Origin of the sequence: Streptomyces sp. Edi4 (genome assembly GCF_040253615.1) — a bacterium.
GTDB lineage: Bacteria > Actinomycetota > Actinomycetes > Streptomycetales > Streptomycetaceae > Streptomyces.
This window is the reverse complement of record NZ_JBEJGY010000004.1, coordinates 5,198,135-5,253,203: the sequence shown is the minus strand read 5'-3', so window position 1 is coordinate 5,253,203 and position 55,069 is coordinate 5,198,135. Positions and strand designations below refer to the sequence as shown.

The following is a 55,069-nucleotide window of genomic DNA, read 5'->3' as shown; positions in this document are numbered from 1 at the left end:
GCCTCGGCCGCCGCGAGCCCCCACCCGATGAACCGGGGCGCCCGTGGCCCGAGCGCCCGCACCACCCCGAGCGCCCCTTCCGCCGCCTCCCGGTGCGCCGAGGAGCCGGTGTGCGCCGCGTAGGAGAGCAGGGCCGAGGCCGCCGCCGTCCACCCCGAGGGCGTGGCGTTGTCGGTCGGGTCCTGCGGGCGCCGGATCAGCCGCTCCGCGTCGTGCGCGGTGTCGTACAGGACGCCCTGCTCACCGGCGAACTGGTCGAGCACGATGTCGAGCAGGAACCCGGCGAATTCCAGCCAGACCCCCTCGCCGGTCACCCCGGCCAGCGCGAGGAAGCCCTCGGCGACGTCGGCGTAGTCCTCCAACACCCCGCTGTTCGCGCCGACTTGGCCGTCCTTGGACGTACGGGCGAGCCGCGCGTGGTCGTCCAGGTGGACCCGTACGAGAACGTCCGCCGCCTCGGTGGCGCGCTCGACCAGGTCCGGGCGGTCCAGGAGCGCGCCGGTCTCGGCGAGCGCGGCGATGGCCAGACCGTTCCAGGCCGCGACGAGCTTGTCGTCCCGCCCGGGCCGCGCCCGCAGCTCCCGCGCCGCCAGAAGCCGGTCACGCGCGGAGCCGGGCAACTCGCCTGCCTCGGCGGGGAGTTGGAGGACGGAGGCGCCCTCCTCGAACGTGCCTTCCGGCGTCACCCCGTAGTGCCGCGCCGCCGCCTCACCGTCCCGCTCGCCCAGCACCTCGGTGAGCTGTGCGGGCGTCCACACATAGAACGCGCCCTCCACATGGTGTCCGCCGCCGTCATCGCTGTCGGCGTCGAGCGCGGAGGCGTACCCGCCCTCGTTGGTGCGCAGCTCGCGGACCATGAAGTCGGCGGTCTCCAGGGCGACGCGGCGCGCCAGGTCCGAGCCGGTGACCCGCCACAGGTGCGTGTACACCCGGCACAGCAGGGCGTTGTCGTAGAGCATCTTCTCGAAGTGCGGCACCAGCGTGGCGTGCGGGCGGGGGCGCAGCACATAGCGGTGGAAGCCGCCGCCGATCTGGTCGTAGAGGCTGGAGCGGGCCATGGTCTCGCACATGCCCTCGGCCATTTCGAGGGCCGCCTCCGAGCCGGTCCGCGCGTGGTGGCGCAGCAAAAACTCGATCACCATGCCCGGCGGGAACTTGGTGTCGCCCCCGCCGAGCCAGCCGCTGGCCGGGTCGTACTCGCGGGTGATCCCGAGCAGCGCCTGCGCCAGCTCCTCCTCGCCGGGCAGCCCGCCCGCGCCGTGGTCGAGTTCGCGGGAGGCCAGATCGCGAGTGATCTTCTCGGCGACCTCGGTCACCTCCTCGCGCCGGCCCGCCCACGCGCTCTGGACGCCTTCGAGCACCTGCCGGAAGGAGGGCATGCCGTGCCGGGGCTCGGGCGGGAAGTACGTACCGAAGTAGAAGGGCTCGCCGTCCGGGGTCATGAACACGGACATGGGCCACCCGCCCCGCCCGGTCGCCGCCTGCACCGCCTCCATGTAGACCGCGTCCACATCGGGCCGCTCCTCGCGGTCCACCTTGATGTTCACGAAGTGCTCGTTCATATAGGCCGCGGTGGCCTCGTCCTCGAACGACTCGTGCGCCATGACATGGCACCAGTGACAGGAGCTGTACCCGACACTCAAAAACACCGGCACCCCCCGCCGCCTCGCGTCCGCGAACGCTTCGTCTCCCCAGGGCCACCAGTCCACCGGGTTGGCGGCGTGCTGGAGGAGGTAGGGCGACTGGGAGTCTGCCAGTCGGTTCATCCTTCCACTCTCGCACAATCAAGGACTCCATCCTGCCCCTACACGCTCAGAGGAGGAGTTGAAGCAAGGCAACCGTTACTCCCGCCAAGCTCAGAAACGTCACGCCGGCGGCTTTCACACTGGCCGAACGCTCATGGCCGAGCACGCTCCACAGGAGACCAGCACCGACAGCAATGATGATCACGAAGACCATGCAAACGAGCACCATAAGGAGCTTGAACTCGCGGGCCAACTTCCAGACCCTTCTCGCTACTTGGAGGACAGTCGGCCAGCTCATAGGACAATGACGACCAACCACCCTCTCGGGCGTACTCCGGCAGCCCTCCGGCAGTGCCGGACGACTTCCACCGGCCCAGCCCTTCGGTGACGCCAAGGCGATGGATCCCACCAGATGTGCCGGACATGAGCGCCATGCATGCCACGCCCCGCCCTAGCCACAACAGTGGGTAACCGTAAGGCGACAGTATGCCATCGCAAAGTGCGTGCACATCTCAGCCCACCCAAGCCTCAGGCACGGCTCTCCCCGTGGCCCAGCAGTCGCCACGCGCCGGCGTCCATAGGGACACTCATACGCAGGTCCCGCTACACAGAAAGAGCTTCCGCGGCACCCAGGGCCACACTCACCAGCCTGGACGTTCTGGACTGACGAAACCAAGTCAACGCCAGAGATAGCTCGAGCAAAACATTGCACTCGATGGTCAACTATCGAGCATTTTCGATGAAATGTGATCGGATGACCAGGAGGGGCTGAAACTCGCGTCACACTGGGCAATATGACCACCACTCGGCGTACCGCCTCCCAAGAAGCTCCCCTCACGTCGGGCATCGTCAGCATCTCGCCGTCCCTGGCCGCAGAGATGCTCACGCGAAACCGCGATAACCGCCCCCTGGACAAAGGCCGAGTAGCGCATCTTCGGGAGGCGATCCTTCGGGGCGAATGGCTCGTCAGCCATCAAGGCATCGCATTTTCGGGATCCTGGTCCGACGGTCGCCTCTTGGACGGGCAACATCGCCTCGAAGCCATCCGTCAATCAGGCCAGACGGTCTCACTATTCGTGTTCGAGAACGTTCCCGTCGAGACATTCTCGGTCATGGATACCGGCCGTTCTCGCACAGCATCGACCGTCCTCGCCATGCAAGGCGAGCATGACGCGGCACTCATGGCTGCCGCCATTCGCCATATTCATCTCTTCAACACCATGCCCGACACCGAATGGAAGGGGCACTCCTCTCGTCTCACCAACGCCCAGGTACTCGCCTTCCTGGAGGCGAATCGGGAGAAGGTCGCGACTGCCTGCGGAATCGCGCGGCTCATGAGCAAGGAACGCCTTATCATTCCCACTGCTGCGGCGGTTGGTTATTACACCACGCACGAGGCGTCACCCGGCGTCGACCAGGATTCATGGGTGAAGGGCGTGACAACCGGCGCTAACCTCTCCCCGGGAGATCCTCGGCTGGCTCTTCGCAATGCACTGATCTCTCTTGGCACAGGCACCAGCGGACGCCGCCGGAGCGATTCACGCGGACAACTCGGCCTCTACCTCAAAGCATGGAATGCCTGGGTCCTCCAGAAACCCGTCAAACAGCTTCGGTTTCAGCGCGGAGAGAAGATGCCGCAGCCCGTTCATGTACTTCCTGAGGGCAGCTCAGCCTCTCAGAAATAGAGACAGAGCCTTCAGCGTCAAGCCGCCGAACTATGACCCCTCTGGGAGCTCACCTTCGTCATGCACAGGGGCCAGGACATACGATGTGCGAGCACGGCCTACCAAAAGGTGCCTGCGGCAGATGTCCATACGAAAGCACAGCCCAGATCATGCCACTGGCGGCGGAAAGCACGACTCCGATCGTGTATCTGGCGGCCGTGATCAGCATGCATGCGTTGGTCGCGTGCGGGGATCGTGCAGGGCGCTGCTTGGACGAGATAGTCCATTTGCGCAGCTCGGCCTCGCGTCCATGGTCGGGGCAGACGAGCGGGTGGAGCAAGAGTTCATCGTTCTCGTGGTCAAGAATATCGCGGGCGAATCGGCGGACCCGGAACGGGACCATGATCTCTCGTCGCCCCTGAACGCCCGGCGCATGAGACAAGGCGCTGAGGCTGCCGAGGGCCGTCCCCTTAACCAGGCCCGCCACCGTATTTGGCTCTGGTCCCCCTGGTACACCAAGCACATGTAAAAGGTGCTCCCGCATCGAGGGCGCCGGGGTGCAGGTGTCATCGTCATGGATGGCGGTGTACTGGACGGGGCCTTCTAATGCCTCCCAGATCGCTCGGTCGCCAGAGCGGCGAGCTGCTCGGCGACCTCTTCCACCGCCCGCTCGGCCTGCGCCACCTTCGCCCGCACCAGTAAAGGCAACGAAACCCACGGTCCTCGGCCACCTGACGGAGCGCGGGAGAGCCGGCTCGGCCATCAGGCCTGGTGCCAGCGAATCCCGCTCCTTGAGCAACGGCCTCCAGCGCGTTGTCCACCGCTACATTGGTTGCGGATACCAGCAAGACCCGTTTCCCTCGCAGAGCCAGGTCACTCAACGCCCGAATCAAGACGGTCGTCTTCCCTGGCGACACCGATCTTGGCAACTATTCCATGCTGGTCACTCACCGTATGTGCTTAATATATGAATCGCCGAGCATCCTGCGGTGCTGCATGCGCCTCCGCGGTGATCAGACCGGTGCCAAGGGGGATCGCGCCGAAAACAACACCTACGGCCGGGCAAGCTGGGCAACGGTGCGCAAGCGCCACCGGGGCGAACCTCCTGGCCGGTCGAGGGACGGCGGGTATCTGTCTCGGACCTCGTGGATGCCGGGCTGCTGGCCGCCGCAGACGCGGGTGCCGAGATCCTTCTCTTGTAATAGACATCGTCTTACACTTCCGGTGTGAAGCCGACCCGAGCCGGGACCACCGAAAACATCTCCGTATCCATGCCCGCCGAGCTGGTCAGTGAGCTCCGCTCAAGAACCGGGCGCCGAGGCCTGTCCGGCTACATCACCGAGGCCGTGAGGCATCAGCTCGCCATGGATGGGCTCGCCGAGATCGTCGCGGCCCACGAGGAAGAGCACGGAGCGCTCACGGAGCAGGAGATCGAAGCCGCTCGTCGCGAGCTATTCGGAGACGAGAAGGCCGGGGATGTCGAACGGGGCGCCGCGTGAAGGAGCGGCCGACCCGCTCGCTGGTGCTCGACTCCGAAGCGCTCTCCCTGCTGCTGCGCAACGACCGCGGTATGGCGGCTCGCATCGAGGCATCCCGGCAGGCGGGGGTTCCCGTCCTCGTGTCCGTGCTGACCATTGTGGAAGCCGTCCACGGGAAGACCGATCTGGCGCGTTTGAAGTGGGTGCTCTCCCGGCTGCGGGTGGAAACGGTCACCCAGGAGGACTCCTTGACCGCGGTGGAGCTGCTTCAGGACGCAGGCGGGCTGCACGGGCACAAGTACGCCATCGACGCCCTCGTCGCCGCGCTCGCGCTCCGCGTCCCGAGCCCCGTGATCGTTCTGACCTCCGACCGCGACGACTGGTCGAAGCTCTGCGGGAGCCGCGTGATCATCAGAGAGGTGTGAGCGCCGCCGCCTACTGGGGCTGGCCGACGGGGCTTGCGCGCTCAGGGCCCATCCCGCTCTCCGGGCGAAGCACCGGGGTATCGGCGGACACGACGGCCGGTCGGCCGTCCCCTCACCGCCCGCGCGAACACCACCCCCGTCAGGCGATGGCGGCGAAGCCGACCGCTACGGTGAGCGGGCGTCGGAGACAAGGCGCGACCTCGCGGGCCGTGTGAGCCGGCGGGCGGCACCGGGATTCCACGGCATCCGCCCCCTTGGCGCCCGCACCCACCCCCACCCCGCGAGGAACCACCATGCACGTCACCGTCGAGAGCACCGAAGGTCCGGTCGGCATCCCGTCCGCCGAACATCCCTGGACCGCGCTGTTCTTCATCACCGAGCCCGGCATCGGGGAGGTTCTGCCCGAACTGGGCGGCTGCACCACGGGGTTGTGCTCCGTGCGGGACGATGCCGCCCGGTTCGCCCGGGCCGGCGTCCGTGTTCTCGGCGTCAGCGCGCACGCGCCGGGACACCTGGCCAAGTTCGCCCGCGCCCGCGACCTGGGGTACCCGCTGGTGGGCGACAGCGGCCTGACGCTCGGCCGGGAGCTCGGCGTTCCCGAGGTGACGGCGCACGGGCGGACGCTGTTCGCCCGGGCGGCGGTGATCCTCGACCGCGCGGGTGAGGTGCGGGCGCTGCTGCACCCCGTGCCGGACCCCGCGCGGCACGCGGCGCTGGTCCTCGACAAGCTCGACGAGCTCATGGCGGCGAAGGCCGACGGCGCCTGAGCCGCCCGGCGCGCCCACGGGCCCGTCCCCGCACGGGAGATGATCCCGCGACTCGCTCGCGCCGACGCCCGTCACCCACGACACTGGGAGGCGCAGGCGGGACCGGCTCTCTAAGGGGGACGCACATGCGGGACAGCCATCGGGCCGAGGCCGAACGGCTGTTGGTACGCGCCGTGGAGGAAGAGGTACGGCGCTCCGGCGGGCGGTCCGACGGCAACGCGCTGCTCTCCCGGGGCCGGGGCGCACTCGACGCGCTGGCGCAGAGCGCGGCCGAGGAGTACGCGGCGTACACCCACGCCCTGGACGAGGCGGCGGCCGGACAGCTCTCCTTCAAAGAGCGCTTCGGACGCGACGGCGGCCCAACGGCGTTGCTGGCGACGGGAGTTGGCGCGGCCGCCGCGATCGTGGTCGACGGGGCGCTCGGGTTCGGCGCGGGCGGCGCGGTGGGGGCGGGGGCGGCCGTCCTGGTGGCCGGCGCCGCCGCGACGGTCGCCAAGGTGACGCTCTCGCACGTGCCGGCCGCCCACCACAGGGCCGGGGCGCTCAGCCAGCCGGGCGGCCTCGAACAGCTGCGGTTGCAGTGGCTGACCGCCCTCGAGGTGCGCGGCATCCGGCCCTTCCTCGACCAGCAGCGGGTGGTGAGCCCCCAGCCGCAGCAGAAGAAGAAGGTGCCGACGCAGCTGCGCGGCACCGACAAGAGCGCGGCCGCGCGACGCAGGTCGGTCCTTGAGCAGTCGTTCGGCCATCTGCCCGATCCGCAGGGCCCGTTCGCGGGCCGGCGGACGGAGCTGGCCCGGATCGGCCAGTGGGTGCAGGCGGCCCGCGCCTCCACCGAGACCCGCCCCGTCGTCGTGGTCCTGCACGGCGCGCCCGGCTCGGGCCGCAGCACCCTGGCGCTCCGAGCGGCGCACGCCCTGCGCGACCAGTTCCGGGGCGCGTGCCTGGTCGACATGCGCGGCGGCGGCCCTGCGGGCGAGAACCCCCTGCCCACCAGGGACGCGCTGCTCCATCTGCTCAACCGGCTCGGCGCCCCCCGCGAACAGCTGCTCTTCCGCAATGGGGCCACCCCTGACCGGGCGGAGTCGAAAGCGTGGGGAAGGTCGTCGCCCGAGCAGCAGGTGCGCCGCCTGGCCGAGCTCTACCACCAGCATCTGACGGGCCTCGCGGTCACCGTCGTCCTGGACGACACCGACGACCCCGAGCAGGTGTGCACCCTGGTGCCGCAGCGCTCCGAGGGCCTGGTCCTTGTCACCTCGTCCAAGCCGCTGGAGCTGCCCGCCGACTTCCCGGCGTGGGTGCACCAGCTGCCGGTGGAACCACTGGACGCGGCGGGCGCGGAGGAGCTGCTGCGCGAGGCCGCCGAAGAGAAGGACAGCGGCCCCTACGACGCCGAATCGGCCGAGCTGGTAAGGCAGTTGTGCGGCGGGCTGCCGTTGGCGCTGCGCGTCGCCGGGTCCTCGCTGGGGCCGCGTTCGCCGCGCGCGCTCGCCTCGGACCTGTCGGCGTACGGTCCGGTCGCGCCCACCGAGCGGGCCCTGTGGCTGCGCTACACCGACCAGTCCGAGCCGGCCCGCCGCCTGCTGCGCCGCCTCGCGCTCGCGGGCCGGGCCTCGCTGGGCGCGGCCGCCGCGGCGGCCCTGCTCGCCGCCGACGAACAGGAGGCGCAGCGCCAGCTCACCGCGCTCGCGACGGCCGGCCTCATCGACCATGTGCGGGGCAGCCGTTACCGCCTGCACGACGTCGTACGCTCCTTCGCCCTGGCGCGTCTGGCCGACGAGGAGGACCCCGGCGAGCGGGTGGCGGCCCAGGAACGCCTGATCCGCAACTACGCGGAGCTCGCCGACGCGGTGGGGCGGATGGTCGACGGCAAGATGTCGACCAGGGCCGGCCAGTTCGGCGGCCACGGCTTCCCCTCGCTCGACGCGGCGCTGCGCTGGCTCGACGACGAGTCGAGCTTCATCACGGCGGCCCTGCGCCAGGCCGAGGGCGTCGACCAGGAGGCCGTGCTCAGCCTGCTCGGCGCGCTGTGCGACTACTGCCTGCTGCGCGGCGACCTCTACCGCCTGGGCGAGATCAGCGAGCTGACGCAGGCCGTCGGCCAGGGGCTCCTGGTGCGATCGGTGCAGTGGCGCACCGGTATCGCGGCCCGTCAGCTCGGCGAGCTGGACACCGCGCGTACGACGCTGTCCTCGGTGGTCGACCTCTACCGCGAGGCCCAGCACGACGCGGGCCAGGCGCTGGCCCTGTGTTCGCTGGGCATCACCCTGCACCACCAGGGCAATCTGGCCGAGGCGGCGGCCCGGCTGCGTGAGGCGATCGGCCTCCAGGGCGGCGAGGAGCTGTCCGGCGACCGCGCCTGGTCGCTGCACGCGCTCGCGGCGGTCGAGCGCGACCGCGCGAACCTGTCCACCGCGCGGACCCTGCTCGCCACCGCACTGGCCCTGCACCGCGAGAACGAGTCCTTGCACGGCGAGGCCTGGACCCACTTCCAGCTCGGCCAGCTCCATCTGCGGGCCGGTGAAGTGCCGCGCGCCGAGGCCGAGTTGCGTGCCGCGCTCGATCTGTACGGGCACACCCGCGACGGGCGCGGCGAGGCCTGGGCGCTGACCCAGCTGGCCCGGGCCCGGCTCGTCGAGGGCGACGCGGGGCCCGCGATCGACGGGCTGCGCCAGGCGCTTGCGCGCCACCGCGAGCAGGAGGACGCGCGCGGCGAGGCGTGGACGCTGTACTACCTGGGCCAGGCCCTGGAGGAGCGCGGCGACCGCGATGAGGCGGTACGCGACCTGGAGCGGGCCCGCACGATGTTCTCGCGCATGCGGGACGTGTACGGGCTGGCGTGCGCCCGCCACCACTCGGGCCGGGTCACCCGCGACCAGCGGGCCGCCCAGACCGGCAATCTGCGCAATTCCGGCTTCGCCCGGCAGCTCCTGGTCGACGCGCGCACCGACTTCCACCGCATCGGGGTGGCACACGGCGAGGCCTGGACCTGCCTTGAGCTGGCGTTGATCGACGCGGGCAACAACCGGCCTGGCCCGGCGCTCGCCCTGTGCGACGAGGCGACCGCCCTCTTCGCCTCCTACGACGACCGGCGCGGCGGCGACTGGGCCCGCTTCCTGCGCTGCACGCTGCTGCCGTACGCGGGCGCGGGCGGCGTGGAGGTGGGCACGGCGGTCGCGCAGGAGGAGCTGGCCGAGCTGTTGCGCGCCGGGCACGACGCCCGCGACAGCAAGCTGGAGGACTGTGTGGAGGCCTTCGCGCTCATGCTGGAGCGCGGTGTCTCCCTGGAGGCGGGCTGGCAGGCCTGGCAGCTCGGCATGGTCCCGGACCGGCACGCCCGGGAGGTCATGGGCGTACCGGCTTCGGCGGACGCCGCATCGCCCGCGAGCGGCCCGCCGACCCCGTAGCTCCAGGGCCCGGGCGGCCGGCCTCGCGCCTCGCCGCGCCTCGGGCCGCCGAAATGGGCCCGGGACCGGACGAACCCACCCCCGGGCCCTGACCGACGTGGCGCGGGGCGACCCGGGCGGCGCGGCGGCCCAGGCGTCGAAGCCCCGCCGCATGTGAGCGGCCGGGCTTCGTCGTCACAGCGTGGCCCTCGCCGGCCCGGGCGGCGCGGCCGACCCGGAGCGCCTTGGCCGTACGGATGGGGCGGACCGGGGCGCCGACGACCCGGGCGGCGCGGCCTGCCGGCTAGGCGCTCTTGGCCGCGCTCTTGGCCGTGTCCTTGGCCGCAGGGGCAGACGCCGACGCCGCGGCGTCCGGCTCCGGGGACTCCTCGAAGTCGACCTTGCCCATGTGCCGGTTCATCGACTTCATCAGGAGCCACACGCCGAGGGCGAGTGCCGCGAAGACGATGAACCCGAGGACACCGGGCGTCACCTTGTCGTTGTTGATTTCGTCGGCCAGCGGGACCAAGTGCGTCATTGCGAGGCTTGCGCTCATATCAGGCATTGTCGCGTACGCCCGCGAAGAGGTCGTCCTCGGGGAGGGAAGTGTCCACGAGCGACTTCGCCAGCTCGTACTCCTCGGTCGGCCAGACGTCCTTCTGAAGGTCGAGCGGAACGCGGAACCAGCCGCCGTCGGGGTCGATCTGCGTGGCGTGCGCGATCAGCGCCTTGTCCCGGATCTCGAAGAACTCCGCGCAGGGAACATGCGTGGTCAGCGTACGTTCGGCGCGGCCGAACTCCTTCCACCGCTCCAGCCACTCACCGTAGGGGGAGTCCATGCCGCGGGCGATCAGCGCCTCGTGCAGCGCGACGGTGCGCGGCTTGTTGAAGCCCTGGTTGTAGTACAGCTTCCGCGGCTGAAACACCGGCCCGAACTCGGCCTCGGGGAACTTCTCCGCGTCCCCCGCGCCGTCGAAGGCGACCATCGAGATCTTGTGGGTCATGATGTGGTCGGGGTGCGGGTAGCCGCCGTTCTCGTCGTAGGTCGTGATGACCTGCGGACGGAAGTGACGGATGGAACGCACCAGGCGCCCGGCCGCCTCGTCCACGTCCTCCAGGGCGAAGCAGCCCTCGGGCAGCGGCGGCAGCGGGTCGCCCTCGGGGAGACCCGAGTCCACGAAACCGAGCCATTCCTGACGGACGCCAAGGATCTCGCGCGCCTCGTCCATCTCCCTCTTGCGGACCTCGTGGATGTGCTCCTCGATGTACTTGTCGCCCTGGAGCTTCGGGTTGAGGATGGAGCCGCGCTCGCCTCCCGTGCAGGTCACGACCAGCACGTCCACCCCCTCGGACACATACTTCGCCATGGTGGCCGCGCCCTTGCTCGACTCGTCGTCGGGGTGGGCGTGCACGGCCATCAGTCGCAGCTGCTCAGTCAAGACTCGATCCTCGGTGACTCAGTAAGTGAATGGGGCGCCCTCTGTGATCGACGCAATGGGCGGCTTCTATAGTGACCGAATCGGGGGACGGAAAATTCCTGGACCCCCACCAGCAGGAGGACGATCATGGGCGCTGTGCGCGAGCAGCTTCCCGAGGGGCGCTACGGGCGCTCGGCGGACCAGCGCGCGGACCGCAAGCTGAAGATCGTCGGTGCGGTGCTCGGCGCCGCGCTGCTCGGCGTGGTCGCCTGGATCGGCTTCGATTACGTGGGCGGGCAGTCGCTCTCCGCGCAGGTGATCAAGTTCAAGGTCGTCTCGGACACCAGGGTCGAGGTGCACCTCGAAGTGACCAAGGACAAGAAGGCCAAGGGCACCTGCACCCTGCGCGCCCAGCAGACCAGCGGTGACGACGTGGGCCGGGCGGACTTCCGGTTCGACGAGCCGGTCACCCAGGTCGACAAGGTCCTCACGATCACCACGACCTCGCGGGCGACGGCCGCCTCCTTGGTCAGCTGCCAGTCCGACTGAGCGCCGGCGCCCGGCCCGCTCGCCCGGCCCAACCGGCTCAACCGGCTCAACCCGGCCTGACCTGCGCTGATGCAATCCCAGCGGTGTATGTCCTCCCCCTACGGCGCCTGAATTGTTAGGCTCGTGGTTTCGCCCACCCGTCAAGGAACATGCTTGAGGGTAGGGCGTGCTTTGTATGTGCTTTGTATATCCAGTACCGACGAGGAGCACCTGTGACCCAGACCAGCGACAACGTCACCTGGCTGACCCAGGAGGCGTACAACCAGCTCAAGGCCGAGCTGGAGTACCTGTCTGGTCCCGCGCGCACGGAGATCGCCGTAAAGATCGCGGCGGCCCGTGAGGAGGGTGACCTCCGGGAGAACGGCGGGTACCACGCGGCCAAGGAGGAGCAGGGCAAGATGGAGCTCCGGGTGCGCCAGCTGACCCAGCTCCTCGAGCACGCCAAGGTGGGCGAGGCTCCGGCGGCGGACGGCGTCGTGGCCCCCGGCATGCTCGTCACGATCGCCTTCGACGGCGACCCGGACGACACGCTGGAGTTCCTGATGGCCTCGCGTGAGTACGCCTCCACGGAGATCGAGACGTACTCGCCGCAGTCGCCGCTCGGCTCCGGCGTGAACGGCAAGAAGGTCGGCGAGGACGCGGAGTACGAGCTGCCCAACGGCAAGAAGGCCTCCGTGAAGATCCTGGCGGCGGTGCCGTTCAACGGCTGACGCAGCCGAGCCCCACGTCGAAGCCCCGGCCGCCTCTGCGGCGGCCGGGGCTTCGTTGTCGGGGCGTGGTCCTCACCGGCCCGGGGGGCGCGGCCGTGACCGTGCGGGTGTGGCGCGGGCCGGGGCGCCGGGGGAGGGACGCCACCTCGCACGTACGCCACATTCTGCGTACGCAGCTTCATGGGTACGCCGCTCGGGGGGGGGGCACGTCCGCGTGGGTATGTACGCGGGGGTACGTGTCCGCGTGGCTACGTACGCGGGGTACGTGTCCGCGGGGGTACGTACGCGCAGGTACGTCCGCTACTTCGTGGCCTTCTCGTACGCCTCGCGGATCTCGGCCGGGACGCGGCCTCGGTCGTTCACGTGGTGGCCGTTCTCCTTGGCCCAGGCCCTGATGGCCGCGGTGTCGCCGCTGCCGCCCGCCGACTTGGCCGGGGCCGCAGCCTTCCCCTTGCCCGCGCGGACCCGACGGCCGGCCTTGGTGAACGGCGCGATGGCCTCAAGGAACTTGTCGTAGCTCTCCGGAGCGAGGTCGATCTCATAAGCCACGCCGTCAATGACGATCTGGTGCGTGGCCGCCTCAGTGGTTTCTTCACCCGTGAGGTCATCGGTGTAGATGGTGACGATCTTCTGTGCCATGAGGGGAGTGTAGGGGCGTTTTCCGCCCCGCCCATCCCCTGGGCCCCTCCTCCCGCACGGCCCCCACCGGTCCCGTCGGCCGTCCGGCGGCGCATGGCGGCCACGCGGGGGCCGCTTCGGGGTTGTCCGTGCCGGCCCACGTAATGGACGGCTGTCGCGGCGCAGAAGACGCCGACGGCCAGGGCTGTGAGGATCAGGGCCGCCGTCGCGAGGACGAGATGACGCGGATGGCTCCGCCGGGGGTGAGGGACGCGGCCTCCACGGGGCTGGCGGGCCTGCACTGGTCGGCCTCCTGCTCCCACGTGCCCCAGCCCTCCGAACGGGCCAGGGTCAGTGCGTTTCCGTTCACCTCCATGACCTGGCCGGCCAGATTCCGGGCCATGTCCACGACAACCTCGCCCTTCGCGTACTTCACCTGGGCCGCCTCCGCGCGGCCCGGCAGAGGTCCGTCAGCTTCCTGGCCCCGTCGATCGAGATCCGGCCGAACCGGATGGTGTGGAGGTCGACGTGGCGCCCGGCGGCCGGGTCCCAGGTCCGCGCGCATTCCAGTGTGAGCTCCCCCACGTCGACCCCGGCCCCCTCCAACGCCGCCCGCAAATCCAGGAAGACCTCGTCCACGACTTCGGCCCTGGTCTCCGGAATGAAGGGGGTTTTTCTTGTCGGCATGGGCATATTGCTGGCGAACATGCATTCGTCCTTCCTGGGGCTCAACTCCGTTTGCTGATACGAGAGTTCCTCTTACTGAGTACGCTCACCAGTGGCGGCACCCGGACAACGCCCTTGTCCGGCTGAGGAGGTGTGCGATGACGGAGCCGGGAGGGCTGGACGGGACGCAGAACCCGCGCAGCTTCTGGCACTCGGAAATGAAGCGGCTGCGGGAAAAGGCCGGGTGGCTCCAGGACGAACTCAGTCGGCAGATGTGCGTGTCGGAGGACTACGTGAGCCGCTTGGAGCGGGGCGTGCGTCCACCTACGCGCGAGCTGTCGATACGGCTGGATCTGGCATTCGAGACGGACGGCCATTTCGTCCGCCTCTTCGAGTTGGCAGAGAAGTCTTCCGGTCTCATGCCCAGCTTCTTCGCGTGGGTGGCCGAAATGGAGCAGCAGGCTCAGCGGATCGAGGAGTACAACCCCAGCATGTGGCCCGGGTTGATCCAGTGTCCGGCCTACGCGAAGCTCGTGTTCAAGTCCGTGTGGCCGTACCACTCCGAGGCCGCGATCCAAGAGCTCGTGGACCAGCGCGTGGACCGGGCCAGGCTCCTTGCTCCGGGGAGTGGTCCGGAGGTCTGGCTCATCGTGGAGGAGGTCATGCTGGACGCGGATCTGGGGCCCGGGGTCGCGGCAGCGCAATTGCGGCACGTGCTGGGTCTGATGGAGTCGCGCAAGATCGTTTTGCAGCTCGTCCCCCGGCGGATCGGCATGCACGCTCTCAAGGTCGGCCAGCTACGCATCATGACCATGGAGGACGGCGCCCAGATCGCGTACACCGAAGGCCCCCACAGCGGCAGCGTGATGGATACGCCCGCCGAGCTTGCCAAGTGTCGCCGGTCATACGATTTGGCAAGGGCGTGCGCCCTACCGCACGAGCAGTCCCTTGCACGTATCGGAGCGGCACTTGAGGAGCACGAGCAGCATGATCAATGAGCAGACCTGGACCAAGTCGAGCCACAGCGGTGGCGAGGGCAACTGTGTCGAGACGAAGTCGGCACCGGGCGGGGTGATGTTCCGGGACTCGAAGCTGGGCAGCGACGGCCCGGCCCTGACGGCGTCGTCGACCGCCTGGCAGTCCTTCGTCGGCTACGCCAAGCGGATCGGCGGCTAGCGCAACGACGGTCGGCCGACCTGCGACTAGCGGAACGACGGCCGGCCGACCGGCGGTTGGCGGAACGACGGCGGGTCCGCCCAACGCGACCGGGCGGCAGCGCGCGGCTCGGAGAGGGTGAAGGTCTTGCTCTCGCAGTGGACCGCGCAGGGGACTACTGGTGGTTGGAGCTGAACCCCAACGGTCAATGGGGGTGGCTGGAGACGGAGACCGGTCTCCCGATGTCCGCAGCCTTCGCCGACCTGCTCACGCCAGGAGACAGCCGATGACAGGCTCCGCGTCCGAGCGGCGCCGCATGGCCGCCGCGCTCGCGAACAAGGGCGTCCTGACGCTTCCCTGGCTGCGCGGGGCTGTGGAGAGCGTGCCGCGCGAGCGATTCCTCCACCCCGGGGTCTTCCTCGACGAGGGGCGGACGTGGCGGCCGCTCACGGCCCTCGGGTCGGACCCGGACGAGTGGCTGAAGATCGCCTACAGCGTCGACACACTGGCCACCCAGCTCGATGGCCACCTCGCCGCCGACCAAGTGAGCGAAGCCGTCGCGGGCGTACCGACATCCTCCTCTACCGACCCGACCACAGTCGTGGGCATGATCGAGGCCCTGGACCTCAAGGCGGAACACCGGGTTCTGGAGATCGGTACTGGCACCGGCTACTCCACGGCCCTGATGTGCCACTACCTCGGCGAGGACAACGTCACCACGATCGAGGTCGACCCGCAGGTGGCGGCACGTGCTGATGCCACCCTGGAGACAGTGGGTTACTCAACATGGACCGTGACCGGCGACGGACTTCTCGGCCACCCGCGCCGAGCGCCCTACCACCGGGTGATCGCCACCTGTGCCGTCCGCCGCATCCCATACACCTGGGTCAGGCAGACGCGGCCCGGCGGGATCATCCTCAGCACCGTGGGCTCGTGGCCCTGGGGAACGGGCCTTGCGAAGGTCACCGTCAAGGAGAACGGCACCGCAGAGGGTTCGATTATCAAGCGCTCCTCGTTCATGCAGGCCCGCGCCCAGGCAGTCACCCCCGTGGCGGGTGACCTGTCGGCCCGTACCGCGTACGCCGACAGTGAGCGAGAGGCCAGGGTGTCGCCACTCCGGCTGGAGGAATGGGTACCCGCCTTCCTCGCGCAGCTTTCCGTCCCCGGTGCCCACTTCGTCCGCGCTGCCACAAGCGAGGGCGCCCGACTGCTCTACCTCTTCGACCCTGAGAGGGCTGACGGCGGTGGCTGGGTCGTCCGCCAGGGCGGCCCCGTGGCCCTGTGGGACAAGGTCGAGCGGACCCTCATCGCCTGGCAGGCCGCAGGGAACCCCGACATCACCGCCGTACAGCTCCGTGTCACGGACAGGTCCCACGCGTATTGGGTGGACGGTCAGCCCGCTCTGCGTTGGGAGCACCGCGTTGACGGCGGATACTGACTTCGCCGCACCGCTAGGGTTGGCACATGGACGAGGAGCCTCTCTCGGCGTGGGCGGAGCGCCGTCACGCGAGGATCGGCCGGTTGCGGGCTGTGCCGATGTTCCCCGGTGCCGGCCCCCGAGGCTCGCACTTGAATCCCGGCGCTCCCCGCGTCATCGAGCGCTGGAACGGGCACGCCTGGGAGCCCTGTGCGTTCGCGGCCAACCTCGCTGAAGCCAAACGCATCCTCTACCCGGAAGCCGACGCTCCCCCGACTCCCGCCCCCGGCTCGGAGAAGCAGCCGCTCGCCCCGGGCAGGGGGAGGCACCGGAAGCCGTAGGCATCCCGCCCGGTCGAGCGAATGAATCCGCTCTCACGACGGACAGGCGTAAAACTACCCGCGGGGGGCGTCGATCCGTCGGGTACGACAACGCCCCCGGACGCAACCGCCGCCCCCCGCAGGGCTGTTGGGGGAGCTAGCTCGCCGCCCGCCGGTACTTGCGGACCGCCAGGGTGCGGAAGACGGCGATGATCAGGACGGACCAGATGACCGACGCCAGCACCGGGTGCTCCATCGGCCACGCACCCGTGATCGACCTCGGCACGTTCGGCATCGTGTTGCCGAACAGTTCCCGCGCCCCCGCCACCGTCGCGCTGAAGGGGTTCCATTCCGCGATGTGCTGGAGGAAGGACGGCATCCCGGTGACCGGCACGAAGGCGTTCGAGATGAACGTCAGCGGGAACAGCCAGATCAGGCCGCCGGACGTGGCCGCCTCCGGGCTGCGTACCGTCAGGCCGATCAGCGCGCCGATCCAGGAGAACGCGTACCCGAGCAGGAGCAGCAGCAGGAAGCCGCAGATCACCTTGCCGATGTTCTCGTGACTGCGCCACCCGACGAGCAGCGCGACGCCGGCCAGCACCACGAGGGTGAGGGCGGTCTGCACCAGGTCGGCCAGGGTGCGGCCGGTGAGGACCGCGCCGCGCGCCATCGGCAGCGACCGGAAGCGGTCGATGAGGCCCTTGTGCATGTCATCCGCGATGCCCGCGCCCGCGCCCGCCGTCGCGAAGGTGACGGTCTGCGCGAAGATCCCGGCCATCAGGAACTCCTTGTAGAGCCCCGGGTCGGTGGAGCCGCCCACGCTGATGGAGCCGCCGAAGACGTACGTGAACAGCACCACGAACATGATGGGCTGGATGAGACCGAAGAGGACGATCTCCGGGATTCTGGCCATACGGATGATGTTGCGCTGAGCGATGACCAGCGAGTCCCGTACGGACCCGGCGATGCCACCGCGCGGGGCCGGCGCCCCGGACGTGACCGTTTCGCTCACTGTGCTCACTTGTCGCGCCCCTTCGCCTTGTCCGTTGCCTGAGCTCCGGGCCCCCGGCCCGCCGCGCCGTCCGTCGTGGTGCCCGCCTCGCCCTCTTCCGGGGGGCTCTCGGCCGCGTGGCCGGTGAGCGAGATGAAGACGTCGTCCAGGGTGGGGCGGCGCAGGCCGATGTCGTCGATCTCCACGCCCCGCGCGTCGAGGTCCCGGATGACCTCGGCGAGCAGCTTGGCGCCGCCGGTGACGGGGACGGTGAGGCGGCGGGTGTGCTCCTCCACCTTGACCTCGCCCTTGCCGAACGTCGCGAGTACGTCGCGGGCCGGCGATATCTGGTCGCCCTGGTGGACGACGACCTCGACGCGCTCACCGCCGGTGCGGGCCTTGAGCTGGTCGGAGCTGCCCCGGGCGATGACCTTGCCGTGGTCGACGACGCAGATGTCGTGGGCCAGGCGGTCGGCCTCCTCCAGGTACTGCGTGGTGAGCAGCAGCGTGGTGCCGCCGGCCACCAACTCCTGGATGACTTCCCACAGTTGCTGCCGGTTGCGCGGGTCGAGGCCGGTGGTCGGCTCGTCCATGAACATGACCGGCGGCGAGACCACGAGGGCGGCCGCGAGGTCGAGGCGGCGGCGCATGCCGCCGGAGTACGTCTTGGCGGGCCGGTCGGCGGCGTCGGCGAGGTTGAAGCGGTCGAGCAGTTCGCCCGCGCGCACCTTCGCGGCCTTGCCGCTCATCTGGTAGAGGCGGCCGACCATGCGCAGGTTCTCGCGGCCGGTGAGGTATTCGTCGATGGCCGCGAACTGGCCGGACAGGCCGATCGAGCGGCGGACCTCGGTGGGATGCCTGAGCACGTCGATGCCCGCGACGACCGCCGTGCCCCGGTCGGGCTTGAGCAGGGTGGTCAGAACGCGCACGGTGGTGGTCTTGCCGGCGCCGTTGGGGCCGAGCAGGCCGAGGACGGTGCCTTCGGGGACGTCGAGGTCCACCCCGTCCAGAGCCGTGACGTCGCCGAAAGTCTTCACCAGGCCTTCGGCGTAGATGGCGCCTGGCATGCGAGTACCCCCAATGATGGATGAAGACTGTGGTGGATTAAGACTGTTGTGACTTGCTGCTTTCTGGACAAATCCTAGAATTTCCGGGCAGCCATCGCCCGATGAGCCCGGCCGGGACACCCCGGCGGGCCACATCAAGGCAGACCCTAACGCGATACATCGCGTCTCGTCAGGGGTTCGGCCGATCCCGGCACAACGAACCGCTCCCGCCCCGGGCGCGGTCCCGCCCGGGCGGCCGCGCGGGCGAACAGGCGCCCCCCCGGCCGGACGGCCGATCGGCGCCGGCTCAGCCGATGACCACGTACCCCGCCTCCTCCAGCGCCGCCGTCACCTCCGCGCAGTGCTCGGGCCCCTTCGTCTCCAGGTGCAGCTCGACCTCCACCTCGGCGAGCCCGAGCCGGGGATCGGTCCGTACATGGCCCACGTCCAGGACGTTCACATCGAGGACCGTCAGCTCCCCCAGCAGCGCCGCCAGCGCCCCCGGGCGGTCCTTCAGGCGCAGCCGCACCGACAGATAACGGCCCGCCGCCGCCATCCCGTGCCGCAGTATGCGCTGCATCACCAGCGGGTCCACATTGCCGCCGGAGAGCACCGCCACCACCGGCCCGCGAAACGCCGCGGGCTCGCTGAGCAGCGCCGCCACCGGACTCGCCCCGGCCGGCTCCACGACCAGCTTGGCCCGCTCGAGGCAGAGCAGCAGGGCCGCCGCGAGCTCGTCCTCGGTGACCGTACGCACCTCGTCCACCAACTCGCTGATCAGCGCGAACGGCAGGTCGCCCGGCCGGCCCACCTTGATCCCGTCGGCCATCGTCGGGGCCGCGTCGATGGCGAGTGGGCGGCCCGCGGCCAGGGAGGGCGGATAGGAGGCGGCGGCCGCCGCCTGCACCCCCACGATCCGCACGTCGGGCCGCAGCGCCTTGACCGCGAGCGCGATCCCCGCCGCGAGCCCGCCGCCGCCGATACCGACGACGATGGTGCGCACCTCGGGGCACTGCTCCAGGATCTCCAGGCCCACCGTGCCCTGGCCCGCGATGATGTCCGGGTGGTCGAAGGGGTGGATGAACACCGCGCCCCGCTCGTGCGCGTACGCCTGCGCAGCGGCCAGCGTCTCGTCGACGACCGTGCCGCGCAGGATCACCTCCGCGCCGTAACTCCGGGTGGCCGCCACCTTCGGCAGCGGGGCGCCCATCGGCATGAACACCGTGGCGTGCACCCCGAGCAGCGAGGAGGCGAGGGCCACCCCCTGCGCGTGGTTGCCGGCGCTCGCCGCGACCACCCCGGCCGCCCGCTCCTCGGGCCGCAGCCCCGCGATCCGCACATACGCGCCGCGCAGCTTGAACGAGCCGGTGCGTTGCAGGTTCTCGCACTTGAGGTGGACGGGCGCGCCCACCAGGGACGAGAGGTGGCGGGAGCCTTCCATCGCGGTGGTGCGGGCCACTCCCGACAGCATCTTCTGCGCGCCGCGGACATCGTCGAGGATCAGCGGGTGTGCGGGGCTGGACGTACCGAAGCTCATGCTTCAAGTCTCGCAGCTCGCCCCCTTCGGGACTGTCCGGATTTCGATCACGAAGGCAGTTGTCCACAGGTTTGCGCACCGCCGGTACGTATGCCGAGCAGGCCGCGTACTCTGTCCCCCACCACACCGACACCCGCACGAGAGAGCCCCGGCCATGCCCCCAGTTCAGGACATGACTCCCCCGCTCGACCCCGGCCTCCTCGATGCCCTCCAGCACCAGGTGGCCGTGTTCGCCCGCCGCGCAGAGCAGACCAGGCTCGGCGGGGTCGGACAGGTCCGCAACTCGATGGACCGGGCCGCCTACCTGCTGCTCAACCGGCTTGACCTGGAAGGCCCGATGGGCGTCAAGGCGCTCGCGTCGGGCATGGGGATCGACTCCTCGACGGTGACCCGTCAGGTCGCGCCGCTCGTCGACACCGGCCTGGTCAAGCGCACCTCGCACCCCGAGGACGGCCGGGCCGTGGTGCTCCAGCTGTCGCCGCGCGGCCAGTCACGGCTCGAAGAGGTGCGCTCCTCGCGGCGCGAACTGATGGCGCAGGTCACCGACGGCTGGACGGACGAGGAGCGCGAGTCGTTCTGCGCGCTCCTGACCCGCTTCAACACCGCGCTCTCCGCCCGCCAGTCGGCCCCGCAGGAGCCGGCGGCGCCGACCTCTTGACCCGGGGCTCGCGCCTGCCCTCATATGAGGCTCATGCGCGAGCGGCACTCTGCCCAACACCGCCGCCGCACCCGGGAGTTCGAGGCATTCGTGGCGGGCGCGGGCGGCCGGCTGCTGCACGCCGCCACCCTCCTGACCGCCGAGGCGCCCGACGCCAACCCGCGCGCCCTGCGCCTGTTGACGGCCGCGCTCGCCCAGACGTACGCCCGCTGGCAGCGGCTGCGCGGTGAGGATCCCTACGACCGGACCCGTCAGGAACTCGCCGCCCGTTTCGCCCGCACCGCCTGGCGCGGTCGCCGCCCGGCGCTCCCCGGTGTGCCGGGGCCCCGCCCGGGGACCGGGCTGCTGGCCCGGCTGACCCCGCAGGAACGGCTCATTCTCGTGCTGCGGCTTTACGAGGGCGTCGCCGAGGAGCAGACGGCCGCGATGACGGGCCTGCCGGTGGACCGGGTCCGCGCCATCTGCGCCCGGGCGGTCGCCGCGATGCGCAGCACGCCCGCGACCCCCAAGGCCGCGCCGTGAAGCGGCGGGACGGTCACGGCGGGCGGAGGTACGGATGAGCATGCCCGACCGCAAGAGCGCCGAGGTCCGCCGGCTCCTCGAAGGCGGCGCCCATCCGGTCCTGCCCGCCGAACTCGCTTCCCGCGCCGCCGAGTTGGGGCTGCGTGTGCTGCGCAGACGGCGCGTGGCGCGGCGCCTGCTGTGGCTTCTGGCCACGGCGGCGGTGCTCGCCTTCGCGCTCTGGGCCTCGATCGCCCATCCCTGGGTGGCGCCGCCGTCCTCGGTGACGCCACCCGTCGGGATCTAGGGATCCAGGGATCTGGCCCAGCGTCTGCTGGAGGCCGGGATCTAGCCGAGCGCCTGCTGGAGGTCGGCCAGCAGGTCGTCCGCGTTCTCGATGCCCACCGAGACGCGCACCAGGTCCGCCGGGACCTCCAGGGCCGAGCCGGCCACGCTCGCGTGCGTCATCCGGCCCGGGTGCTCGATCAGCGACTCGACGCCGCCCAGGGACTCACCGAGCGTGAACAGCTTCGTACGGTTGCAGACCTCGACGGCCGCCTCCTCGCCGCCCTCGACGCGGAAGGAGACCATGCCGCCGAAGGCGCGCATCTGCTTGGCCGCCACCTCGTGACCCGGGTGCTCGGGCAGGCCCGGGTAGAGGACCTTGGTGACCTTGGCGTGCCGCGACAGCATCTCGGCGACCCGGCCCGCGTTCTCACTGTGCCGGTCCATGCGGACCGGAAGCGTCTTGATGCCGCGCAGCACCAGCCACGAGTCGAAGGGACCGGCGACCGCGCCCATCGCGTTCTGGTGGTACGCCAGTTCCTCGCCGATCTCCGCCGACGCCGCGACCAGGGCGCCGCCCACGACGTCGGAGTGACCGCCCATGTACTTGGTCAGCGAGTGCACCACGATGTCGGCGCCGAGCGAGAGCGGCTGCTGGAGGTAGGGGCTGGCGAAGGTGTTGTCCACGACCAGCCGGGCGCCGGTGTCCGCGGCCACCTGCGCCACGGCCGCGATGTCGGTGATGCCGAGCAGCGGGTTGGAGGGCGTCTCGACCCAGATGACCTTGGTGCGGTTGGTGACGGCGGCCCGCACGGCCGCCGGGTCGGAGGTGTCGGCGACCGACCACTCCACGCCCCAGCGCGAGACGACCTTGGCGAACAGGCGGAACGTGCCGCCGTACGCGTCGTTGGGGATCACCACGTGGTCGCCGGGCGTCAGCAGCGTACGCAGCAGGCAGTCCTCGGCGGCGAGTCCCGAGGCGAAGGCGAGGCCTCGGCTGCCGCCTTCGAGGGCCGCCAGGTTCTCCTCAAGGGCGGTCCTGGTCGGATTCGCGCTGCGGCTGTACTCATAGCCGCCGCGCAGCCCGCCGACGCCGTCCTGCTTGTACGTGGAGACCTGGTAGATCGGGGGAACGACCGCACCGGTCAACGGATCCGCGGTGTTGCCGGCATGGATCGCGATGGTCTCGAAGCTCTTGTCAGAGTGCTCGTGGCTCATGGCCCCAGAGCCTAGTTCGTCGGCTCACCGAGTTCGTCATATCCGGCGGACGTCTGGTTCGCTGGGGACCATGGAGATTCTGTGGACCCTGATCGCGCTGGGCGTGGTCGTCGCGATCCTCGGCCGGTTCGCGCTGCGGCGCGGCGGCGGCCCCGGCATCCAGCTGTCCCGGCCCGGAGCGCCGGACGCCGCGGACCCGGCGGCGTACGACTTCGTACGCCAGGAGGACCTTGACGTACGTCTGCCGGGTCCCGACCAGGATCTCCTCGACGTGCTCGCGGTGGTGCAGGGCACCCAGAACTGGAAGCCCGCCCAGCGCCTGCTGGCCGAGACGCCCAAGGACGGCGAGCGGCGCTGGCAGCGCGTCCAGGCCTTCGCGGGCGCGGCCTCCTTGGAGCTGGCCCAGCGTCCCGGCGTCGGCGGCGCCTGGCTGCGCGCGTGGCGTTCGGAGGCGCCCAAGGACGCGGGCGCGGCGCAGGTGCACGCGGAGTTCCTGGTCCAGCAGGCGTGGCGGACCTCCTCGGTGGGCCAGGACGACTTCCGGATCATCCTGGAGGAGGCGCACACGGTGTGCGGCGAGGCCGCGCTGCTCGCGCCGGGCGACCCGGTCCCTTACATCGTGGAACTCGCCGTCGCCCGTGGACTGGCCCGTCCCCGCCCGGAGTTCGACCAGCTCTGGGCGAAGGTCATGGACCGCGCCCCCGGGCACATGGGCGCCCACCTCGCGGCCCTGCACTACCACTGCGAGAAGTGGCACGGCTCGCGCGCCGAGGCCGAGGAGTTCGCGACGTCGGCGGCGGCGCGCGCCCCGCAGGGCTCCCTGTTGTCGGCGCTGCCCCTGTTCGCGCTGCACGAGCACATCCCCGACGTCGTCCTCGTCAACGACTTCTACCGCACGGCCGTGGTGAGCCGGGCGATGGAGGGCGCCCTGCACGCCGTGCACCTGGCCCGGCCCGACGACCCGGCGCTGCCCCAGGTGCGCCACCTCCTGGCGTCCTTCCTGGTACGCGCCGAACGCTGGGCGGAGGCCATGGACCAGTTCGTCGCCCTCGACGGTCACGTGGGCGCCGTGCCGTGGACGCTCAGCGAGGACCCGGCGGCGGAGTACGCCCTGTACCGGGCGCTGGCGGTGGCGGGGTACGAGGCGAACGGGGGCAGCCCGGCGACGCTGCGGCGGCCGTAGGGCGGGACGGGCCGCGCACGCGGAGGCGGGGTCGGGGCGGGAGCGGGTCACGCGGGCCGGGGCGGCCGGAATCTACGGGGCCGGCCGTGCGTTCCCCCTACGCACCCCCGCCTCGTTGAGGAGCCCATGATGATCTTCGGCCGTCGCCCGCCCGAGCTGCCCACCCCCGAGCAGGCCCTCAAGGGCCGCCCGGAGCCGGAATTCACGCTGCCCTCCCGGCACACGGTCCTCGGCAACCCGCTGGCGGGTCCCTACCCCGGGGGCCTTGAGGTCGCGGACTTCGGCATGGGCTGTTTCTGGGGAGCCGAGCGCAAGTTCTGGCAGACGCCGGGCGTCTGGACGACGCTGGTCGGCTACCAGGGCGGCAGCACGGTGAACCCGGCGTACGAGGAGGTCTGCTCGGGCCTGACCGGGCACACCGAGGCGGTCCGGGTGGTGTACGACCCGGCCCGCGTCTCCTACGCCCAGCTCCTGAAGGTGTTCTGGGAGAACCACGACCCGACGCAGGGGTTCCGCCAGGGCAACGACGTGGGGACCCAGTACCGCTCGGCGATCTACACCCACAGCCCCCAGCAGGAGGCCACGGCGCGGGCCTCGCGCGAGGCCTATCAGGAGGTCCTGACGGCCTCGGGCCACGGCACGATCACGACGGAGCTGCTGCCTGCCGAGGGCCGCCCGTTCTACCCGGCGGAGCCCTACCACCAGCAGTATCTGGACAAGAACCCGGCGGGCTACTGCGGCATCGGCGGAACGGGCGTCAAGCTGGCGGCGCCGTTCGAGACGAACTGGGGTGCGTCCTGCCCCACGGGGCTCGCGACGGCACCAAACCCGCAGGAGTAGCCCCGCCCACCCTTGACACGCCGGTGGTGCGTGGCTGGGCGCGCAGTTCACCGCGCCCCTGAGCATCCGGTGCCGGTCTGTAGGGGCACAGTCGGCCCGTCATGGGGTCCCCCGGCCCTCAGAGGTCGTCGGCCCGGGCTGCGGGCAGCCGCGCATGGTGGAGTCGTCGAGGGTGAGCACGTCGGGGCGGACGGGTTCGCCGTTGTCAGCGGGGCGTCAGCCCCTCGGTTCGCTCTCTTCGACGAGCGCCACCCTGAGCGTTGCGTTTCGCTGACGCGTCGGCGGTGAGGTAGGACAACTGGTGGGCGATGCCTTGGACGAGGGTGGTGCGTGGTGCCCAGTCCAGGAGGGCCGCTGCCTGGGAGCGGTCGGCGAGGGTGGCGTCCACATCGCCGGCCTGTGCGGGGAGCCTGGTGACCGGCACCGCGCGGCCGCTCAACTCCTCGACGGCGGACAGCACCTCCAGCACGCTGGTGCTGACGCCGGCCCCGACATTGAGGACGGTCGTTTCGATCCGCCGGGTGGCGGCGGCGATCGCGGCGCGGACCACGTCACCGACGTATGTGAAGTCGCGGGTGTGGCTGCCGTCCCCGTAGAGCGTCAACTCCGGGCCTCCCAGAGCCGCCGTGAGGGCGCGGCCGATCAGCATGTCGGGGCGTTGTCGGGGCCCGTAGACGGTGAACAGGCGCAGGGCCACCGCGGTCAGCTCCGACCTGGCGCTGCCGGCGTGGGCCAGGCACAGCTGTTCTCCGGCGAGCTTGCTGACCGCGTAGGGGGAGGCGGGGTTCGGCGTGGTCACCTCGCGGGTGGCGCGGCTGCTGGTCCCGTAGACGCTGGAGGAGGAGGCGTAGACGAGGCGGGGTACGCGGGCGTCCTCGCAGGCGGCCACCACGCGTTCGGTGGCGAAGATGTTGCACGACGCGTATTCGGTGAACCGCTCGCCCCACGAATCGCGCACCCCTGGCAGAGCGGCGAGGTGGAAGACCGCGTCGGCCTGCCGGAAGATGGCTGTGAGCGGACAGGTCCGCAGGTCAGCCGTGATGAGCGTGAAGTTCGGGTCGCCGAGCACTCGGCCCAGGTTGGCCGCCGCCACCGAGTCGAGATGCGGGGCGCGCCGGTCCACGCCGACCACGGTGGTCCCGTCGGCGAGGAGGGATTCGACGAGGTGCGAGCCGATGAAACCAGCGGCGCCTGTGACGACGGTCCTGCCCAGTGCCGGTCGCCGGTTCGCCCGCTGCTGCATGAACTTCTCCCGTGAGGTTGGTCGTTGACGACCGCGACGTCCGCCGGACGACGCGGATGCGGGTGCTGGCGGCCCGTGCCCGGGGCCGGTCCGGTGGTCGTGGTCACGGCGTGCGGCCGGTGCCCGGGGTGTCCGGCAGGCCGAGGTCCGCGAGAACCAAGCCGGCCCGGCGGCGCCAGGTGTACAGCTCCAGGAACTCCCGCCGGGCCTCGTCGCCGAGCCTCCCGCGCAACGTCCGGTCCGCCGTGAGCTCGATGAGGGCGTCGGCCCACGCCTGCGGGGAGTCGGACGGACGTAACAGGCAGTTGACGCGGTCCTGAAGGACTTCCCGCAGGACCGGGAGGTCCGAGGCGACGATGGCCCGGCCGTGGGCCATGTACTCGAACAGCTTCATCGGGGAGGTCCAGCGTCCGATCTCGTCGAGCCGGCCCCAGGTGTACACCTTGGGCTGGTGGGGGGCGAGGACCACGTCGAAGAGGGGGAAGTAGCCGTGGAGGGCGGATGGCGGCTGGTGCCCGTGGAAGTACACGTTGGGGTGCGGGCAGGGGTCTTCCCAGCGGGCCCGGTCCTCGGTGGTGCCGCCGACCAGGTGGAAGTCGAAGAGGGGGAGGCGGCCGGCCAGGTCGAGGATGAGGTCGATGCCACGTCCGTCGTAGAGGTGCCCGACGTAGCCGATCTTCGGTGCGTCCGGGCGGCCCGGCAGCATGGGTGTCACGGCCGCCGTGTCGGGGCCCGGCGGGTCCGCGCAGTCGGGCGCCACGTGGATGGGCAACGTGCCCAGGTGCTCGTAGGCCTCTTGGAGGTCGTGGGCGAGCGCATGGGTGATGACGACGACGCGCGCGAGCCGAGGATGGCTGAGCAGGGCCTGTTCGGTCCCGGCGGGCAGGTCCCGGCGCAGTTGGTGGACCTCGTACACGAAGGGGGCGAGATCGGCGGTGGCGGTGAGGGTGTAGGGATCGCGGGCATAGATGAGGTCGGGCAGGGCGTCACCGGTCAGTAGCCCGCGGATGTCTTCGCCGCGTCTGCGGTAGCCGGCCGGGGTGTGGTCGGGGGCGGGGACCAGCCGGATCGGGAAGCGGTGACGAACGCCGTAGTACGCGTACGGGTCGTCGTCGGTGTACGTGCCGGGCAGGGAGTAGAGAGTGGCGTCGTGCCCGGCGTCAGTGAACGCGTCGCACATGCGCATGACGTGGACGCCGTTGGCGAAGAACGAGGGGATGCTGCCCTGGTGCAGGTAGGCGATGCGCATGCGGTGCTGCTCCTCGGTGGGTGGGTCCAGGGCCGGAGCTCCGGTCCCTTCGACGGCCCGGACACGCTCTTTGGCCCTCCGGCGGCTGGTCGCGCTTCACCAGCGCACCGGCAGCGTGCGCGGGGACCGGGTGATCTGGCCGCGTTTCCAGTCCGCCGGGCCCGCCGCGCGCAGTGCCGGCAAACGGCGCACCACAGCGGCGAGGGCCTCTTGGAGCTGGACCCGGGCGAGTTGCGCCCCGACGCAGAAGTGGGCGCCGTGGCCGAAGGCCAGGTGGGCCGGCGCGGCCCGGGTGAGATCGAGCGTTTCCGGCGCGGTGTGGACGTCCTCGTCGTGGTTGGCCGAGGAGGTGAGGGCGATCACCGCCTCACCCTCCGCGATCTTCACTCCGCTGAGCACCACGTCCTGAACGGCCACCCGGAGGTTGGCCCCGACGGTGGCCTGGGCGAACCGCAGCAGTTCCTCGACGGCACTGGGGATCAGCTCCGGTTCGTGGCGCAGCAGTTGGTAGCGCTCCGGCTGGTCCAGCAGCAGGTGGAGCAGGCCGGCGAGCCGGTCGGCGGTGGTGCCGTAACCGCCGGCGAGCAGGACGACACAGAAAGAGATGAGCTCGCCCTGGCTCAGCCGGTCCCCCTCGTCACGTGCCGCGATCAACACGCTCAGCATGTCGTTTCCGGGGTGGGCGCGTTTGGCGGCGACGAGGTCGGTGAGGTAGCCGGTCATGTCGTCCACGGCCGCCATGACGTCGGTGTCCGGCATGGCGGTGACGCTGCGCATTGCGTCGTTCCAGGTGTCGAGCTGGTCACCGTCGAGCCGGGGTGTCCCGAGCAGATCGCAGATCACGGTCAGGGTGAGCGGCCGGGTGAAGCACGCGACGAGATCGGCGGGCTGTGGCTGCCGCTCCATGCTCGCCAGCAACTGGTCGGCCAGGAGCGCGATGTCGCTTCGCATCGCCTCTGCCCGGCGTCCGCCGAGAGCGGGCGCGACGAGCCTGCGCAGCCGGGAGTGGTCGGGCGGGTCGGCGGCGAGGATCGAGTCCGGCAGCGTGGTCGTGCGCGCGACCCTTGGCCCCTCTCCCCTGGTTGCCCGGGCCCGGCTGAAACACGGGTCCCCCAGGACGCGGCGGACGTCCGCGTGCCGGGTCACCAGCCACGCGGTGTCGCCGCTGGGCATCCGGACCCGGGTGACCGGGGCGTTGCGGCGCAGCTCGGCGAACTCGGGTATCGGGTCGAGCCCGTCCCGGTGCGGGAAGGGGAACGCCGGGATCTGTTCTGACTGTGTCATTCGGCCTTCCGCCGTTGCGTCGTGGTGTGCTGGTCAGGGGCGTTCGTAGACGGAGACGTGGTAGGCGCTGTCGCGGGTGAAGGGGGCGCCGCTCCAGCTGCCCCAGCGTTCCTTGAGCCGCAGGCCGGCCTGACCGGCCATCAGGTCGAGCTCGCCGTGGCTCGCGTAGCGGAACTCGACGCGTAGGTGCCGGGTGCGTCCGTCCTCGTGGATGACGTAGTGCGAGCGGTAGCGCTGAGCCGACGGATCGAGGCGGCGGTAGCAGAGCACCAGGTGGTCGTCTCCCTCGGAGACGACCTCGGGGCCGGTCGCCACTGCCAGGGCCTCGGGCACATGGGCGTCCAGCACGAACAGACCGCCCGGCGTGAGCCGCGCTGCCACGTTGCTGAAGCAGCGGGCCTGCGCGGTCTGGTCCGGCAGTTCGCAGAAGGTGCCGCCGGCGAGAAAGGCCAGGCTGAAGCTTCCGTCGACCGGGACGTCGGCGAAGTCGCCGACCGTCACCGGGATGTCGGCTCCTTGCGGCTTGGCACGCAGGCGGCGGAGCATCGCCTCGGAGCCGTCGACGCCGTGCACCTCGACGCCGCGTGCCGCCAGGGGCAGGGCCACCCGGCCGGTGCCGATGCCGAGTTCGAGGACCGGCCCGTGGCCGGCGAGAGCGGCGAGGGATTCGACGGTCGCTCCGGTGATGCCGGGCTTGGCGAACCAACGGTCGTAGTCGTCGGCGAAGTCAAAGGCGTAGCCGGGGCACGGCAACGGGGGGACGTCGTTCATGGGGCTCCTAGCCGAAGGGGTGAGGGGGGCCGGTTCCGGGGCCGGACGGCAGGGGCAGGGCCCCGGGGGCGAGTACGCGCACCACTCGCACGCCCGCGTCGCGGGCCGCCGCGGCCGTGCTCTCCACCAGGGCGACCTCCTGGCCGGTGTGCCTGGCGAGTACGTCGAGCGGGTCGGGCGGATCAGTCGGCACACCACTGTCCGGCCGGGCGCCGATGTCGTGCGGCGACACGTTCCACAACCGGAGGCTGTCCTGGCGGTGATAGGTCCACAGCGCGTGCTCGACGGCGGTCGCCGGTTCGCTCGCGCCGTGCCACTTTCCCCAGGCCGCGCGGGCGACCGGTGTCCGCATGCTCCACCGCACCATGAGCGCCTCGTACGCCGCCTTCTCGGCCAGGGACCCGACGGTGTTCGCCGGCCCGCAGCGGGCGCCGAACGCCTGACCGGTGCCGTCGGGCTGGTGCAGGCATACGACGACACAGGCTGTCGCGGCCGGAGCGGGGACGCCGAAGGCCGTCATCGTCAGCCCCGCGGACCGGAGGAAGGCGGCCAGTGGCGGCGGGGGAACGAACGGGACCAGGCTCGGCGGCCGGTCCGTGAGCCCGTACCAACTGCGCCGCAGCAGGTCGCGTTCGAGCACTTCCCAGGCCGCGTGGCGAGCCGCCGCCTTCCCCTCGGGGTGCGCGGCGATGCCGGTGGAGCCAGACGACTGCGCGGCGTCGCATCCGGCGGGGGGCCGGTGGTGGAGGAATGCCGAGCCCGCCGGGACGAACGCTTCTTCGCCGCGGGTCGTCCGGCTGCGTACCCACAACCGTCTGGTGTCCGCGCCGGGCCGCGGCTCGATGGTGGGTATCCCCTTGCGGCGCAGGTCCTCGCGGGTGCCCACCAGTTCGGGGGCCGCCTCGGCCGCCCGGCCCGCCAGCACGTTCGCGAGCCGTTCCAGCAGCTCTCCGCGCGCGCTCACGGCGACCTGGCCCCGGTCGTGCCCTGCGGCGGCACCGACGAGCACCGGCGCCCCGCCGGCCGCGCTCGTGCTCTCGAACGCCGCCGAGCGGGCGGCCACTCGCGCGAACACGATGCCGGGCTGTTCCGGATAGGGCGCGAACACCTGCGGCGTCCACGACGTCACGTGGCCGCTCCGACGTGGTCGGCGCACTCCGCGAGCAGCTGTCTGCCGTGGGGCGTCAACTTGTCGGCGTGGGCCCCCAGGGCATGAACGGCCTGGTGCGCCGAGCCCACGAGCATCTCGTGCCGGGAGTCGACCACCGGGCTCAGACCCGCGAGCCGCCGGTACAGCAGCACACTGCGGGCCAGCACCACCGTCTGCTGGAACAAGCCGGTCAGCGGCCGCGGGTCGGCCCGCAGTGGCGTCTCGACCAGCAGATCCTCGCCCCGGGGCGCGGCTCCGGCGCCCTCATGGCGGTCGGGAAGCAGAAAGGGACCTGTCAGGGCCGCCGCGTTGCACCGGGTGTGCGCGCCCTCGTGGACCAGGGCCTCGGCGAACCGCACCGGGCCCGGCAGCCCGGCGGCACTGTCCGTCAGGCGGGCCCGGTGCACCAGGATCGCGCCGTGAATGGTGAAGTCGGTGAACCCGTCGATCGCGTCACCTTCCAGCAGCGCGATCTCGGCGACCGTCTCCCGTACCTCGGCGGCGGCTTGAGGCCAGACCCGGGTCAGCAGTCCGACAGCCCGTGCCAGCGCCTCGCGCTCATGCTCCTGCCACACCACGACCCCGGCCGTGGCCGGCTGTCCGTCGACGCCCCGGTGAGCGGGGACCGACCGTAGCGCCCGGGTCACGCTACGGCTCAGGTGGCCCTGCGGATCGGCGGGCGCGAAGGCGGACGGTGACACGCGCTCCAGTCGTTCTGCCAGCCTGCGCCGCCGCTCCGCTCCCAGCGGGCCGGCCCGCAGCGCCTGTTGGGCTGTGTGGGCGACCTCGACCGCCGCCGGGTGGCGCAGGCCGTCGTTGCCCGGCGGCGCCAGCTCCGCCCGCTCGAGCACGCGCCGCATGCGCCCCAGCAGCCGCGTCCGCTCGTCGACGGCTTCCTCGGTGTCCGGTTCGACGCGCATGCACCCTCTTCCGGGGTCTTCGACAACCGTGCGGCGGACCGGAAGGCCCGCCGCAGGGAGTGCGGATGTGCCGTCAGGACCAGTCGTGACTAGTCGCGCGAGGGAATGTCGATCATCAGCGCGAGCTCGGGAAGGTCTTCGTCTGCGAGCTGCTCGATTTCCTCGTTCATGGAGTACTCCCTTCACCACACCGGCCCTACCGTGCTCGGTCGGGTGCACCGGCTTCATCATCGTCCGGGCCGGAAGTGCCCCGGCCAAGGGTGAGTGGCGAGTACGACGGCTATCCGGACGAGGGTACGCAGTCCGGAATTCCGCTTGGCGACAGCGTGGGAGCCGGTGGAGTGCTCTGGGGCACCGCAGCGCGCGGGGAGCCGCAGAGTATCTGTCCCTCCAGCCCACGGCGCCTCTTCGTGGTCGAATCGGTACGCTCGGCCACCGTCGGGCGAGGTGTTGACCGATGGACCGGTCCCGGCCGGGTCACCGGTGGCGGGGCGCGTCGAAGATGGCTGAATCAGACGGTCTTTCGCTCGGTCGCCGAGAAGGGTAATTTGAGGACGGATTCCTTTTCTGCGCGCGGTTGACACCTTTCCCCTGCTTCTCTTGCGTGCGCAGCCGACGAGAATTCCGAGAATTTCGAAGGCATCCGGTCAGGAGATCTTCACCAGACCGGCAGCAGTCGCGGAGCGAAAGCGCACGGAAAGGAGGAACCACATGACGGATGAATGGCGGCTCGACATCGAGAGCCGTCGCTGCATCGGTTCGGGAGTGTGCGCGAGTACCGCGCCCGACCACTTCGCGATCGACAGCACCCATCACTCACGGCCGACCGCCGCGCACGTCACCCCCGACGACCGCGTGCTGGACGCGGCGTTCACCTGCCCCGTGGAGGCCATCTCGGTCGTCGAGCGAAGGACGGGACTGACGCTCTTTCCCGAGGATTTCGAAGATCACTGAAGAGGGGGGACGCGGGTGACGGTGCGCAGTGCTGCTGATCCCCCGGGCCCCGACACCCTTGTGCGGTTGCCGGGAGCGTACATAATCATTCTCCATGACAGGCTCGTCGGTATTTCCTGAACTGTCTGCCGCACCGGATATCCATGTCCTCTCCTTTCCGAAGTGCGGACGTACCTGGCTGCGGCTGCTGATGGCCAAGGCCATCTCGATCAGCTGGGGCCTGCCGATGGAGATCTGCCGCGATCTGCGGTTGGAGGAGTTCAGTTCCGCGGACCCGCGTATCCCCAAGATCACCTTCAGCCACGACGACCAGGTCGGGTGGCGCACACCCGCGCAACTGTCCACGGACAAGGCGCCCTACCGCAGGCGACGGGTCGTGTTCTTGACTCGCGACCTGCGGGACACGACGGTCTCCTACTACTTCCAGCGCACCCTGCGGCCGGACAACCCCTACACCGGACCGCTCGGACAGTTCATCGGCGAGAATGAGGGCAGCCTGCGGACCTGTGTCGCGTTCTGGAACATCTGGCACGCCCGTAGGGACGTTCCGCGCTCGTTCCTCCTCACCTCCTACGAGCGTCTCGCAACCGACACCCCCGGAGAACTCGCCCGGATCCTGGCCTTCTGCGGGCTCCCGCGAGTTGAGCCCGAAGCACTGCGGGAAGCGGTGCAATACGCCGGCTTCTCGAGCATGCGGGCGATGGAACTCAGCGACGCCCTCCACTCGGAACGCCTGCGGCCCGGCAGACCGGGCGACCCCGAGTCCTTCAAGACCCGCCGCGGGATCATCGGGGGATTCCGCGATTACCTGACAGCGGCCCAGATCAGGGAGGCCGATGACCTGATCAGGACCACCCTGGTTCCTGACTGGCACGCGATGGCGTTCGCGGCGGATGTGATCCCGTCGCCGCAATGCGGTAGGCCCGGAAGCCAGCACGCTGACACCTGACACCTGACACCTGACACCTTCTGACACCTGACAGTTGACACCTGACACCTGACACCTGACACCTGACAGGGCCAGAGGTGACACCCGCCGGGAGACCGCAGTCGGCGCTTCCTCGAACCCACCGTTGGCGGCACGCTCGAAGGGCTGGTCGTCGCCGCACATACGGATCGGACGGCCCGCTCATGAAACGTCGCACCCTCAACAACGGCACCTGCGTCCCACGGATCGGCTTCGGTGTCTGGCCGCTGACGGACGATCAGGCGTACACGGCCGTCACCCATGCCCTGGACGCCGGCTACCGCCGCATCGACACGGCCCAGGTCTACGGCAACGAGGCGGGCGTCGGCCGCGCGGTCCGCGATTCAGGCGTCCCCCGTCAGGACGTATTCATCACCACCAAACTGTGGAACGCCGACCAGGGATACGACGCCGCGCTCCACGCGTTCGACGCGAGCCTGCGTCGCCTGGGCACCGACTACATCGACCTTTACTTGATCCACTGGCCCGCCCCGGAGCAGAACCTGTACGTCGCGTCGTACAAGGCCCTGGAGGGGCTCCACGCCGAACGGCGCGCCAAAGCGATCGGCGTCTCCAACTTCACCGCCACCACCCTCGGCCGGCTACTGGCGGAGACCGGTACCGTCCCAGTCCTCAACCAGATCGAGCTTCACCCCTACCTCCCCCAGAACGAGATGCGCGCGATCGCCGCCGAGCGGTCCATCGCCACCGAGGCCTGGAGCCCGCTCGCCCAGGGCGGGCGGCTCCTCGCCGAGCCGGTCCTCACCCGTCTCGCCGAGAAGTACGGGAAAACGCCGGCCCAGGTCGTGATCCGTTGGCACCTACAGCTCGGGAACCTGGTGATTCCCCGGTCGGTGACCCCGTCGCGGATCCGGGAGAACATCGATGTCTACGACTTCGACCTCACCTCGGAGGATCTGTGCGACATCGCCGCCCTAGACAACGGCGGCCGGATCGGCCCTGATCCGGACGCGGCCAACTACCCTGGCCGATAAGGGAATTGAAGGCCTTGCGCCCCTGGGCATCCGGAGGTGGCGAGGGCAGGCAGCCAGCCCGTGCGTGGCGCGGTTTCCCGCGCCCCTCGGCATCCGGCGCGGCCCCGCGCGGGGTGCCCAGCCCTGAGGGGCGGGCACCCCGGTGGTCGGGGCCGGCCCGGGTCAGATCGTCGCCGTGTCGATCACGAAGCGGTAGCGGACATCGCTGGCCAGGACCCGCTCGTACGCCTCGTTGATCTGGTCCGCGCGGATCAGTTCGATCTCCGCGCCCAGCCCGTGCTCCGCGCAGAAGTCCAGCATCTCCTGGGTCTCGGCGATGGAGCCGATCATCGAACCGGCGAGGATCTTGTTGCCGCCGATGAGGCCGAACATGTTGAGCGCGTTCGGCTCCTCAGGGGCGCCCACGTTCACGAACGCGCCGCCGGTCTTGAGGAGCGCGAGGTACGCGCCGAGGTCCAGCGGGGCGGAGACCGTGGAAACGATGAGGTCGAAAGTGCCGGCGAGCTTGGTGAACGTCTCCTCGTCGCTGGTCGCGAAGTAGTGGTCGGCGCCCAGCTTCAGCCCGTCCTCCTGCTTGCGCAGCGACTGGCTGAGCACGGTCACCTCCGCGCCGAGCGCGTGCGCGATCTTCACGCCCATGTGGCCGAGCCCGCCGAGCCCGAGGATGGCGACCTTCTTGCCGGGGCCCGCCTGCCACCGCTTGAGCGGCGAGTACAGGGTGATGCCGGCGCAGAGCAGCGGGGCCGCCACGTCGAGCGGGATGCTGTCGGGTATGCGCAGGGTGTGATCGGCGTCCACGACGATGTGCGTGGAGTAACCGCCGTAGGCGGGCGTGCCGTCCCGGCCGATCGCGTTGTACGTCGAGACGCCGTCCGAGCAGAACTGGTTCTGCCCGGACTGGCAGGCCTCGCACTTGCCGCAGGAGTCGACGAAGCAGCCGACCCCCGCGTGGTCGCCGACCTGGAAGGCGGTGACGTCCGAGCCGACCTCGGTGATCACGCCGGCGATCTCGTGCCCCGGCACCATCGGGAAGATGGCCTCGCCCCAGCCCTCGTTCACCTGGTGGATGTCGGAGTGGCAGATCCCGGCGTACTTGATCTCGATGAGTACGTCGTTGGGGCCCACCGGGCGGCGCTCAATGGTGGTGCGCTCCAGCGGAGCCTTGGCGGCGGGGGCGGCGTACGCGGCGACGGTGGTCATGTGCCGTTCTCCTCAGATCTGTGGGGTATGCCATCGAGCCTGCCCGAGATCCCGCCCGTCACCCAGGCCCCTGCTCTGCCTACGACCAGCGTGCGTACCACTGGCAGGGTCAGGCTCCTGGTCGTACGTCCATGGCGATGAGGACGGATACTGGGGAGTCATGGACCAGCGCTCCGAACTCAGCGAATTCCTCCGCTCCCGCCGCGCCCGGCTGAAGCCGGAGGACGTGGGACTGCCCGACCACGGGCGCCACCGCCGGGTGCCGGGCCTGCGCCGGGAGGAGCTGGCACAGCTGGCCGGGGTGTCGGTGGCGTACTACACGCGCCTGGAGCAGGGCAACGCGCAGAACGTGTCGGTGGAGGTCCTGGACGCGATCGGGCGGGCGCTGCGCCTCAACGACATCGAGCAGGACCACCTCACCCATCTCGCCAAGGGCAAGGCGAAGAAGAAGCGCGCGGCGGCCTGCCGGCCCCAGCAGGTGCGCCCGGCGCTCCAGCAGCTGATGGACTCGATGGACCACGTGCCCGCTCATCTCATCGGCCGCCGCCTCGACATCCTCGGCTGGAACCGGATGGCGGCGGCGCTGCTGGGCGACATGTCCCAGCTCCCGCCGCAGGAGCGGAACCTGGCCCGACACGTCTTCCTCGACCCGGCCTCCCGCTCGCTGTACGTGGACTGGCACGGCAAGGCGATCGACGTGGTGAGCATTCTGCGGCTGTGCGCGGGCTGCTACCCCAACGATCCCCAACTGACGGCGCTGGTGGGCGAGTTGTCGGTCAAGAGCGAGGAGTTCCGCACCATGTGGGCGGCGCACACCGTCGCCGAGAAGGGCCACGGTATCCGGCGGCTGCACCATCCGGTGGTGGGTGAGCTGACGCTGGCGTACGAGACGCTGAAGCTGCCCGACGAGCACGACCTGTCGCTGGTGACCTTCCACGCGGAGCCGGGCTCGGCGTCGGAGGAGTCGCTGCGCCTGCTCGGCAGCTGGAGCGCGGACCAGCCGGTGCGCACGGGCTGAGGGGAGCCCACGCGGGCTGAGCGGGGCCCACGCGAAAGGGGCCCCGAAGGGCCCCTCGGCATCCGCGCGGTCAGATGGTCGCGCGGTCAGACGGCCAGACGGCCAGACGGTCAGACGGTCAGACGGCGGAGCCGGCCTTCCACTGGTCCCAGCTCATGTTCCAGCCGTTGAGGCCGTTGTCGGGCTGGACCGTCTTGTCGTGCGAGTTCTTCACGATCACGACGTCGCCGGTGATCGAGTGGTCGTAGAACCAGGCGGCCTGGGTGCTGTCGTCGCCCGCGCCCTTGGTGTCGGACAGACCGACGCACCCGTGGCTGGTGTTGGCGCTGCCGAAGATGGACTTGGCGCCCCAGTAGTTGCCGTGGATGAAGGTGCCGGACGCGGACAGACGCATGGCGTGCGGCACGTCCTTGATGTCGTACTCGCCCTTGCCGTCGTCATCGGTGAAGCCGACCGTCGCACCGTTCATGCGGGTCTCCTTGTACTTCTCGGAGATCACCATCTGCCCGTTGTACGTCGGGTGCTCGGGGGAGCCCGCGGAGATCGGGATGGTCTTCACGGTCTTGCCGTCCTGGGTGACGGTCATGGTGTGGGTGTTCGCGTCCACCGTGGAGACCTGGTTGCGGCCGATCTTGAAGGTGACCGTCTTCTCCTGGACGCCGGTGATGCCGTTGGCGCCCTGGACGCCGTCCAGGTCCATCTTCATGGTGACGGTCGAGTCCTCCTTCCAGTACTCCTGCGGGCGGAAGTCGAGGCGCTGCGAGCCGAACCAGTGCCCGACGACCTCCTGACCGCTGCTGGAGGAGACGGTGATCTTGGCCTGGACGTCCTTCTTGTTGGTGATCGCCTTGTCGAAGTTGACCGACACCGGCATGCCGACACCGACGGTGGAGCCGTCCTCGGGCGTGAAGTTGCCTATGAAGCTGTTCTTGGGCGAGACGGTGGTGAAGGACGCGTTCTCGTGCGCCTGGCGCCCCTTCGCGTCCGCCGCCGTCGCGGTGATCTTGTACGTGGCCGAGCGCTTCAGGGGCGTCGCGGGCGCCCAGCTCAGGCCGTCCGCGGATATCTTGCCCTCGACCTTGGCGCCCTCGGCGGAGGTCAGCGTCACATCGGTCAGCTTGCCGTCGGCGACGGTGACCTTGGTGTCGCTGTTGATGCCGACGTTGTCGGCGCCGTTCTTCGGCGTGATGGTGATCTTGGCGTCCGACGTGTCCTTCGCGGCGGCCTTGTCCGCCGCCGCCTGTGCCGAGGACGAGCTGTCGGCCTTGGCACCCTTGTCGCCGTCGCCGTTGCAGGCAGAAAGGACCAGTACGCCGCCGAGCACCGCGCACGCCGCCGCGAGACCCTGCTTGCGCCGCTTACTCTCCGTCTTCACACGCTTCTCCATCGTCGCCGTCACCCACGTCATCACGTCTAGAACATCAGACTGCCCGTTCCCGTTCCTCGGCGGGGGGTGAATGTGGGGCACACCACGCGTCGGCGGACGGGATGGGGCGGGACGGGTCGGGACGGTACAAGATCACCAAAAGGCGGTTCCCGTGCCGTCCCGCCCGGCCGCGCCGTCACCGCCCGGCAGCCGTCAGCTGTCAGTCGTCAGTTGCCATCGGTCATCTGTCATCTGTCAGCCGTCAGCCGTCAGCCGCCAACCGACCGCTTCGTCGGTCCGGTCAGTCCTCGTCGGCCGTCGCCACTCCTCGTCGCAACTCCTCGCCGTCAGTCCTCGTCGTCAGTCCTCGTCGTCGATGTCTTCGTCGAGGTCCCACTCCTCGTCGTCCGGGTCGTAACCGACGCGCTCGCTGCTCCAGGAGGCCTGGGCCAGCTCCACGCCGGGCAGTGCCTCCACGAGACCGACCGGGTCCACGAGGTAGGCCAGGGCCTCCGCTCCGTCTTCCCGCACCGCCCCCTCGGCATGCGCGCGTTCCTCGGGCCGCATCGTCTCGTCGTCGGCGATGCGGGTCAGGGCGGCCGCCGCCAACTGGCCCGCGTCCTCGATCCCCAGGACCAAATCGACGCGCAGCCGTACATACCGTGATGTCTCTTCTTCGCTCATGCCAGGGAGCGTAGGGCTCGACCCGGCCGCGACTTTCCCGCGACCCGCTGCTTTCACTAGCATCAGCGCATCCCGCCAATTCGACGTACTCGCAAGGGAATCGCTCACTTGTCCGTCGCTCGTCGTCCCCTGCTCACCGCCACCGCGGCGGGCACCCTGCTCTGCGCCCTCTGGTTCGTACCGTCCGCCAACGCCACGGACGAGCACCGCCCTTCGACCCCCGCCACGCACTCCCCCTACCGGGCCGTCCCCGTCCCCCCTGACGGCGCTGCCGGGGCTGACGGTGCCGCCGGCACCGACGGTCCGGTCGCCCTCGCCGACACCGGCGGCGCGAACACCTCTCCCTACCTGGTCGGCGGCACGCTGTTCCTGGGCCTCGGGGCGGGGTTCGTGATGTATTCGGTCCGCCGGTCACAGCCCAGCTGACCTCGGCGTACGCGAAAGGGCCGCCCGGATGCGACATCCCGGGCGGCCCTTTTCGGTACGGCGGATCAGGCGAGGCGGCCCGTCACCGGCTCGACCGCGGCGACCAGCTTCCCTTCGCGTACGAAGGCGTCCGCGGCGGCCAGGTCGGGGGCGAGGAAGCGGTCGGGGCCCGGGCCCTGGACGCCGGCCGCGCGGGCCGCGGCGATGGCGGCCTGCGAGGCGGGCGCCGGGGTGAGGCCCTTGCGCAGCTCGATGCCGCGGGTCGCCGCGTACAGCTCGACGGCGATGATCCGGGTCAGGTTGTCGACGGCCGTACGCAGCTTGCGCGCGGCCGACCAGCCCATGGAGACGTGGTCCTCCTGCATCGCGGAGGACGGGATGGAGTCGGCGGAGGCCGGCACCGCGAGCCGCTTCATCTCGCTGACCAGGGCGGCCTGGGTGTACTGGGCGATCATCAGGCCCGAGTCCACGCCGGCGTCGTCGGCGAGGAACGGCGGCAGGCCGTGGCTGCGGTTCTTGTCCAGGAGGCGGTCGGTGCGGCGCTCGGTGATCGAGCCGAGGTCGGCGGCGGCGATGGCGAGGAAGTCCAGGACGTAGGCGACCGGGGCGCCGTGGAAGTTGCCGTTGGACTCGACCCGCCCATCGGGTAGGACGACCGGATTGTCGACGGCTGCGGCCAGTTCGCGCTCGGCGACGGTCAGGGCGTACGCGATGGTGTCGCGTCCGGCGCCGTTGACCTGCGGGGCGCAGCGCACCGAGTACGCGTCCTGCACGCGCGGCGCCTCTTCCTCCTGGAAGTGGCCGGTCAGGCCCGAACCCTCCAGGACGGCGAGCATGTTGGCGGCGGAGGCGCCCTGGCCGGGGTGCGGGCGGATGGCGTGCAGTTCGGGGGCGAGCACCTTCTCGGTGCCGAGCAGCGCTTCGAGGGTGAGGGCCGCGGTGATGTCGGCGGAGGTGTAGAGCTTCTTCAGGTCGGCGATGGCCATGCACAGCATGCCGAGCATGCCGTCGGTGCCGTTGAGGAGGGCAAGGCCCTCCTTTTCGCGCAGCTCGACGGGTTCGATGCCGGCGGCGGCGAGCAGGTCGCCCGCGGGCTTCACGACGCCGTCGGGGCCCTCCGCGTCGCCCTCGCCCATCAGGGTCAGGGCGCAGTGCGACAGCGGCGCGAGGTCGCCGGAGCAGCCGAGCGAGCCGTACTCGTGGACGACGGGGGTGATGCCGGCGTTCAGTACGTCGGCCATGGTCTGCGCGACGGAGGGGCGTACGCCGGTGTGGCCGGAGGCCACGGTCTTCAGGCGCAGGAACATCAGGGCGCGTACGACCTCGCGCTCCACGCGGGGGCCCATGCCGGCGGCGTGCGAGCGGACGATGTTGCGCTGGAGCTGGGCGCGCAGGTCGGGGCTGATGTGGCGGGAGGCGAGGGCGCCGAAGCCGGTGGAGACGCCGTACACCGGCTCCGGCTTGGCGGCCAGGGCGTCGACGATCTCGCGGGCCCGGGCGAGGGCGGCGAGGGCGGCGGCGGAGAGCTCGACCTTCGCGTTGTGCCTGGCCACGGCGATGACGTCCTCGGGGGTGGTCCCGGAGGTCCCCACCACGACAGTGTGCATATCCATATTCAGCACCCTACGGATTGAATCCGGTCATGTCACTAGGTGCTGCGACCAACCCCTTGGGCTCCGCCCCAGACCCCGATCGGCCTGAACGGCCTCGTCCTCAATCGCCGGACGGGCTGAGGTTGCCGGTGTGGGCCAGCATCGCCCCCGCCAGGGGCGCGGGGAACTGCGCGCCCAGCCACCACGGACCCGCACCCGAGAACGCACCCTTCGGGGCTGCCGGTGGGGGCCAGCACCAGCCTCGGCAGGGGCGCGGGGAACTGCGCGGCCGGCCATCCACCGGCCCGCGCCGGAAAACCTACCGTTGGCCCCTGAAGCGGCGGCGATCGTGCGGCGGGGTCGGGGGGTTCTCGGCGAGGGCCAGGACCTCCCCGTCCCGCCCCGCCACCACCGGCTTCGCCGACCTCGCCGCCTTCGCCCGGTACTGCGCCGCGTCCGCGAGGCGGAACAGGCGCCGCGCCGAGCGCACCTCGCCGATGGGGTCGCCCGTGGAGGCGATGCCGCAGGCAACGCCCTCCCCGAGCTCCAACTCCCCGGCCCGCGAGCAGAGTTGTTCGCCGACCCGTACGACGTCGTCGGCGCTCGGACCCACCGAGAGCAGACAGAACTCGTCCCCGCCGAGCCGCGCGGCCAGCGCACCCGGCAGCATCGCGCCGCACAGCGAAAGCACCGAGCCGAAGCGTTCCAGCAGCCGGTCCCCCACCGCGTGCCCGAGCGTGTCGTTGACGCCCTTGAGCCCGTTCAGGTCGCACACGACGAGGCTGACGACCGAGCCGTCGGCGCGGTGGCGCTCCACCGCCTCGTCCAGTCGCATGTCGACCGCGCGCCGGTTGGCGAGCCCGGTGAGCGGATCGGTGAAGGCGAGACGGCGTACCTCTTCGAGGCGTTCGGTCTGGGCGATGCCGGCCGCCACGACGGAGGCAAGGACCGTGGCGAAGTCGGCGTCGGACGCGTCGAAGATGGGGGCACCGACCGGCCGGGCCACGTACAGCTCGCCCCACGCCCGGCCGTGCAGCACGATCGGGGCGACCACGCAGCAGCCACGCCCGCGGCGGCGCAGCGCGGCCACCCTCCCCCAGCTGCCGCTGGGAGGCACCCCCACATGGCCCTGGCCCGTGTCGCCCCCGGGGGGCGCGGTGGCCGTCTCGACCCAGGCGTTGGGCTCCCCGCCCCCGGCCCAGCGCTCGTGCAGGAACTCGGTGATCTCCGGGAACTGGTGCACGGGATAGGTCTCGCCGTCGGGGAACTCCTCCTCCCCGAAGGCCCGTTCGCCCTCGTTCACCAGGACCCTCAGGAGCCCGAGCTCGCGCTCCCACACCGAGAGCGCGGCGAAGTTCCCGCCGAGCGCTTCGCGCGCGCCGAGCGCGGCGGCGGCCCAGGACTCACGCGGCGTGTGCGCCGCGGCCATGGCCTGCGCCAGCGAAACCACGGCCCGCAGCCGGGCATCCTCTCCACCCATTCCTCCAGCTTAGGGAGGTTTTGCGCGTTTTGACCCGGGGGGACGCGGGACAGGCCGCCCGGGGCGCGTTCACCGCCCGGGCCACACCGGCTCGCGCTTCTCGTTGAACGCGGCCACACCCTCCGCGCGGTCTCCCGAGAACGCCACCGAGCGCCAGGCCGCGTCCTCGACCTCGAGGCCGGCCCGCAGGTCGAGCCCGTGGCCGAGCCGCAGCGCCCGCTTCGCCGCGCGCAGCCCGACGGGCGAGTTGGCCGCCATGCGCCCGCCGAGCGCCATCGCCTCGGCGCGCGCGTCCTCGGCCAGCACGTCCACAAGCCCCAACTCCCGTGCCTCCACGGCCTCGACGCGACGCGCGGTGAAGACCAGCTCGGCGGCTCGGGCGGCGCCCACCCGGCGCGGCAGGAGCTGCGTACCGCCACCGCCGGGGATCACGCCGACCGACACCTCGGGCAGGCCCACCACGGTGCTCGCGTCGCCCACGATCACGTCGCAGGCGAGCGCGAGCTCGAAGCCGCCGCCGAGCGCGAAACCGTGTACGGCGGCGACGGTGGGCATGGGCAGGTCGAGCACGCCGGTGTACGCGGCGCGCGCGGTGGGCCGCTGGCGTACGAGTTCGGCGTCGCTCAGGGAGTTGCGCTCCTTGAGGTCCGCGCCGACGCAGAACGCCCGCTCGTTGGACGAGGTCACCACGGTGACCCGGGCGTCGGCGTCGGCGGCCAGCGCGTCGCAGGCGGCGGCGATGGAGCGGGCCATCTCCGTCGACACCGCGTTCATGGCCTTCGGCCGGTCGAGCACCAGCTCGGCGACGTACCCCTCGCGCCGCACGACGACGAACTCCCCGAACCGCTGCTCGGCCATGGCAACCCCTCCGTTAACGAACGTTACGTCGGGGGTGATCCTAGGCCGTGACCCACGCCCTCCTCCAGGACAGGTCCGGCCTCCAGGTCTGCCTCCAGGACAGGCCCTCGGCCCTCTAGGACAGCCCTCGGCCTCTAGGACAGCCCTCGGCCTCGGGGACAGCCCTCGGCCTCGGGGACAGGGCCCTCGGCCTCTAGGACAGGCTCTTGGCCTCGCGGCGGTGCAGGAGCCAGGGCTCCACCACGCCGAGACCGCGCACCGGGCGCTGCCACATGGGCTGGAGCGCGAAGCGGTACTTCGTCGCGGGCACGGGCTCCGCGCCCTCCTTCTCGGCGGCCAGCGCGTCCTGCGCGGCCTGCGCCTCGGAGACGGGGGCGTCGCCGGTGCGGGCCAGCTCCTCCGCGAACGCGCCGTCCACCAGGACGGCGTCCTTGGGGGCTATCGAGGTGAGGCGGCTCGCGAGGTTCACGGTGGTGCCGAACACGTCGCCCATGCGCGTGGTGACGGTGCCGAAGGCGATGCCCACGCGCAGGGCCGGCATGGTCTCGTCACCGGCCATCGTCTCGATGAGCCGCAGCGAGATCTCGGCGGCCGTGCCCGCGTCGTCGGCGGCGAACAGGACCTCGTCGCCGAGGGTCTTGATGAGCCGGCCGCCGTGCGCCGCGACCAGGTCGGCGGCGGTGGTCTCGAAGGCCTCCACCAGCTCGCCCAGCTCCTCCTCCTCAAGGCGCCGGGTGAGCCGGGTGAACCCGACGAGGTCGGCGAAACCGACCGCGAGGCGGCGGTCCACCATCTCCTCGTCGTCGGCGGCCTGCACCACGCGCCCGGTCGCGGCGGCGAGCTGGCGCCGCCACACATAGACCAGGAACTCCTCCAGCTCGGGCAGCAGCAGCTCGACCAGGGGGTAGGTGACCTCGGTGCGGGTCATGCCGGGCTCGGGCGGCTCGGTCAGGCCCTCCAGAAAAGAATCGATCTGCCATTCGGCCAGCCGGGCGGTGGTCTGCCCGGTGGAGCGGGCGACCTGCACCGCCATCGGCTCGCTGAGCAGCCCCGCCTCCACCAGACCGGCGAGCCGGCGCAGAGCGAGCACGTCGGCCTCGGTGAGCGCCTTGGCCTGCCCGATGTCCGCGAACCCCATGGCCCGCCAGAACCGGGACGCGAGTTCCATCGAGACGCCCGCCGTACGGGCCGCCTGGAAGGGCGTGTAGCGGCGGTCGGCGCCGAGGATCAGCTGTTCCAGGCGGATGGCGAGCGGGTCGTCGGTGGGCTCGGCGGTGTGGTCGACGGCGTGGTGCGGCGTCGGATACGCGGAGACGGGCGCCTGGTCGGGGGCGCCGGAGCCGCCCGCACCGGCGCCGGGGCCGCCGCCCGTGCCGTCACCGGACTCCGCACCGGACCGTGTCTCGTCGACGGTCACCGGCCGCCTCCTGCCCGTTGCCTGCGCACTGCCCTGCCGATCTGTCGCTGGATCGGGCTCCACGATACGGCAGGTGTGCCGTAGCTCACGTCGCGGGAGCGTGTCCCGGCGCCGCCTACGGCGCGGCCGGCCGCAGGTGGACGATGTCGCCGGCCGCGACGGGCCGCTGGACGCCCTCCGCCGTGGCCAGCACCAGACGCCCGTCCCCGTCCACCGCGACCGCCTCGCCCGTCAGCGCCCGCCCCCCGGGCAGCTCCGCGCGCACGGAGCGCCCCAGGGTCGCGCAGCCCGCCGCGTACGCCTCCTGGAGCCCGGAACCCGCCGGGTCGCCCGCCGCCGCGCGCCAGGTCCCGTACCAGTGCTCCAGGGAGCGCAGCACCGCCCGCAGCAGGGTGTCGCGGTCGGTGGAGACGGCGCCGGCGAGCGCGAGGGAGCCCGCGCCGGGCACGGGCAGCTCATCGGCGCGCAGCGTGACATTGAGGCCGATGCCGACGACGACCCCGTCCGTGCCGGCCCGCTCGGCGAGGATGCCGCCGGCCTTGCGCTCCTGCCCCTCCACCGTGACCAGGAGGTCGTTGGGCCACTTCAGGGCGGTGTCGACGCCCGCGGCCCGGGCGAGCCCGGTCGCCACGGCGACGCCGGTGAGCAGCGGCAGCCAGCCCCACCGTTCCATGGGCACCGTCTCGCCCGGCTTGAGCAGGACGGAGAAGAACAGGCCCGAGCGGGCAGGCGCGGACCAGCGCCGGTCCAGGCGCCCGCGTCCCGCGGTCTGCTCCTCGGCGACCAGGACGGCCCCCTCGCCGAGCGCGTCCGCCTTCGCGGCGAGGTCGGAGTTGGTGGAGCCGGTGGCGGTGACCACGTCCAGGGCGGTCCACAGGGCGTCCGGCCGCAGCAGGGCGCGGCGCAGCGCGGTGGCGTTCAGGGGCGGCCGGTCGAGGTCGGACCAGCGGCTGTCGGGGGCGTCCTGGGGTGTCATGCAGCCAGGTTAGGCCGCGATGGCAAGGGGCTTCGGGTGTGGCCAACGCCGCACTGCCGAACCGTATCCGCACCACTACCCTACGAGTCAGTAGCCAGCCTACGAGTCCGTAGCCACCCCGTGACCAGGCAGGGAGCCGCATCCCGATGTCCGAGCCGGAAAACGCCCAGAGCGACGCCACCGTCGACCTCCACACCACCGCGGGAAAGCTCGCGGATCTTCAGCGCCGGATCGACGAGGCGACCCACGCCGGCTCCGCGCGGGCGATCGAGAAGCAGCACGCCAAGGGCAAGCTGACGGCTCGTGAGCGGGTCGAACTCCTCCTGGACGAGGGCTCGTTCGTCGAACTGGACGAGTTCGCCCGGCATCGCTCGACCAACTTCGGGATCGAGAAGAACCGCCCGTACGGGGACGGTGTGGTCACGGGTTACGGGACCGTCGACGGCCGCCCGGTGTGCGTCTACTCGCAGGACTTCACGATCTTCGGCGGCTCGCTCGGCGAGGTGTACGGCGAGAAGATCGTCAAGGTCATGGACTTCGCCCTGAAGACCGGCTGTCCGGTCATCGGCATCAACGACGGCGGTGGCGCCCGCATCCAGGAGGGCGTGGTCGCGCTCGGCCTGTTCGCCGAGATCTTCCGCCGCAATGTCCACGCGTCGGGCGTCGTCCCGCAGATCTCCCTCATCGTCGGCCCCTGCGCGGGCGGCGCGGTGTACTCGCCCGCGATCACCGACTTCACGGTGATGGTCGACCAGACCTCGCACATGTTCATCACCGGGCCCGACGTCATCAAGACCGTCACCGGTGAGGACGTGGGCTTCGAGGAGCTGGGCGGCGCCCGCACCCACAACACCACGTCGGGCGTGGCGCACCACATGGCGGGCGACGAGAAGGACGCGATCGAATACGTCAAGTCCCTGCTGTCGTACCTGCCGTCGAACAACCTGAGCGAGCCGCCGGCCTTCCCCGAGGAGGCCGACCTGGAGACCTCGGACGAGGACCGCGAGCTCGACGCCCTCATCCCGGACTCCGCGAACCAGCCGTACGACATGCACACGGCGATCGAGCACGTCCTGGACGACGGTGAATTCCTGGAGACCCAGGCCCTGTTCGCGCCGAACATCATCACGGGCTTCGGCCGCGTCGAGGGTTACCCGGTCGGCATCGTGGCCAACCAGCCGATGCAGTTCGCCGGTTGCCTCGACATCGACGCGTCGGAGAAGGCGGCGCGGTTCGTGCGGACCTGCGACGCGTTCAACGTCCCGGTGCTGACCTTCGTGGACGTGCCGGGCTTCCTTCCCGGTGTCGACCAGGAGTACGGCGGCATCATCCGGCGCGGCGCCAAGCTGATCTACGCGTACGCCGAGGCGACGGTTCCGCTGATCACCGTCATCACGCGCAAGGCGTTCGGCGGGGCGTACGACGTCATGGGCTCCAAGCACCTGGGCGCGGACCTCAACCTGGCGTGGCCGACGGCGCAGATCGCGGTGATGGGCGCGCAGGGCGCCGTCAACATCCTGCACCGGCGCACGATCGCGGCGGCGGCCGTCGAGGAGCAGGAGGGGGTGCGGGCCGGACTGATCTCCGACTACGAGGACACGCTCCTCAACCCCTATATCGCGGCGGAGCGGGGGTACGTGGACGCGGTGATCATGCCGTCGGAGACGCGGGCGCACATTGTGAAGGGGTTGCGGCAGCTGCGTACGAAGCGGGAGTCGTTGCCGCCGAAGAAGCACGGCAACATCCCTCTCTAGCCCTCTAGTCCACGAGTCGATCGTCGATCCAGGAGCCGCTGTGATCAAGGTAGTTCGGGGCAACCCGACCCCGGAGGAGCTGGCCGCCGCGCTGGCGGTGGTTCAGGCGCGCGCCGCGGCGACGGCGGCGGCCGGTACCGGCGCGCCCCGTCCGCGTGCGGGCTGGTCCGATCCCGCGCGCATCGCCCGCGGGGCTCTGCCGAGGCCGGGCACGCGAACGTGGGCCCGCACGTACTGGCCCGGCTAGGGGTTCCCCTTGCGACCCCGGCCGCGTGGAGTGCGGGCGGGGTTGCCCACGGGCGCCTTCCCGGCCGGCTTTCAGGTGCGGACCGTGCTCGCTCCTCGCGCAGTTCCCCGCGCCCCTGGCAGGGTCGGAGCTGGCCCGCATCGGCCACCTCAGCCCGTCCGGCGTTTGAGGACGAGGCCGTTCAGGCCGAACGGGGTCTGGGGCGGAGCCCCCGGGAGCTCGGCTGCGGGCCGTGGTCGCTCCTCGCGCAGTTCCCCGCGCCCCTGGCGGGGGCGGTGCTGGCCCGCATCGGCCACCTCAGCCCGTGGCCGTTGAGCATCTGGTGCGGGCCTGCATGGGCATCCTCAGCCTGTCCGGCGTTTGAGGACGAGCGCCTTCAGCGCGAACGGGGTCTGGGGCGGAGCCCCAGGGAGCTCGGCTGCGGGCCGTGGGCGGCTGGGCGCGCAGTTCTCCGCGCCCCTGGCGGGGTTGGGGGCCCGGCCAGGCGTACCTAGCCCGGCCGGGGTTGGGTGAGTATGCGTACTCAGGCGCCGCGCCGACGCCCGCCGCACTATCGAACCCATGCTGTGGTCAGACCCCAAGGACGAGCCTCCCAAGGAACTGCGCGACGCCCAGGCCATGATGCGCCGGGCGGGGCTCTTCCTCGCCCTCGCCATGATCGTGGCGATGCTCGCGGTCGGCCTGCGCTGACGCCCCCGCGGAGCCCGAAGCCGCCGGGCCGGGCCGGGAGGGGGCCGGGGCGGGCGCCTACGATGGCACGCATGACTGCTCAGCGCCGGCTCGTCCTCGCCTCCCAATCCCCCGCCCGGCTCGGCCTGCTCCGCCAGGCCGGCTTCGCGCCCGAGGTGATCGTCAGCGGCGTCGACGAGGACGCCCTGACCGCCCCGAGCCCCGCCGAGCTCGCCCTCGTACTCGCCGAGGCGAAGGCCGACGCCGTGGCCGCCCGCCCCGAGGCCGCCGGCGCCCTGGTCATCGGCTGCGACTCGGTGCTCGAACTGGACGGCCGCGCCCTCGGCAAGCCCGCCGACGCCGAGGACGCCACAGCCCGCTGGAAGTCGATGCGCGGCCGCGCGGGCATCCTCCAGACCGGCCACTGCGTGATCGACACCGCGACGGGCGGGCGCGCCGCCCGCACCGCCTCGACGGTCGTACGGTTCGGCGAGCCCACCGACGCGGAGATCGCGGCGTACGTGGCGAGCGGTGAACCCCTGTACGTGGCAGGTGCGTTCACGCTCGACGGCCGCTCGGCGCCGTTCGTCGACTCCATCGAGGGCGACCACGGGAACGTCATCGGGCTCTCGCTGCCCCTGCTGCGGGGGCTCCTGGCCGAGCTCGGACTCTCGGTCACCGACCTCTGGGCGTGACCCCGGCTCAGGCGGCCGCCGGGGCCCCGTGGTCGGGCGCGCCGGGCGCGTTTGGGGTCTCGTCCTTCGGACCGGGCGCGGGCCGCTCCCTCACGTACGCGAGGAGTACGAAGACGAGCAGCGCGAGCACGACCATGAGGACCGCGAACGCCGCCCACCCGACCAGGCCCACCAGGAACGCCCCGAGCACCGCGTGCACCACCGCGCAACCGATCAGGGTGATGCGCGCGACCCGGCCGGGCGCGCGGTCGCGGACGGCGACGACCAGCAGAAGGACCGCGCACACCACGAGGAACACCCCGAGCACGGCGCCCGCGACCCACGCCCCGGTGGCGATCGCGTAGGGATCGAGGCCGGCGAGGGCCATGTGCTGGTTGGCCGCCACCCTGCCCAGCACGTAGTTCACGAGCACGACGGCGGCGGCCTCGGCGACGAGGACGAGCGCGGCCACGATGGCGATCAGTCGTCGCAGCATGGCACGACCCCCTGTTACCCGTAGTACGGCTGTGGCGCGCACGCTACTAACGAGTAACGGTTCGTACAAGGGTCCTGGATGGATCAAGGGGCGGCGCCGGTACCGGAATCCGGCCGGATGCGGGAGGAAAGCGCTTCACGACGCGGCGTTCCGGCCGGAAAGAATCTCGGTGGGCGTACGCGGTCGTTCGTAGGGACTCGACAAAGAAACGCACGGACCTGCTGGGGCCCGAGACAGAGACCTTGACCACACCTCACCGCTACTGTGCGGTACGGGAGCCCGGCGTACCGTGGTTCGACAAGGGATTTCGCGACTTGAGCGTGCCTCGGATCACACTCCGTGTGGGCAAGCTCACCATTGGGGACGGGTCGTATGCCAGTGTGCGGCTTCCCTAAACTCAGCTTGTTTCAAGGAGGGAGCCATCGTGCGCAAGGTGCTCATCGCCAACCGAGGCGAAATCGCTGTCCGTGTTGCCCGGGCCTGCCGGGATGCCGGGATCGCGAGCGTTGCCGTTTACGCCGATCCGGACCGGGACGCTCTGCATGTCCGGGCAGCGGACGAGGCATTCGCCCTGGGCGGTGACACCCCGGCGGCCAGTTATCTCGACATCGCCAAGGTGCTCGCGGCCGCGGCCGACTCGGGGGCCGACGCGGTCCATCCGGGATACGGATTCCTTTCCGAGAACGCCGAGTTCGCCCAGGCGGTCCTGGACGCGGGCCTGACCTGGATCGGCCCGCCCCCGCAGGCCATCCGCGACCTGGGGGACAAGGTCGCGGCCCGTCACATCGCCCAGCGCGCCGGCGCGCCTCTGGTCGCGGGCACCCCCGACCCCGTATCGGGCTCGGACGAGGTCGTCGCGTTCGCCCGCGAACACGGCCTGCCCATCGCGATCAAAGCGGCCTTCGGCGGTGGCGGACGCGGCCTGAAGGTCGCCCGCACCCTGGAGGAGGTCCCCGAGCTGTACGACTCCGCGGTGCGTGAGGCGGTCGCGGCGTTCGGGCGGGGGGAGTGCTTCGTGGAGCGCTACCTCGACAAGCCCCGGCACGTGGAGACGCAGTGCCTGGCCGACACCCATGGCAACGTGGTCGTCGTGTCCACCCGGGACTGCTCGCTCCAGCGCCGCCACCAGAAACTGGTCGAGGAGGCCCCGGCACCGTTTCTGAGCGAGGCGCAGAACGCGCAGCTGTACGCCGCGTCCAAGGCGATCCTGCGCGAGGCCGGGTACGTCGGCGCGGGCACGGTGGAGTTTTTGGTCGGCGCGGACGGCACGATCTCCTTCCTTGAGGTCAACACCCGTCTCCAGGTCGAGCACCCGGCCACCGAGGAAGTCACCGGCATCGACCTGGTGCGGGAGATGTTCCGTATCGCCGACGGCGAGGAACTGGGCTACGGCGACCCGGTCATGCGCGGGCACTCCTTGGAGTTCCGGATCAACGGCGAGGACCCGGGCCGTGGTTTCCTGCCCGCGCCGGGCACCGTGACGCTGTTCGCGCCGCCCTCGGGGCCGGGTGTGCGTCTGGACGCGGGCGTGGAGTCCGGCTCGGTCATCGGCCCCGCGTGGGACTCCCTGCTGGCCAAGCTCATCGTGACCGGCGCGACGCGTGAGCAGGCGTTGCAGCGGGCCGCGCGGGCGCTGGCGGAGTTCACGGTCGAGGGCATGGCCACCGCCATCCCCTTCCACCGCAAGGTGGTCGCCGACCCCGCCTTCACCGCCGACCCCTTCACCATCCACACCCGGTGGATCGAGACGGAGTTCGTCAACGACATCCCCGCGTTCACGGCCACCGCCGACACGCAAGGGGATGAGGAGCCGGGACGCGAGACGGTCGTCGTCGAGGTCGGCGGCAAGCGTCTCGAGGTCTCCCTGCCGTCCTCGCTGGGTATGACGCTGGCCCGTACGGCCGCGGCGGGCGGCGCGAAGCCGAAGCGGCGGGCGGCCAAGAAGGCCGGCTCCGCCGCGTCGGGGGACACCCTGGCATCTCCCATGCAGGGCACGATCGTCAAGGTCGCCGTCGAGGAGGGCCAGGAGGTCAAGGAGGGCGACCTCGTGGTGGTCCTGGAAGCGATGAAGATGGAACAGCCCCTCAACGCCCACCGGGCCGGCACGGTCAAGGGGCTCGCCGCGCAGGTCGGAGCGTCGGTCTCATCCGGCGCCACCATCTGCGAAATCAAGGACTGACCCCCCCCTTTAACGGAGCCCCGGCCCACCCGCCGGCCCGGGGCTCCACCCCACCCCATGGGCCGAGGCCGCCGGACCGGGCCGGCACCAGCCCTGCCCCCGGACGGGCCGAGGCCGCCGGACCGGGCCGGCACCAGCCCTGCCCCCGGACGGGCCGAGGCCGCCGGACCGGGCCGGCACCGGATACCCAGGGGCGCGGGGAACCGCGCGACCAGCCCCGCACGATCCGCGCCCGAAGGCGGACCCCTTCGGGCCCCGGGGGCACACCGCTCCGGCCGGGGCCGGATGGGGCGGTGGCATGCTGGGGGCATGGACCGGATTTCGGGGGCGCCCCGCGCGCTGCGGGCGGACGCACGGCGCAACCGCGACCGCCTGCTCGCCGCAGCCCGCACCGCCTTCGCGGAACACGGCACGGACACCTCGCTGGAGGACGTGGCCCGCAGGGCAGGAGTTGGCATCGGCACCCTGTACCGCCACTTCCCCACCCGGCACGCCCTGCTCAGCGCGGTGTTCCAGAGCGAGGTGGACGTCCTGCTCGACCGGTCGAGAGAGCTGCTGGACGCCGAGCACCCCTGCACCGCCCTCGTCGAGTGGCTGCGCGCCATCATCACGCACGCGGGCGCGTACCGGGGCGTGGCCCGCGCCCTCATGTCGGCATCGGGCGACGCCAGTTCGGCCCTGGCCCGGTGCAGCGAACCGATGCGGGAGGCGGGCGACGCCCTGCTCGTGCGAGCCCGCGCGGCCGGCTCCGTACGCGCCGACGTCACCATCACCGACCTGATGCAGCTCACGAACGCCATCGCGCTCGCGGCCGAACAGTCCCCGGAGGACCCGGAGTTGGCGGACCGGCTGCTCGCCCTCACCTACCGGGGCCTGAAGAACTAGCGCCGCCTGAAGGACTAGCGCCGGCGCAGATCCGCCACCCTCGCGCGCTCGGCGGGGCTCCCGGGGCCCTGCGGCTCGCCCATCGCCGCCGCGCTGCGCAACTGCGGCCCCGTACCGGGCGCGTGGGTTCGGCGCTGGCCGGGCAGCGGCATGTCGCGGCGCGGCGGGCGGCCGGGGGCGGCCTCGCCCGGTGGCGCCCCGGCGGCGCCGGCCACGGCGATCTGCACCCCCTGGTCGGCGAGCGCCTGGAGCTCGGTGGCGGCCCGGTCGTCGTGGACCGGCGGCTCGTCGGTGACCAGGCGCGTGATGACGTCCGTCGGCACCGTCTGGAACATGGTGTCGGTGCCGAGCTTGGTGTGGTCGGCCAGGACCACGACCTCGGCAGCCGCCTGGACCAGGGCGCGGTCCACGCTCGCGGAGAGCATGTTGGAGGTGGACAGGCCGCGTTCGGCGGTCAGGCCGCTGCCCGACAGGAAGGCGCGCGAGACCCGCAGGCCCTGGAGGGACTGCTCGGCACCGCTGCCCACCAGGGCGTAGTTGGAGCCGCGCAGGGTGCCCCCGGTCATGACGACCTCGACCCGGTTGGCGTGCGCCAACGCCTGGGCCACGAGCAGGGAGTTGGTGACGACGGTCAGGCCGGGGATACGCGCGAGCCGGCGGGCCAGCTCCTGCGTGGTCGTCCCCGCGCCGACCACGATGGCCTCGCCCTCTTCGACGAGACCGGCCGCGAGGTCGGCGATGGCCGTCTTCTCCGCGGTCGCTAGATGGGATTTCTGCGGGAAGCCGGATTCGCGGGTGAAACCGCCCGGCAGCACCGCACCGCCGTGGCGGCGGTCGAGGAGTCCTTCGGCCTCCAGCGCCCGCACGTCCCGCCGTACGGTCACTTCGGAGGTCTGGACGACGCGGGCGAGCTCACGGAGCGATACCGCCCCGTTGGCGCGCACCATTTCGAGGATCAATTGACGACGTTCTGCAGCGAACACGGAACTGACAGTAACCTGGGCGGCCGAATGTTCTCAGCAGTTTCCGCCGAATAACGGAAGGTGCACCCAAAGGGGGTCGGCAAGTGGTATACGTCCCGCGCGTCCCGCCGGGACGCCCGCCGCACTCGCCAACCCCCTGTCCCACCAGGCGAGTTACGCCTCTCCGGCCTTCTTGCGGGTGTGCAGCTGGCGCGCCACCTCGGCGATCGATCCCGAAAGCGAGGGGTACACGGTGAACGCGTTCGCGATCTGTTCCACCGTCAAGTTGTTGTCGACCGCGATCGAGATGGGGTGGATCAGTTCGCTGGCGCGCGGCGCGACGACGCAGCCGCCGACGATGATGCCGGTGCCGGGGCGGCAGAAGATCTTCACGAAGCCGTCCCTGATGCCCTGCATCTTGGCGCGGGGGTTGCGCAGCAGCGGCAGCTTGACGACCCGGGCGTCGATCTTGCCCGCGTCCACGTCGGCCTGGGTGTAGCCGACGGTGGCGATCTCGGGGTCGGTGAAGACGTTGGAGGAGACCGTCTTCAGGTTGAGCGGGGCCACCGCGTCGCCCAGGAAGTGGTACATCGCGATGCGGCCCTGCATGGCGGCGACCGAGGCCAGCGCGAAGATGCCGGTCACGTCGCCGGCCGCGTACACGCCGGGCGCGGAGGTGCGCGAGACCTTGTCGGTCCAGATGTGGCCGGACTCCTTGAGGCGTACGCCCGACTCCTCCAGGGCCATGTTCGCCGTGTTGGGGACCGCGCCGACCGCCATGAGGCAGTGGGTGCCGCTGATGACGCGGCCGTCGGAGAGGGTGACCTCCACGCGGTCGCCGACGCGCTTGGCGGACTCGGCGCGGGAGCGGGCCATGACGTTCATGCCCCGGCGGCGGAAGACGTCCTCCAGTACGGCGGCCGCGTCCGGGTCCTCGCCGGGCAGCACGCGATCGCGCGAGGAGACCAGGGTGACCTTGGAGCCGAGCGCCTGGTAGGCGCCGGCGAACTCGGCGCCGGTGACACCCGAGCCGACCACGATCAGCTCTTCCGGCAGCTCGTCCAGGTCGTACACCTGCGTCCAGTTGAGGATCCGCTCGCCGTCGGGCTGCGCGTCGGGCAGCTCGCGCGGGCTGCCGCCGGTGGCGATCAGCACGGCCTCGCAGGTCAGCATCTCCTCGGTGCCGTCGGCGGAGGTGACGATCACGTCCCGGGTGCCGTCGATGCCCTGGGGTCCGGCGAGCCGGCCCCGGCCGCGCATGACCCGGGCACCCGCGCGGGTCACGGAGGCGGTGATGTCGTGGGACTGGGCGAGCGCGAGGCGCTTGACACGCCGGTTGACCTTGCCGAGGTCCACGCCGACCACGCGCGCGGCCTGCTCATCGGGCGGGGTGTCGTCGGCGACGAGGATGCCCAACTCCTCGTACGAAGAGTCGAAGGTGGTCATCACCTCGGCCGTCGCGATCAGGGTCTTCGACGGTACGCAGTCGGTCAGCACCGACGCCCCGCCCAGACCGTCGCAGTCCACGACGGTCACCTCCGCACCGAGCTGGGCGCCCACCAGGGCCGCCTCGTATCCGCCCGGTCCGCCACCGATGATCACGATCCGCGTCACGAAAAAGTCCGCCTCGTAGTGTCGATCCCGGCCTGCCTGCCCGCCCGGCCGGGGGTCCGGGGCGGGGCCCCGGGGGAACGCAGTACATACCTCATTGTCCCGCACGCTTCAAGTGTCTTCGCCCCGGGGGCGCCATTCGGCCGTCGTGACGCGCTGTCGCGAGCACTTCGCCCGGGCGGGCCGTGCGAAGTGCCCCCGCGGGCCACTGTCGTACCCTCGACACCATGTCGCTCTACGCCGCGTACGCCGGCAACCTGGATCCGCGGCTGATGACCCGCCGCGCCCCGCACTCACCGCTGCGCGGCACCGGCTGGCTCAACGGCTGGCGCCTGACGTTCGGCGGGGAGCAGATGGGCTGGGAGGGCGCCCTCGCGACGATCGTCGAGGCCCCGCGCTCGCAGGTCTTCGTCGCCCTGTACGACATCGCGCCGCTCGACGAGGAGTCGATGGACCGGTGGGAGGGCG

The 55,069-nt window shown here is 71.1% G+C and carries 56 protein-coding genes and 1 pseudogene (2 of these 57 cut by a window edge); 29 read left to right on the top strand and 28 right to left on the bottom strand.

Going from position 1 to position 55,069, the window contains the following annotated elements; all coding sequences use genetic code 11:
* Positions 1-1,766, bottom strand: the 5' portion of a protein-coding gene (locus ABR738_RS25995; protein WP_350232364.1) for a thioredoxin domain-containing protein. It extends 256 nt beyond the left edge of the window; the window shows 1,766 of its 2,022 coding nt (coding positions 1-1,766); its start codon is at positions 1,764-1,766; its stop codon lies off the left edge, out of view.
* 46 nt (positions 1,767-1,812) lie between these two features.
* Positions 1,813-1,959: a hypothetical protein gene (locus ABR738_RS25990; RefSeq protein ID WP_350232363.1), complete on the bottom strand. Its 147-nt coding sequence runs from the start codon at positions 1,957-1,959 to the stop codon at positions 1,813-1,815.
* Between the two features lie 580 nt (positions 1,960-2,539).
* Between ABR738_RS25990 and ABR738_RS25985 the strand changes: the two genes are divergently transcribed.
* The 5 genes from ABR738_RS25985 to ABR738_RS25965 all read left to right on the top strand — a co-directional run bounded on the left by ABR738_RS25985 (position 2,540) and on the right by ABR738_RS25965 (position 9,483).
* Positions 2,540-3,430, top strand: a complete 891-nt coding sequence (locus tag ABR738_RS25985) for a hypothetical protein (protein ID WP_350232362.1) — start codon at positions 2,540-2,542, stop codon at positions 3,428-3,430.
* Between the two features lie 1,205 nt (positions 3,431-4,635).
* A complete protein-coding gene (locus ABR738_RS25980; RefSeq protein WP_350232361.1) occupies positions 4,636-4,908 on the top strand; it encodes a hypothetical protein in 273 nt (90 codons plus the stop codon).
* Positions 4,905-5,312, top strand: coding sequence for a type II toxin-antitoxin system VapC family toxin (locus tag ABR738_RS25975; RefSeq protein ID WP_350232360.1), 408 nt, complete (start codon positions 4,905-4,907; stop codon positions 5,310-5,312). Before ABR738_RS25980 ends, ABR738_RS25975 begins: the two co-directional genes overlap by 4 nt.
* A 293-nt stretch (positions 5,313-5,605) precedes the next feature.
* A complete protein-coding gene (locus ABR738_RS25970) occupies positions 5,606-6,079 on the top strand; it encodes a redoxin domain-containing protein (RefSeq protein ID WP_350232359.1) in 474 nt (157 codons plus the stop codon).
* 125 nt (positions 6,080-6,204) lie between these two features.
* Positions 6,205-9,483 (top strand): tetratricopeptide repeat protein, encoded by a 3,279-nt coding sequence (locus ABR738_RS25965; protein WP_350232358.1) that lies wholly within the window; start codon positions 6,205-6,207, stop codon positions 9,481-9,483.
* 283 nt (positions 9,484-9,766) lie between these two features.
* On the opposite strand, the gene ABR738_RS25960 is transcribed toward ABR738_RS25965, so the two are convergent.
* Both ABR738_RS25960 and mca read right to left on the bottom strand, forming a co-directional pair.
* Positions 9,767-10,027, bottom strand: coding sequence for a hypothetical protein (locus tag ABR738_RS25960; RefSeq protein ID WP_350232357.1), 261 nt, complete (start codon positions 10,025-10,027; stop codon positions 9,767-9,769).
* A complete protein-coding gene (gene mca / locus ABR738_RS25955) occupies positions 10,020-10,901 on the bottom strand; it encodes a mycothiol conjugate amidase Mca (RefSeq protein WP_350232356.1) in 882 nt (293 codons plus the stop codon). The genes ABR738_RS25960 and mca overlap by 8 nt, the downstream gene beginning before the upstream one ends.
* 126 nt (positions 10,902-11,027) lie before the next feature.
* On the opposite strand from mca, the gene ABR738_RS25950 reads away from it, so the two are divergent.
* Together ABR738_RS25950 and greA are read left to right on the top strand one after the other, a co-directional pair.
* Complete coding sequence (locus ABR738_RS25950) at positions 11,028-11,429, top strand: DUF4307 domain-containing protein (protein ID WP_350232355.1); 402 nt, start codon at positions 11,028-11,030, stop codon at positions 11,427-11,429.
* 212 nt (positions 11,430-11,641) lie between these two features.
* Positions 11,642-12,139, top strand: a complete 498-nt coding sequence (gene greA, locus ABR738_RS25945) for a transcription elongation factor GreA (protein WP_100574820.1) — start codon at positions 11,642-11,644, stop codon at positions 12,137-12,139.
* Between the two features lie 300 nt (positions 12,140-12,439).
* On the opposite strand, the gene ABR738_RS25940 is transcribed toward greA, so the two are convergent.
* The 3 genes from ABR738_RS25940 to ABR738_RS25930 all read right to left on the bottom strand — a co-directional run bounded on the left by ABR738_RS25940 (position 12,440) and on the right by ABR738_RS25930 (position 13,465).
* Positions 12,440-12,778 (bottom strand): histone-like nucleoid-structuring protein Lsr2, encoded by a 339-nt coding sequence (locus tag ABR738_RS25940; protein ID WP_350232354.1) that lies wholly within the window; start codon positions 12,776-12,778, stop codon positions 12,440-12,442.
* A gap of 193 nt (positions 12,779-12,971) precedes the next feature.
* Positions 12,972-13,193 carry a hypothetical protein gene (locus ABR738_RS25935; RefSeq protein ID WP_350232353.1) on the bottom strand — a complete coding sequence of 74 codons (222 nt, stop codon included), beginning with the start codon at positions 13,191-13,193 and terminating at the stop codon, positions 12,972-12,974.
* Positions 13,190-13,465 (bottom strand): hypothetical protein, encoded by a 276-nt coding sequence (locus tag ABR738_RS25930; RefSeq protein WP_350232352.1) that lies wholly within the window; start codon positions 13,463-13,465, stop codon positions 13,190-13,192. The genes ABR738_RS25935 and ABR738_RS25930 overlap by 4 nt, the downstream gene beginning before the upstream one ends.
* Before the next feature lie 116 nt (positions 13,466-13,581).
* Between ABR738_RS25930 and ABR738_RS25925 the strand changes: the two genes are divergently transcribed.
* From ABR738_RS25925 to ABR738_RS25905, 5 genes and pseudogenes are all read left to right on the top strand, one after another.
* A complete protein-coding gene (locus ABR738_RS25925) occupies positions 13,582-14,421 on the top strand; it encodes a helix-turn-helix domain-containing protein (protein WP_350232351.1) in 840 nt (279 codons plus the stop codon).
* Positions 14,411-14,599 carry a DUF397 domain-containing protein gene (locus ABR738_RS25920; protein ID WP_350232350.1) on the top strand — a complete coding sequence of 63 codons (189 nt, stop codon included), beginning with the start codon at positions 14,411-14,413 and terminating at the stop codon, positions 14,597-14,599. Before ABR738_RS25925 ends, ABR738_RS25920 begins: the two co-directional genes overlap by 11 nt.
* Before the next feature lie 131 nt (positions 14,600-14,730).
* A pseudogene (locus tag ABR738_RS25915) lies at positions 14,731-14,868 on the top strand (ATP-grasp ribosomal peptide maturase); the annotation flags it as partial.
* Positions 14,865-16,016 (top strand): ATP-grasp peptide maturase system methyltransferase, encoded by a 1,152-nt coding sequence (gene tgmC / locus ABR738_RS25910; RefSeq protein WP_350232349.1) that lies wholly within the window; start codon positions 14,865-14,867, stop codon positions 16,014-16,016. The pseudogene ABR738_RS25915 and the gene tgmC, both read left to right, overlap by 4 nt.
* A gap of 26 nt (positions 16,017-16,042) precedes the next feature.
* Entirely contained in the window at positions 16,043-16,336 is a 294-nt protein-coding gene (locus ABR738_RS25905) for a DUF6087 family protein (RefSeq protein WP_350232348.1), read from the top strand.
* 136 nt (positions 16,337-16,472) lie between these two features.
* Here the strand turns inward: ABR738_RS25905 and ABR738_RS25900 are convergent, their stop codons facing one another.
* The 3 genes from ABR738_RS25900 to ilvA all read right to left on the bottom strand — a co-directional run bounded on the left by ABR738_RS25900 (position 16,473) and on the right by ilvA (position 19,889).
* Positions 16,473-17,336 (bottom strand): ABC transporter permease, encoded by an 864-nt coding sequence (locus tag ABR738_RS25900; protein ID WP_350232347.1) that lies wholly within the window; start codon positions 17,334-17,336, stop codon positions 16,473-16,475.
* The gene (locus ABR738_RS25895; RefSeq protein WP_350232346.1) at positions 17,333-18,373 is read right to left on the bottom strand and encodes an ATP-binding cassette domain-containing protein; all 1,041 of its coding nucleotides are present in this window, start codon (positions 18,371-18,373) and stop codon (positions 17,333-17,335) included. Before ABR738_RS25895 ends, ABR738_RS25900 begins: the two co-directional genes overlap by 4 nt.
* 286 nt (positions 18,374-18,659) lie before the next feature.
* Positions 18,660-19,889, bottom strand: a complete 1,230-nt coding sequence (ilvA, locus tag ABR738_RS25890) for a threonine ammonia-lyase (protein WP_350232345.1) — start codon at positions 19,887-19,889, stop codon at positions 18,660-18,662.
* Positions 19,890-20,043: 154 nt separating this feature from the next.
* Here ilvA and ABR738_RS25885 point away from each other — a divergent pair, with 154 nt between their 5' ends.
* Genes ABR738_RS25885 through ABR738_RS25875 form a run of 3 tightly spaced genes read left to right on the top strand, consistent with a single transcriptional unit; the run spans position 20,044 to position 21,355 of the window.
* Positions 20,044-20,547, top strand: a complete 504-nt coding sequence (locus ABR738_RS25885) for a MarR family winged helix-turn-helix transcriptional regulator (RefSeq protein WP_350232344.1) — start codon at positions 20,044-20,046, stop codon at positions 20,545-20,547.
* A 33-nt stretch (positions 20,548-20,580) separates the two neighbouring features.
* A complete protein-coding gene (locus ABR738_RS25880; RefSeq protein ID WP_350232342.1) occupies positions 20,581-21,069 on the top strand; it encodes a sigma factor-like helix-turn-helix DNA-binding protein in 489 nt (162 codons plus the stop codon).
* Positions 21,070-21,103: 34 nt separating this feature from the next.
* Positions 21,104-21,355: a hypothetical protein gene (locus ABR738_RS25875; protein ID WP_350232341.1), complete on the top strand. Its 252-nt coding sequence runs from the start codon at positions 21,104-21,106 to the stop codon at positions 21,353-21,355.
* A 41-nt stretch (positions 21,356-21,396) separates the two neighbouring features.
* Here ABR738_RS25875 and ABR738_RS25870 read toward each other — a convergent pair whose 3' ends face one another.
* The gene (locus tag ABR738_RS25870; protein ID WP_350232340.1) at positions 21,397-22,551 is read right to left on the bottom strand and encodes a cystathionine gamma-synthase; all 1,155 of its coding nucleotides are present in this window, start codon (positions 22,549-22,551) and stop codon (positions 21,397-21,399) included.
* 70 nt (positions 22,552-22,621) lie between these two features.
* Here ABR738_RS25870 and ABR738_RS25865 point away from each other — a divergent pair, with 70 nt between their 5' ends.
* Complete coding sequence (locus tag ABR738_RS25865; RefSeq protein ID WP_350232339.1) at positions 22,622-23,734, top strand: hypothetical protein; 1,113 nt, start codon at positions 22,622-22,624, stop codon at positions 23,732-23,734.
* A gap of 129 nt (positions 23,735-23,863) precedes the next feature.
* Entirely contained in the window at positions 23,864-24,574 is a 711-nt protein-coding gene (gene msrA, locus ABR738_RS25860; protein ID WP_350234744.1) for a peptide-methionine (S)-S-oxide reductase MsrA, read from the top strand.
* A 205-nt stretch (positions 24,575-24,779) separates the two neighbouring features.
* Here the strand turns inward: msrA and ABR738_RS25855 are convergent, their stop codons facing one another.
* The 6 genes from ABR738_RS25855 to ABR738_RS25830 form a co-directional block, all read right to left on the bottom strand.
* Positions 24,780-25,817 (bottom strand): NAD-dependent epimerase/dehydratase family protein, encoded by a 1,038-nt coding sequence (locus tag ABR738_RS25855; RefSeq protein WP_350232338.1) that lies wholly within the window; start codon positions 25,815-25,817, stop codon positions 24,780-24,782.
* 103 nt (positions 25,818-25,920) lie between these two features.
* Positions 25,921-27,066 carry a glycosyltransferase family 4 protein gene (locus ABR738_RS25850; protein ID WP_350232337.1) on the bottom strand — a complete coding sequence of 382 codons (1,146 nt, stop codon included), beginning with the start codon at positions 27,064-27,066 and terminating at the stop codon, positions 25,921-25,923.
* A 96-nt stretch (positions 27,067-27,162) separates the two neighbouring features.
* Positions 27,163-28,350: a cytochrome P450 gene (locus ABR738_RS25845; RefSeq protein WP_350232336.1), complete on the bottom strand. Its 1,188-nt coding sequence runs from the start codon at positions 28,348-28,350 to the stop codon at positions 27,163-27,165.
* Between the two features lie 33 nt (positions 28,351-28,383).
* Positions 28,384-29,121, bottom strand: a complete 738-nt coding sequence (locus ABR738_RS25840) for a class I SAM-dependent DNA methyltransferase (RefSeq protein WP_350232335.1) — start codon at positions 29,119-29,121, stop codon at positions 28,384-28,386.
* A 7-nt stretch (positions 29,122-29,128) separates the two neighbouring features.
* Entirely contained in the window at positions 29,129-30,250 is a 1,122-nt protein-coding gene (locus ABR738_RS25835; protein ID WP_350232334.1) for a YcaO-like family protein, read from the bottom strand.
* Positions 30,247-31,191, bottom strand: coding sequence for an aKG-HExxH-type peptide beta-hydroxylase (locus tag ABR738_RS25830; RefSeq protein WP_350232333.1), 945 nt, complete (start codon positions 31,189-31,191; stop codon positions 30,247-30,249). Before ABR738_RS25830 ends, ABR738_RS25835 begins: the two co-directional genes overlap by 4 nt.
* 711 nt (positions 31,192-31,902) lie before the next feature.
* Here ABR738_RS25830 and ABR738_RS25825 point away from each other — a divergent pair.
* The 3 genes from ABR738_RS25825 (at position 31,903) to ABR738_RS25815 (ending at position 34,107) form a co-directional block, all read left to right on the top strand.
* On the top strand, positions 31,903-32,145 hold the full coding sequence (locus ABR738_RS25825; protein ID WP_350232332.1) for a ferredoxin: 243 nt from the start codon (positions 31,903-31,905) through the stop codon (positions 32,143-32,145).
* A gap of 94 nt (positions 32,146-32,239) precedes the next feature.
* The gene (locus ABR738_RS25820) at positions 32,240-33,094 is read left to right on the top strand and encodes a sulfotransferase domain-containing protein (protein WP_350232331.1); all 855 of its coding nucleotides are present in this window, start codon (positions 32,240-32,242) and stop codon (positions 33,092-33,094) included.
* Positions 33,095-33,276: 182 nt separating this feature from the next.
* Positions 33,277-34,107 (top strand): aldo/keto reductase, encoded by an 831-nt coding sequence (locus tag ABR738_RS25815; RefSeq protein ID WP_350232330.1) that lies wholly within the window; start codon positions 33,277-33,279, stop codon positions 34,105-34,107.
* A 162-nt stretch (positions 34,108-34,269) separates the two neighbouring features.
* Here ABR738_RS25815 and ABR738_RS25810 read toward each other — a convergent pair whose 3' ends face one another.
* A complete protein-coding gene (locus ABR738_RS25810; RefSeq protein ID WP_350232329.1) occupies positions 34,270-35,307 on the bottom strand; it encodes an NAD(P)-dependent alcohol dehydrogenase in 1,038 nt (345 codons plus the stop codon).
* 160 nt (positions 35,308-35,467) lie between these two features.
* Between ABR738_RS25810 and ABR738_RS25805 the strand changes: the two genes are divergently transcribed.
* On the top strand, positions 35,468-36,325 hold the full coding sequence (locus ABR738_RS25805; protein ID WP_350232328.1) for a helix-turn-helix domain-containing protein: 858 nt from the start codon (positions 35,468-35,470) through the stop codon (positions 36,323-36,325).
* A gap of 118 nt (positions 36,326-36,443) precedes the next feature.
* Here the strand turns inward: ABR738_RS25805 and ABR738_RS25800 are convergent, their stop codons facing one another.
* Together ABR738_RS25800 and ABR738_RS25795 are read right to left on the bottom strand one after the other, a co-directional pair.
* A complete protein-coding gene (locus ABR738_RS25800) occupies positions 36,444-37,712 on the bottom strand; it encodes a L,D-transpeptidase (protein WP_350234743.1) in 1,269 nt (422 codons plus the stop codon).
* Between the two features lie 339 nt (positions 37,713-38,051).
* Positions 38,052-38,375, bottom strand: coding sequence for a hypothetical protein (locus tag ABR738_RS25795; protein WP_350232327.1), 324 nt, complete (start codon positions 38,373-38,375; stop codon positions 38,052-38,054).
* A 108-nt stretch (positions 38,376-38,483) separates the two neighbouring features.
* On the opposite strand from ABR738_RS25795, the gene ABR738_RS25790 reads away from it, so the two are divergent.
* Complete coding sequence (locus ABR738_RS25790; RefSeq protein ID WP_350232326.1) at positions 38,484-38,801, top strand: LPXTG cell wall anchor domain-containing protein; 318 nt, start codon at positions 38,484-38,486, stop codon at positions 38,799-38,801.
* Positions 38,802-38,866: 65 nt separating this feature from the next.
* Here ABR738_RS25790 and hutH read toward each other — a convergent pair whose 3' ends face one another.
* The 5 genes from hutH to ABR738_RS25765 form a co-directional block, all read right to left on the bottom strand.
* A complete protein-coding gene (gene hutH, locus ABR738_RS25785) occupies positions 38,867-40,408 on the bottom strand; it encodes a histidine ammonia-lyase (protein WP_350234742.1) in 1,542 nt (513 codons plus the stop codon).
* 304 nt (positions 40,409-40,712) lie between these two features.
* Entirely contained in the window at positions 40,713-41,873 is a 1,161-nt protein-coding gene (locus ABR738_RS25780; protein ID WP_350232325.1) for a GGDEF domain-containing protein, read from the bottom strand.
* A gap of 69 nt (positions 41,874-41,942) precedes the next feature.
* A complete protein-coding gene (locus ABR738_RS25775) occupies positions 41,943-42,731 on the bottom strand; it encodes an enoyl-CoA hydratase/isomerase family protein (protein WP_350232324.1) in 789 nt (262 codons plus the stop codon).
* Between the two features lie 193 nt (positions 42,732-42,924).
* Positions 42,925-44,148 (bottom strand): adenylate/guanylate cyclase domain-containing protein, encoded by a 1,224-nt coding sequence (locus tag ABR738_RS25770; protein ID WP_350232323.1) that lies wholly within the window; start codon positions 44,146-44,148, stop codon positions 42,925-42,927.
* A 115-nt stretch (positions 44,149-44,263) separates the two neighbouring features.
* Positions 44,264-45,124 (bottom strand): biotin--[acetyl-CoA-carboxylase] ligase, encoded by an 861-nt coding sequence (locus ABR738_RS25765; protein ID WP_350232322.1) that lies wholly within the window; start codon positions 45,122-45,124, stop codon positions 44,264-44,266.
* Positions 45,125-45,270: 146 nt separating this feature from the next.
* On the opposite strand from ABR738_RS25765, the gene ABR738_RS25760 reads away from it, so the two are divergent.
* From ABR738_RS25760 to ABR738_RS25745, 4 genes are all read left to right on the top strand, one after another.
* Positions 45,271-46,878 (top strand): acyl-CoA carboxylase subunit beta, encoded by a 1,608-nt coding sequence (locus ABR738_RS25760; protein WP_350232321.1) that lies wholly within the window; start codon positions 45,271-45,273, stop codon positions 46,876-46,878.
* A gap of 40 nt (positions 46,879-46,918) precedes the next feature.
* Positions 46,919-47,125: an acyl-CoA carboxylase epsilon subunit gene (locus ABR738_RS25755; protein WP_350232320.1), complete on the top strand. Its 207-nt coding sequence runs from the start codon at positions 46,919-46,921 to the stop codon at positions 47,123-47,125.
* 561 nt (positions 47,126-47,686) lie between these two features.
* A complete protein-coding gene (mmpB, locus tag ABR738_RS25750; protein WP_350232319.1) occupies positions 47,687-47,815 on the top strand; it encodes a morphogenic membrane protein MmpB in 129 nt (42 codons plus the stop codon).
* A gap of 62 nt (positions 47,816-47,877) precedes the next feature.
* Complete coding sequence (locus ABR738_RS25745; protein ID WP_350232318.1) at positions 47,878-48,489, top strand: nucleoside triphosphate pyrophosphatase; 612 nt, start codon at positions 47,878-47,880, stop codon at positions 48,487-48,489.
* Positions 48,490-48,496: 7 nt separating this feature from the next.
* On the opposite strand, the gene ABR738_RS25740 is transcribed toward ABR738_RS25745, so the two are convergent.
* A complete protein-coding gene (locus ABR738_RS25740) occupies positions 48,497-48,964 on the bottom strand; it encodes a hypothetical protein (protein WP_350232317.1) in 468 nt (155 codons plus the stop codon).
* A gap of 424 nt (positions 48,965-49,388) precedes the next feature.
* Between ABR738_RS25740 and ABR738_RS25735 the strand changes: the two genes are divergently transcribed.
* Positions 49,389-51,143, top strand: a complete 1,755-nt coding sequence (locus ABR738_RS25735; protein WP_350232316.1) for an acetyl/propionyl/methylcrotonyl-CoA carboxylase subunit alpha — start codon at positions 49,389-49,391, stop codon at positions 51,141-51,143.
* Positions 51,144-51,452: 309 nt separating this feature from the next.
* A complete protein-coding gene (locus tag ABR738_RS25730) occupies positions 51,453-52,028 on the top strand; it encodes a TetR/AcrR family transcriptional regulator (protein WP_350232315.1) in 576 nt (191 codons plus the stop codon).
* A 14-nt stretch (positions 52,029-52,042) separates the two neighbouring features.
* Here ABR738_RS25730 and ABR738_RS25725 read toward each other — a convergent pair whose 3' ends face one another.
* Positions 52,043-53,011, bottom strand: a complete 969-nt coding sequence (locus tag ABR738_RS25725) for a DeoR/GlpR family DNA-binding transcription regulator (protein ID WP_350232314.1) — start codon at positions 53,009-53,011, stop codon at positions 52,043-52,045.
* Positions 53,012-53,164: 153 nt separating this feature from the next.
* Positions 53,165-54,604 (bottom strand): NAD(P)H-quinone dehydrogenase, encoded by a 1,440-nt coding sequence (locus ABR738_RS25720; protein WP_350232313.1) that lies wholly within the window; start codon positions 54,602-54,604, stop codon positions 53,165-53,167.
* Positions 54,605-54,828: 224 nt separating this feature from the next.
* Here ABR738_RS25720 and ABR738_RS25715 point away from each other — a divergent pair, with 224 nt between their 5' ends.
* Positions 54,829-55,069, top strand: partial view of a gamma-glutamylcyclotransferase family protein gene (locus ABR738_RS25715; RefSeq protein ID WP_053728283.1) — the 5' portion only. Its footprint extends 197 nt past the window's final position; only the first 241 of its 438 coding nucleotides appear in the window; its start codon is at positions 54,829-54,831; its stop codon lies beyond the right edge, outside the window.

Excerpts from the sequence above, each read along its gene's own strand:
- ABR738_RS25990 (WP_350232363.1), bottom strand. The coding sequence starts at position 1,959 with ATGGTCTTCGTGATCATCATTGCTGTCGGTGCTGGTCTCCTGTGGAGC.
- ABR738_RS25985 (WP_350232362.1), top strand. The coding sequence starts at position 2,540 with ATGACCACCACTCGGCGTACCGCCTCCCAAGAAGCTCCCCTCACGTCG.
- ABR738_RS25970 (WP_350232359.1), top strand. The coding sequence starts at position 5,606 with ATGCACGTCACCGTCGAGAGCACCGAAGGTCCGGTCGGCATCCCGTCC.
- ABR738_RS25965 (WP_350232358.1), top strand. The coding sequence starts at position 6,205 with ATGCGGGACAGCCATCGGGCCGAGGCCGAACGGCTGTTGGTACGCGCC.
- ABR738_RS25960 (WP_350232357.1), bottom strand. The coding sequence starts at position 10,027 with ATGCCTGATATGAGCGCAAGCCTCGCAATGACGCACTTGGTCCCGCTG.
- ABR738_RS25950 (WP_350232355.1), top strand. The coding sequence starts at position 11,028 with ATGGGCGCTGTGCGCGAGCAGCTTCCCGAGGGGCGCTACGGGCGCTCG.
- ABR738_RS25940 (WP_350232354.1), bottom strand. The coding sequence starts at position 12,778 with ATGGCACAGAAGATCGTCACCATCTACACCGATGACCTCACGGGTGAA.
- ABR738_RS25930 (WP_350232352.1), bottom strand. The coding sequence starts at position 13,465 with ATGTTCGCCAGCAATATGCCCATGCCGACAAGAAAAACCCCCTTCATT.
- ABR738_RS25925 (WP_350232351.1), top strand. The coding sequence starts at position 13,582 with ATGACGGAGCCGGGAGGGCTGGACGGGACGCAGAACCCGCGCAGCTTC.
- ABR738_RS25920 (WP_350232350.1), top strand. The coding sequence starts at position 14,411 with ATGATCAATGAGCAGACCTGGACCAAGTCGAGCCACAGCGGTGGCGAG.
- tgmC (WP_350232349.1), top strand. The coding sequence starts at position 14,865 with ATGACAGGCTCCGCGTCCGAGCGGCGCCGCATGGCCGCCGCGCTCGCG.
- ABR738_RS25905 (WP_350232348.1), top strand. The coding sequence starts at position 16,043 with ATGGACGAGGAGCCTCTCTCGGCGTGGGCGGAGCGCCGTCACGCGAGG.
- ABR738_RS25895 (WP_350232346.1), bottom strand. The coding sequence starts at position 18,373 with ATGCCAGGCGCCATCTACGCCGAAGGCCTGGTGAAGACTTTCGGCGAC.
- ilvA (WP_350232345.1), bottom strand. The coding sequence starts at position 19,889 with ATGAGCTTCGGTACGTCCAGCCCCGCACACCCGCTGATCCTCGACGAT.
- ABR738_RS25885 (WP_350232344.1), top strand. The coding sequence starts at position 20,044 with ATGCCCCCAGTTCAGGACATGACTCCCCCGCTCGACCCCGGCCTCCTC.
- ABR738_RS25880 (WP_350232342.1), top strand. The coding sequence starts at position 20,581 with ATGCGCGAGCGGCACTCTGCCCAACACCGCCGCCGCACCCGGGAGTTC.
- ABR738_RS25875 (WP_350232341.1), top strand. The coding sequence starts at position 21,104 with ATGAGCATGCCCGACCGCAAGAGCGCCGAGGTCCGCCGGCTCCTCGAA.
- ABR738_RS25870 (WP_350232340.1), bottom strand. The coding sequence starts at position 22,551 with ATGAGCCACGAGCACTCTGACAAGAGCTTCGAGACCATCGCGATCCAT.
- ABR738_RS25865 (WP_350232339.1), top strand. The coding sequence starts at position 22,622 with ATGGAGATTCTGTGGACCCTGATCGCGCTGGGCGTGGTCGTCGCGATC.
- msrA (WP_350234744.1), top strand. The coding sequence starts at position 23,864 with ATGATCTTCGGCCGTCGCCCGCCCGAGCTGCCCACCCCCGAGCAGGCC.
- ABR738_RS25855 (WP_350232338.1), bottom strand. The coding sequence starts at position 25,817 with ATGCAGCAGCGGGCGAACCGGCGACCGGCACTGGGCAGGACCGTCGTC.
- ABR738_RS25850 (WP_350232337.1), bottom strand. The coding sequence starts at position 27,066 with ATGCGCATCGCCTACCTGCACCAGGGCAGCATCCCCTCGTTCTTCGCC.
- ABR738_RS25845 (WP_350232336.1), bottom strand. The coding sequence starts at position 28,350 with ATGACACAGTCAGAACAGATCCCGGCGTTCCCCTTCCCGCACCGGGAC.
- ABR738_RS25840 (WP_350232335.1), bottom strand. The coding sequence starts at position 29,121 with ATGAACGACGTCCCCCCGTTGCCGTGCCCCGGCTACGCCTTTGACTTC.
- ABR738_RS25830 (WP_350232333.1), bottom strand. The coding sequence starts at position 31,191 with ATGCGCGTCGAACCGGACACCGAGGAAGCCGTCGACGAGCGGACGCGG.
- ABR738_RS25825 (WP_350232332.1), top strand. The coding sequence starts at position 31,903 with ATGACGGATGAATGGCGGCTCGACATCGAGAGCCGTCGCTGCATCGGT.
- ABR738_RS25820 (WP_350232331.1), top strand. The coding sequence starts at position 32,240 with ATGACAGGCTCGTCGGTATTTCCTGAACTGTCTGCCGCACCGGATATC.
- ABR738_RS25815 (WP_350232330.1), top strand. The coding sequence starts at position 33,277 with ATGAAACGTCGCACCCTCAACAACGGCACCTGCGTCCCACGGATCGGC.
- ABR738_RS25810 (WP_350232329.1), bottom strand. The coding sequence starts at position 35,307 with ATGACCACCGTCGCCGCGTACGCCGCCCCCGCCGCCAAGGCTCCGCTG.
- ABR738_RS25805 (WP_350232328.1), top strand. The coding sequence starts at position 35,468 with ATGGACCAGCGCTCCGAACTCAGCGAATTCCTCCGCTCCCGCCGCGCC.
- ABR738_RS25800 (WP_350234743.1), bottom strand. The coding sequence starts at position 37,712 with ATGGAGAAGCGTGTGAAGACGGAGAGTAAGCGGCGCAAGCAGGGTCTC.
- ABR738_RS25795 (WP_350232327.1), bottom strand. The coding sequence starts at position 38,375 with ATGAGCGAAGAAGAGACATCACGGTATGTACGGCTGCGCGTCGATTTG.
- hutH (WP_350234742.1), bottom strand. The coding sequence starts at position 40,408 with ATGCACACTGTCGTGGTGGGGACCTCCGGGACCACCCCCGAGGACGTC.
- ABR738_RS25780 (WP_350232325.1), bottom strand. The coding sequence starts at position 41,873 with ATGGGTGGAGAGGATGCCCGGCTGCGGGCCGTGGTTTCGCTGGCGCAG.
- ABR738_RS25775 (WP_350232324.1), bottom strand. The coding sequence starts at position 42,731 with ATGGCCGAGCAGCGGTTCGGGGAGTTCGTCGTCGTGCGGCGCGAGGGG.
- ABR738_RS25765 (WP_350232322.1), bottom strand. The coding sequence starts at position 45,124 with ATGACACCCCAGGACGCCCCCGACAGCCGCTGGTCCGACCTCGACCGG.
- ABR738_RS25760 (WP_350232321.1), top strand. The coding sequence starts at position 45,271 with ATGTCCGAGCCGGAAAACGCCCAGAGCGACGCCACCGTCGACCTCCAC.
- mmpB (WP_350232319.1), top strand. The coding sequence starts at position 47,687 with ATGCTGTGGTCAGACCCCAAGGACGAGCCTCCCAAGGAACTGCGCGAC.
- ABR738_RS25745 (WP_350232318.1), top strand. The coding sequence starts at position 47,878 with ATGGCACGCATGACTGCTCAGCGCCGGCTCGTCCTCGCCTCCCAATCC.
- ABR738_RS25740 (WP_350232317.1), bottom strand. The coding sequence starts at position 48,964 with ATGCTGCGACGACTGATCGCCATCGTGGCCGCGCTCGTCCTCGTCGCC.
- ABR738_RS25730 (WP_350232315.1), top strand. The coding sequence starts at position 51,453 with ATGGACCGGATTTCGGGGGCGCCCCGCGCGCTGCGGGCGGACGCACGG.